The following is a 56,265-nucleotide window of genomic DNA, read 5'->3' on the forward strand; positions in this document are numbered from 1 at the left end:
ATAGGAGAAAAGAAAATGGAATTTATAATTGATACAGTAAACTTAGAAGATATAAAAGAAGCAGTAGAATATATGCCAATTGTAGGAGTAACAAGTAATCCTTCAATCGTAAAGAAAACAAGTCCAAAAGACTTCTTTCAACATATGAAAGAAGTAAGAAAAATCATTGGAAAAGAAAGAAGTCTTCATATTCAAGTGATTTCTAAGGAATGTGATGAAATCGTTAAAGAAGCCCATCGTATTATTGAAGAAATTGATGATCAAGTTTATATCAAAGTGCCTGTTTCTTATGAAGGAGTCAAAGCTATTAAACAATTAAAGGCAGAAGGAATAAATGTAACAGCGACAGCTGTTTATGATTTGATGCAAGCCTATATGGCCTTGGCAGCAGGAGCAGACTATATTGCACCTTATGTCAATAGAATAGGGAACCTAGGAAATGATCCAATGGAACTGATCAATGAATTATCTAATAGAATCGTACAAGATGGTTATGATTGTAAGATATTAGCAGCAAGCTTTAAAGGGGTACAACAAGTAAGAGATGCCTTCAATTATGGAAGTCAAGCAATCACAGCGCCAGTAGAAGTCTTAAAACAAATCTTTGCGAATCCAAGTATTGAAAAAGCAAGTTTTAAACTAATGTGATAAGAAATTATATTACAGATGAATGTGAATATAACAGTTGCAAGTGTTACCATAGATAAATGGTTTTCTATAAGTGAATCAATAATTGTTTCTAAATCAAAACCAATGAATTTTGTTAGAAAATAAATTAGAGCTACAAATAAGAAGATACCACCAAAAACAATGATCATTGCAAGTTGACTTCTTTGTGCTTCAAAGTAGACTCCTACAGGAGTTATGATTGCAATCACAAAATAAGAAAACATAAGTGTTAGTAGGCAACCTTGTAGAAAATCACTATTTAGAAAATGAAATGATTGTTGAATACGATAGTAACCTATACTTGAAATACAAATCGCAAAGAATAGAAAAAGTAATCCTAATAAAATACCTAAGCTATATTTTTGTTTAAGATAATCTTCTTTTTTTATAGGCAAAGTAAATAAAGATGTAAAGCCATGATTGATACTATCATAACTAATTGTACTCATTAAAATGATACCTGGAAATACACTGAAATAACCTAAAACAAAGGTGGGTTTCTTATAGAAATAAGAAGAGCCAAAACCAAATAAAACAAGAAAGAGAAAGAGTAATTTGCTTTCTTTGATATATGAAAAATCTTTAATAAATAGTCCCTTCATTTTATTCACCCCTTAACATCATAGAAAATAAAGTATCAAAATTATTCTTTTCAATAATAATTTCTGGATAGTTTTCTTGATAGAATTGTTTTTGATTTGTTAAAGCAGTATAACCATAATTTTCTTTTCTCGTCTTTATAAAGTAATTATGATCTACTTGATTAAATTGTTCTTCTGTTAATTTTAACAAACCATATTGATCTAATAAACAATCCGTTGTTTCATGGAATATAAATTTGCCATCATCAATCATATAAATATCATCACATAGACCTTCTAAATCAGAAGAAATATGAGAACTAATTAAAACTGAACGGTTTTCATCTTCTTCCATAAATTCTCGAATTAAGTCAATGATTTCTTCTCGAGCAAGAACATCTAAACCATTTGTTGGTTCGTCGAGAATAAGAAATGAGGCATGATGTGATAAGGCAATTAAAACATTGAGTTTTGCTTTCATACCGGTAGAGAATTCATTGATTTTTTTATCTAAAGGAAATTGATATTGTTTACATTTTTGTAGAAAGTAATCTAAATCAAAATCTTTATAGGTGTTATTTAAAAGATTTATTAAATCTTTCAATTTAAGATATTCACATAAAGAAATATTAGCTAGTGTACAACCAATTTTATTTTTATCAACATCTTTATAATCTTTATCTAAAAGTGTAATATCACCAGAATCGATATGAATGAGATTTAAAATAACTTTAAAAAGTGTAGTTTTTCCTGAACCATTTTTTCCTATTATTCCAGTAATGGAACCGGGTTTTATTTCTAATGAACAATCTAAATGAAAATGTGAATAAGTTTTTTGAATATGATTAACTTTTAACATATTACTCCTCCATTAATAGTTCTAGCATTTCTTTAATTTCTTCATAACTCACACCAGCTTGTTTTCCTTTTTGAATGGCTTTTTCTAAATAATCTTCTATCTCTTTTCGTGCTTCTTCTAGAAGTGTTTCTTCATTAACAGCAAGAATAAAAGTTCCTTTACCATGAATTGTTTTAGTAAGACCTCCGTTTTCTAAAAAATCATAGGCTTTTTTTACAGTAAGAGCACTAATTTGTAATTCTTTAGCAAGACTTCTTACAGAAGGCAAAGCATCATTTTCTTTTAAAGTGTGGTTATTGATTTGTTTCTTTATCTGATCGACAATTTGTTCATAAATTGGAATCATAGATGAGTGATTAATAATTATGCGCATATAAGTCCTCCTCCATCTATAAACAGTATATAACAGTATAAAACAGTTTGTCAACTGTTTGGGCAATCCAGCCAATAAAATAGTGAGAGAACGATGATAAAATAAGGCAGAAGGAAGATGAAGATGATGAGTAATCATGTTATTGGATATGGAATGAATGAGGTTGTAGAAACAGCAGTTACCATGTTTTAAAAATCTGAGATAAGCGTAAATACTTGCAAGAAAATTATTAATGCATGCCTTGGTAGTTCATGTAGATATGATAGGAATAAATATGAAACTATAGAGTATCTTTATGAAGATTATTATGGAAATTGTCTGAAAAAAATTGAAAAAAGGAAGATCAAGTTGTACTTGGGCGTTGGGAAATTCCTAGTGAAATTAGAGAAGCTATTGTAGCACCACAAATTTGTAAAGAATGTTATAACAAGTTGTCTCAAAAATATGATATGGAAAAAGCATTTGTTCCTGACGATGAAAAGCATGTGGTAAATTTTATATTTTTTGTTGAGGTATTTTATTTAAAAGATATAATAGTTGAAAAAGGAGTGTTGAATATGACTGAAAAAGAAAAGATGGAAGCAGGTTTATGGTATGATGCGAATAATGATCAAGAACTCATAGATCAAAGATTAGTTTGTCAGGATTTATGCTTTGAATTAAATCAATTAAAACCAAGTGATGAAAAAAGAAATGAAATAATTGAAAAGATTTTAGGATATTTTCCAGAGAATCTTGTTTTGTTAAGTCCTTTTACAGCAGATTATGGAAAAAATATAAAATTAGGAAAGAATGTTTTTGTGAACATTAATAACTATTTTATGGATGGGGCATCCATTGAAATAGGTGATCATGTTTTTATTGGTCCTTCTTGTGGGTTTTATACAGCGAATCATCCATTGAATTATACAAGAAGAAATCAAGGACTAGAAAAAGCTTTACCAATTAAAGTAGGGAATAATTGTTGGTTTGGGGCCAATGTTTCTGTGATGCCAGGAGTTACCATTGGTGCGGGGTGTGTGATTGCAGCAGGAGCAGTGGTGACTAAAAATATGCCAGACAATAGCCTGATTGCAGGTGTTCCAGCAAAAGTCATTAAAACAATTGAACAATAAAAATGACCTCCATTGGAGGTCATTGCCTTTTATTTTAATAAACCTAATTCAATCATTTTTAATCCGATGTCTACAGAGTTATAAGCAGCACCTTTCATTAATTGGTCACCTGTAATCCATAAACTTAAAGCGTTATCTTTATATAAATCTTTTCTAACGCGTCCAACGTGAGTTAATTCATCACCAATAAAGCTTGTTGGCATTGGATATACTTGGTTAGCTAAATCATCACATAAATCGATACCTGTACTATTTCCTAATAATTCAAAGACTTTATCCATATCGATTGTTTTTTTAGTTTCAATATAGATTGATTCACTATGTCCACGTAAAACAGGAACACGTACACAAGTCGCATTGACTTCAATATCTTTATTGAAGATTTTTTTAGTTTCATTAACCATTTTCATTTCTTCTTTACTATATCCATTTGATAAATCAAATTTATCAACTTGAGGAATACAGTTGAAAGCAATTGGAAAATGTTTTTTATCTCCAGCACAAGGTAATGTTTTAGCAACAGGTTCTTTACCATCTAAAACTTCTTGGCTTTGACGATAAAGCTCTTCCATACCAGCAACACCAGCACCAGATACAGCTTGGTAAGTAGAAACAACGATTCTTTCAATATCAAATTCATCATTTAATCTTGTTAATGCACTACACATCATAATTGTTGTACAGTTTGGACAAGAAATAATTCCATGATGATTTACTAATGCTTCACCATTTACTTCAGGTACAACTAAAGGAACATTAGGATCCATTCTAAAATGTGAAGTATTATCAATATTGACACATCCAGCTTCTACGGCATATTTCATATATTTTTCTGAAATACTTCCACCAGCAGACCAGAAAGCAACTTCAACACCTTCAAAACTGTTTTCAGTTAATTCTTCAACAACAAATTTATGTCCTTCAAATTCGATTTCTTTTCCAGCACTTCTTGCAGAAGCTAATAATTTAATACTTTCAAAAGGAAAGTTAAATTGGAAAACACATCTTAACATTTCACGACCAACGGCACCAGTAGCACCTACAATAGCAATTTTAAATTTTTTCATTTTTATAATCTCCTTATCCTCTTACTTTGAAAATAACAGCATTTTCATCATTTAATTTATTTTTTAAATCAGCTAATTCAATTTCTTCTGTTATATAAATATGATCATCTTTTTCACTATAGTATGTTTCATAAGGAATATCTACAGGTTTAGATGCTCTTACATAATAGCGTGAAGAAGAAATAGGGTAAACATGTTTACAATCTTCATAATCATGTGACCATCTTTCTACTTGGTGTGTTTTCATGATATCACTGACAACAGCTGAAGCAGTGACATAACGTCCAGCACCACGACCATAATAGATGATGTTATTAACATAATCGTTATCGATTTCAACAACGTTGTAAGAATCCATAACATTAGCAACAAGTTCATTTAAATTAACAAGTGTTGCGGAAACATCAATTCCTAAACCATCTTTAACAGGTTTTGCTTGAGCAATCATTTTAAAACGATAACCTAATTTTTTAGCGTAATCCATATCTAATTTAGTGACATTACGGATACCGCTAGCTTGAATTTGATCAAAGTCAACAAATTTTTGATAACCATTTTGCGCTAAGATACAAATTTTATGAGCAGCATCAATTCCATCTAAGTCTAAAGCTGGATTAGCTTCAACATATCCTAAACCATCTGCAATTGATAAGGCTTCATCAAAATCAAGATTTTCATTTTCCATTAAAGTTAAAATAAAGTTTGTTGTTCCATTTAAAATACCAACAATTTCTTTAGTGTTATTTGCAATCAAACTTTCTTTTTGACTTGCTAGAACAGGAATACCTCCCCCTACAGAAGCTTCATAGAAAATATGTACATCATTTGCTTTAGCAGTTTTGAAAATTTCTTTTCCATAATGAGCTAATAAAGCTTTATTAGCTGTAACTACATGTTTTTTGTTATTTAATGCTTCTAAGATAATGTTTTTCGCAATTGTTGTTCCCCCAATAAGTTCAACCACGACATCAATTTCCTCATCATTAATAACATCATGATAATCTTTTGTATAGATGATTTCCTTAGGTAAGTCTACTTCTTCAAGACCACACCCGTATTTAACAACAATTTCTTGTTTCATTTCTTTTTCTAAACGTGTTTTTTCATTTGTAAGAATTTCAATGACCCCATATCCTACAGTACCAAGTCCAATAACACCTATTTTCATGATAGTCCCCCTTATAATAAAAATAGACCAAATGGTCTATTGAAAACTTAACATAAACAAACCATTATTCTTGAGCTTTATTTTTTAAATGCATCAATAATAGTTTTAATGGTTATCATAGTTAAGCCTCGCTTTCTTTACTTTTTTGATATAATAGCATGATTGTATACAGTAGTCAATTTTTTCTCATAGTTTCTTTCCTTATATTATATTAATAATAAAATCTTGGATTGTTGACTTTGTATACAATATTCAATATAATAAATTCAATTATTGGAGGATATAGCGATGAATAAGACATATGTAAGTACGCGTAATCATCAAAATCAAATCAATTTCTATCAAGCAATTGTACAAGGAATTGGTGATGATGGGGGATTGTTAGTTCCTAATTTTGATTTTCAAAAATTAGATTTAAATAAATTAGTTCAATTAAATTATGTAGATTTAGCAACAGAGGTGATTTCAACTTTTGTTCCTGAAGATGGTAAAGAACTTATCCATCAAGCATGTTTAAATGCATATGGAAAAGGTTTATTTCCAAAAATTGTTGTTCCTGTAAAAAAAGCAGGAGATGTTTATGTAGCTGAATTATTCCATGGACAAACAGCTGCTTTTAAAGATATGGCATTATCTTTATTACCACATTTAATGACTTTATCTTTAAAACAATTAAAAGAAGATCGTGAAGTCATGATTTTAGCAGCAACAAGTGGTGATACTGGTAAAGCTGCTTTAGAAGGATTTAAAGATGTTGAAGGAACATGTATTAAAGTATTTTATCCATTAGATGGAGTAAGTGCGATTCAACAACAACAAATGGTTTCTCAAGAAGGAAAAAATGTTAAAGTTGTTGGAATTCATGGTAACTTTGATGATGCTCAAAGTGCTGTAAAAGTAGCGTTTGGAGATAAAATGTTAAAAGAAGTAAGTGATCAACATCATGTTTTCTTATCTTCAGCTAACTCAATTAATGTAGGACGTTTGATTCCACAAATCGTTTATTATTTCCATAGTTATTTTGAACTTGTAAGAAATAAAGAAATTGAAATGGGAGATCAAGTAAACTTCTGTATACCTAGTGGAAACTTTGGGAATTGTTTGGCAGGATGGTTTGCGAAAAATATGGGTCTTCCTGTTAATAAATTTATTACCGCATCTAATAAGAATAATATTTTAACTGATTTCTTTACAACAGGTAAATATGATGCTAATAGGGAATTCTTTAAAACAAATGCACCGGCAATGGATATTTTAGTATCAAGTAACTTAGAAAGACTTGTATGGTATATGTCTGGAAAAGATGGTGATAAGGTTAAAGAATACATGGAAAAATTAAAAGCAGATGGTATTTATGAAGTTGATGATGAAACATTTGCACGTATTCAAGATCAATTTAAAGCAGGATATTTAAATGAAGAAGAAGTTTTAAAAACAATTAAAGATTGTTATGAAGATAATGGTTATGTTTTAGATACACATACAGCGTGTGGTTATGGTGTATTAAAACAATATCAAAAGGAAACTGGAGATCAAACTAAAACAATCTTACTTTCAACAGCTTCACCATATAAATTCCCTGAATCTGTTTATAAAGCATTATTCAATGAAGAATTAGATGTTTATGATGCAATTGAAAAATTAAATAAAAAAACAGGTGTAGCAGTACCTAAACCATTAGTTGGAATTAAGGATAGAGAAGTGCTACATAAAACACATATTGATAAAACAGAAATTATTAATTTTATTAAATCAGAAATGGAAGGACTTTAAAGAATGAAAGTCAAAGTCAAAGTACCAGCAACAAGTGCCAATTTAGGACCAGGATTTGACGTTGCTGGATTAGCGTTAACTTTATATAATACCTTTACTTTTGAATTAAATGAAGGTGGATTAAATATTACAGGTTGTCCAACACAATTTTGTAATGAAGAAAACTTAACATACCAAGCTTTTAGCCAAGCAGCTCAAAGCTGTGGTTTAGATTTTAAAGGTGTCAATATTCATTGTGAAAGTCAAGTTCCTTATACAAGAGGTCTTGGAAGTAGTTCAACATGTATTGTGGCAGGAATCGTTGGAGCTTTTGCTTTTAAAGACAAAACAGATGATCGACAAGAAATTCTTGAACTTGCGACCAAGATTGAAGGACATCCAGACAACGTTGCACCAGCTATTTTTGGTGGTTTAACAGTTTCGGTCATGGAAGAAGAACAAGTACTTACATTAAATGTTCCTGTAAAACATGAATATCGTTTTGTAGCTTTAATTCCACCATTTACTTTATCTACTGAAGAATCACGTAAAGTGTTACCACAAACATTAGATCGTCAAGATGCAATCAAAAATGTTTCCCATTTAGCTCTTGTCGTTGCTTCTTTGATTAATGGTTATGATGATGGTTTAAAATTAGGATTTAAAGATCGTTTACATCAACCTTATCGTGGTAAGTTGATTCATAATTATGATGAAATTATGAATGTTTTAGAAAACGATGAAAATGTTTTAGGATGTTATTTATCAGGGGCAGGACCTACTTTAATGGCAGTTATTCGTGAAGAAGATAAAATGGGTGTTGTTCGCTTAAAAGAAGAACTTGGATCATTATTAAATGATTGGGAAGTTATTAAATTAGAATTAGATCATAAAGGTTATACTTGTGATTATGAATAAGGGATAAGGAGATTTTACTCCTTATCTTTCTTTTTTTCTTCAATAATGCTTAGATAATCAATACTTTTTTCTAAAAGTTTAGAAAGTAATTTCCAAGTATCGAGGGACATTTCTCTTTCGTTATTCTCATAGTGAGAGTATGTACGCGGGGATACATGGATCAATTTAGCTATGTCTTTTTGTTTTAAATCTTTATCCTCCCTGGTATTTTTTAAATTAATATAAATATATTTCTTCTTTTTAGTCATTTTTTACCTTTCTTTATTTCTCTACTAACACGCTATAATCATAGTATCAACGGAGTATGGAGTGTTCTTATTTTCATTATATGGAAAGATTAATTAGAATTGTTGTAATGGAACAATTTGGTCTTTTTTTTGATAAATTCATCATTTAGACATATTATTTGTTATAATGAAAAATACATGGAGGTATTAATATGGAAGGTATTACAGAAATTGATAAAACTGAATATATAGATGAATGTAAAGAAATTGTAAGAAATGAAATACCAGAGGAATTATCTGATGAAATGCTTACAATTGTAACAAATGAAATTATGGATACATGTTTATTTATTGGTGGAGATTTTAAAAAAGAAAATATTATAGATATTACAAAACAATATGTTACAATGGGTGGCATTCGAAGAATCAAGAAAGCACATGAGGATATTTAAAATGCAACATTATTGTGAAATTCCTACACCTAAAGGTACACTTAGAGGTTTTTTTCATAAACCTAATCAAGATAAACATCCGGTTTGTTTGATTTTTCATGGTTTTACGGGACAAAAAACAGGAACAAAGTTTTCTTATGTTCAATTATCCCGTATGTTAGAATCAAAAGGAATAGCATCATTTCGTTTTGACTTTTTAGGAAGTGGAGAAAGTGATGGTAATTTTGTCGATATGACTTTTCAAGATGAACTTTCTTGTGCAAGAGTGATTTTAGAAGAATGTTTAAAAATGGAAAATTGTACTGAAATCTATGTTTTAGGTCATTCAATGGGTGGCGCTATTGCTAGTGAACTTGCTAAGCTTTATCCAGATGTGATTAAAAAGATGGTCTTATGGGCACCTGCTTTCAATTTACCAGATGCGCTTCATTATTTAACAGGACAAGTTGAAAGAGCGAAAACTTATGATCATGGTGGGTATGAAATATCAGATGATTTTGTAGAAGATATTTTAAAAAGAGATTTTTATCAAGAATTAGATACTTATCAAAATGATTTACTTGTGATTCATGGAACAAAAGATACAACAGTTCCTTATGAAATCAGTAACAAATACATGAAACTATTTCATAAAGGAACAAAGTTTGTTTCGATAGAAGATGGCAATCATAATTTTGATAAACTAGCTGATATTAAACAAGTTTTAAAATTAACTTTAAAATTTTTTGAATAATGTGTTTAGCACATTATTTTTTTATCAACAAATTTGTTGTAATATAATACTATACGTTATATAATATTATTGTAAAAAGAATAGGAGGGCAAATATGATATTTAATACAGGGGCTGCTTTGTTAGACGCCATTGTTTTAAGTGTTGTCGCTAAAAAAGAAGAAGGAACCTATGGTTATAAAATTACACAAGATGTGAGAAAAGGAATCGATGTTTCAGAATCGACACTCTATCCTGTCCTTAGAAGATTACAAAAAGATGATTGTTTAGAGACATATGATAAACAAATTGATGGTAGAAATCGAAGATATTATAGAATTACAGATAATGGAAAGAATAAATTAGAGATGTATAGAAATGAATGGATAAGTTATACAGAAAAAATTAATTCATTATTAAAAGGAGGGGATAATAATGAATAAGGAACAATTTTTAGATGAATTGGAAAAATTATTACAAGATATAGATTCAATAGAAAGAGATGAAGCACTTAATTATTATCGTGATTACTTTGAAGATGCAGGAAGTGAACATGAACAAGAAATTATAGATGAATTAGGAACACCTGAAAAAGTTGCACAAACAATTAAAGAGGGACTTGATATAAATGAGCAAGAAAATGAAGAAGTAATTCATTATAATGAAAGAAATACACGTATATTAAGAGGAATCATTGTTGTTTTATTAGTTTTACTTATTTTACCAACAATTGGTGGTGTTGGTGGTTTAGTAGTAGCAGCGTTTGGTTTATTTCTTTCAATTGTATGTATCGGTATATTTGGTACATTTGGATTGTTATGTGCTTTAGTTGCTTTAGTTGTTGTTGCTATTAAAATGTTTATGGATGGTTTAATTGCTGGTGGTCTTATTTGTTTAGGTGTTGGTTTATTATTATTTTCTTTGAGTTATTTAACTTCTTTAATGACAGTCAGTATTTTTAAATATTTACCCCAAGCATTTAGAGCACTCATTGATTTAGGTAAAGATATTTATAATAAGGTGGTGGGTTAATATGAAAATTTATAAATGTATTGCACTTGTAACATTAATTCTTGGTCTTGCTTTATGCGTTGGTGGTGTTTTGATGAATGGCTTAGATCAATTACCTGGTGAAGCACAAAAAGTAACGAATTATGTTAAATTTAAATCTTTTGGTAAAGCAAAAGATGTTAATTTGGAATTAGGTGTTGATGCTCATTGTAACCTTGATTTAGAATTATCAGCATTAAATGGTAAAATCGTTTATTATGATGGAAATACAATTAAAGTAGAAGGAAGTCATGTTAATAAAGATTATGATTTTAAATATAATGGACAAGTTGCAGATATTTCTTTTACGGGTGTTACTCGTAAAAAAGAAACAAGTAACCTTACTTTATATATTCCAAGAAATATTCAATTTAATCACATTGATTTAGATATTGATGCCTCAAAGATTACAATTGAAGATTTACAATGCAATCAATTAGAAATGGAAAGTGATACAAGTAAAGTAACAATCAAACATTTACTTGTTAAAGGAAATACTGATATTTCTAATGATATGGGGGATCTTGAGATTTCAAATTTAGATACGTATAACTTAGATTTAGAAAATGATATGGGAAATGTATCTTTAGTGATGACAGATACAAGAGATCAATATAAAGTGACAAAAGATGGAAGTATGAGTTCTATTCATATAAGTGATGCAAGTCAAGTAATAGGAAATAAAAATATTGATATCGATACAGATATGGGAAATGTAACAATTCATTTTAAGGGGGAATAATAATGAATAAAAAGTTATATCGTTCAACTAAAGATAAGGTATTAGCAGGGGTATGCGGAGGACTTGGAGAATATTTTGATGTAGATCCAACACTTGTAAGACTTGCTTGTGGTTTGCTTTGTTTATATGCAGGAACAGGACTTCTTGCCTATGTTGTTGCAGCATGTATTATACCTGTAGATCCAAGATAGTTTTTATTTGATATTAGAATAAAAAATATTCGATTTTGTCGCATTATTTTGTTGACATTGATATTGTGATTTCATATAATTAAAAAGGTTTCATAGGCAAAAACCTTTTAAAGTCCCCGGTAAGGATAAACAAAGGAGAAAAGAAAAAGATGAGACAAACAACAATGGCAAATGCTGCCACAATCGAAAGAAAATGGTATGTAGTTGACGCAGCTGGACAAACATTAGGTCGTTTAGCTTCAGAAGTTGCTACAGTGTTAAGAGGGAAAAATAAACCTACTTACACACCACATGTTGATACTGGTGATTATGTAATCATTATCAATGCTGACAAAGTAGTTATGACAGGTAAAAAATTAGAAAACACTAAATATTACCGTCATTCAGGATGGTTAGGTGGTCTTAAAGTTAAGACAGCTAAACAATTCTTAGAACAAAATCCAACAGGATTTGTTGAAGCAGCAGTTAAAGGTATGTTACCACATAACACTTTAGGTAGAAAACAAGGAATGAAATTATTTGTTTATGCTGGTGATAAACATCCTCATGCAGCACAAAATCCAGTAGAAATGAAAGTGAAAGGGTAAGGTGAAAGATAATGGCAAACGTACAATATAGAGGAACAGGTAGAAGAAAATCTTCTGTAGCACGTGTTATCTTAACACCAGGTACAGGAAACTTCGTTATTAATGGAAAAGAAGCTAGAGAATATTTAGCATCAGACGTATTAAACATGATCGTTAATCAACCATTAGAATTAACAAACACTAAAGACAAATTTGATGTAACTGTTAATGTTTATGGTGGAGGGTACTCAGGACAAGCTGGTGCAATCCGTCATGGTGTTGCTAGAGCTTTATTACAAGCTGGTGACGATTATAGACCAACATTAAAAGCTGCAGGATTCTTAACTCGTGATTCACGTGTTAAAGAACGTAAAAAATATGGTCTTAAAAAAGCACGTCGTGCTCCACAATTCTCAAAACGTTAATTTATACGTTTATTCAGAGAAATTCAAAGAAACTCAAATCGGCAAAACTCGATTTGGTTTTTTTGTTTTTTGTAAAATAAATAAAAACGGTATGCAACTAGTATGCAACAAATAAAAATGGAATGACCTAATGAGTGTCATTCCATTCGTTCATTTTTTCTTCTAATAAATTAAAATTGCAATAAGCAAATTTAATTATGTTTGTTTTCTTTTGATAATTGATAATACTTATGGTTTTATCAAAAATTGTTTTTTTCTTTCTTTTGCAAAATTCATACTCTTTTGCAAGTAAGTCTCGATCTTTGTGGTTGCGTATATCAATTTCATGATAACAATTATTTGCAACAGGAATTGCTTTTTTTAAATCAATAACAGATAATAGTTTTTTGATTTCGCCATTGCCTATATCTTTAATAATATCTAATTTATGTACTTCTGTTTTGTTTATGTTTTCGTAAATAACCAAGTAATCAGCACCATTATTTTTCAATTTTAAATGTTTTGGTTTTGCGGAGGTTAAAGGAACAAAATAAGGAATTGAGTTATTGTATATAATGATTCCTACATAGGGTTTATTTTCATAATCATGACGTTGCTTATTCAAATAAACTTCAGAATCATAAGAATATAAGTATTTAATATAATCTATATCTATAGTATAAAATTTCACTTTAATCACATTCCCTTTTTGTAAAATAAAAGGAAGGATTTGCATCCTTCCACACTTTAACGCCCTACACTTGTGGCGGTAGGAGCCGTACTGTTCGGTAATTTCTACCTTCAAATAAATTATACACAATTAAGTGTACAAGTCAATTATTAATATTGACTTATACATTATATTCATATTACTTATTTTTTATACTTTCTGGATAGTAAATACTATTAACTGCATCAATCAACAAATTAATATCAATATGTGTATAAACTTTTTCGGTCAAGCTCATTGCTCCTTTATGTCCAACAATCATTTTTTGATATGTAGGAGATACTTTCGCTTCAGCTAATAATGAAATACAGGTATGTCTACAACAATGAGGTGTTTGATCAAATCCAAGTTGTACCATTAATGGGAGAAAATAGCTATCATAGTAATTTCTATATTTGAATTGTTTATTTTCTTCGGTGTGTAATAAATATTCTCAATTATGCAACAAATTGGATTTTGAAAACAACTTGCATATTAAAATACTAAATGCTATAATCTAATTGCAAGTTAGAGATCATTGTATCAATGCAAAAAGGTAAGAATGTGTCAGATTCTTACCTTTTTTGAAATTTTAGAGTGTTCTTAGCACTAGGCTCGTTATCGTTTGAATATCTTGTCCAACCATTTGCATATGTAGTATACTAATACACCTGCCACGACAGATATTATTAAGTTAGAAATCATTGTATCACCTCCTTTCATGGGAGGACGATAACAAAGTAATTATATCAAATATTGTCGATAATGAATATGAAATGCTAAGTTAAATTTAAAATATACATATACAATATATTTATTTTTTTGTATAGATTAATTAGTGATATTGTTCTTCCCTGAAAACATAAAAAATTAATAATATATTTTTAGGTTTGTTAATAAAGTTTTAAAGCGTTTTGACAATGCAACTTATATGCAACAAAATTACGCTATCTCCCTTAATTTATCGTGTTTTGTAATTCTCAAAATGTTAGTAATAACTTTTATGAGATATCTAAAGAAGTATTTTAACTTTGTAAGAAGTTTGAATACTTCTTTTTTTTAAAATAAGGATATACTGACAATAATGAATATAGTAAAGAATGGTTAAATTTGAAACTTTGTATTATCATAAGAAATCAATAATATTATTACAATGGGTAGAAAATAGAATTACCTAGATGTTGGTTGAAATATTGGAATATAGTAGAATGTAAATTTGAAAGAAATTTATATTTGTGTAGGTATAATAAATGATAACGTGTGAAAATGCTTCATTATATCAATATACTCTATGATAATAAAAGTGCTTCTCACGGTACCTTAAATAACAAAATTTATAAAATAGTACCATGAATTTAGGATTTATGCTATGATAGTGGTAAAGATTGGAGGAAAAATCATGTTTAATAATGTGTATCCAAGAGAAAAGTATTTAAAAAAAATCCGTCCGTTTTATGATTCGGATATTATAAAAGTAATTACCGGCATTAGAAGGTGTGGAAAATCATTTATTTTAAAAGCTATTATGAATGAGTTGATTGATAGAGGAATCCCAAAAACACAAATTATTTATATTCCTTTAGATAGAAGAGGGTACAAAAATATAAAAACTTCTGAAGAACTCGAAACAAAAATAGAATCTATGCTAGGTGATGATGAAAATTATTATTTATTTATAGATGAAGTGCAAAATGTTTTTGGGTTTGAAAGTGTAATTCATGCATATGCTGAAGAAGGATATTCAATATTCCTTACTGGTTCAAATTCTTATTTACTAAGTGATGAAATTTCAACAAAACTTACAGGTAGGTATCTAAACTTTGAAACTTTTACACTAGATTTTTCAGAGTATTTAGAAATGAAACGATTCTTTAAAAAGAAAATAGATCAAGATATATATGTTGAGTTTGAAGAATATATTTTAAATGGAGGCTTTCCAAAAACTATAGAGTTTGATGATATTCAAGCAAGGCAAACATACACTAGAGGAATTATATCTGAAATTTTTGAAAAAGATGTTAAAACAAGAAAAAGAATTTCAAATGTTCCAGTATATGAAAGAGTACAATCTTTTCTTTTAAATAATTATTCAGCACCATTTTCGCTAAGTAATCTGCTTGAATGTTTGGAAAAGGAAGGATATAAAACAAAGGCAACAACAGTTAGAGGTTATATCGAAGATTTAAAAAAAGCAAAAATAATATATGAGTGTAATCGCTTTGATCTTAAAAGTAAAAAATCTTTAAGAAGAGAACAAAAATATTATTTATCAGATTTGGCTATATATTTTGCTATGAATACGGATAATAGATTGAGTTATGGACCTTCACTTGAAAATATGGTTTATTTATATTTAGCGAGCCAAGATTATCAAATTAGCATTGGTAAAATAGGTAAATTGGAATGTGATTTTATTACACGGAATACGAGTGGTGATTACGCATATATTCAAGTTACTTATACCATGCAAGGTGAGGATATAAAAGCCACAGAACGGATTAAGGAGAGAGAGTACCGACCATTTAGAAAAATAAGGGATGGTTATCCTCGCTATATTGTTTCATTAGATAGATTTCGTGATCAACAAGAAGGTGTTCATCATATAAATGCTATTGATTTGTTTTTAGGTAAAGAAAAAATATAATGTGTAATAAGTTATTTTGCATTGTTTTGACAATTCGACTATTATGTAACAAAGTTATCAAATATGCAACAAATTGGATTTTGAAATCAACTTGCACATTAAAATATTAGATGCTATAATCTAATTGCAAATTGGAATGCAATTAACATCAAAACGAAAAGGTAAGGAATGGTACGCCTTACCTTTTCTATTTTTAAGAGTTAGCTATTGTAGGAAAATAGTCATTTATAAATATAATATGGTTTACAATACAATTGTTAGAATTTTTTTTATTAGAACTATATTATTATTTTCCGGCTACACAACCGCTATCAACAGGAAGTATAACACCATTTATAAAGGATGATGTATCTTCACATAAGAATAGTGCTGCATTAGCAATATCTTCTGGTTTTCCTAAATGACCAGCTGGGTTTGATTCTTCTGCTTGTTTATAAGCTTCAGGCGCAATTTCTTTAAGTGAATTTACTAATTCAGTTTCAATAGTACCTGGGGCAATAGCATTAATAGTAATATTAGATGTTGCGTAATCAAGTGCAGCTGCTTTTGTGATACCCACAACACCATGTTTTGCTGCACAATAGATTGAATTTCCTTTGACCCCTAATAGTCCAGCACCTGATGCAGTGTTGACAATACGTCCAAAACCATTTTCTTTCATTATTTTTATTTCTTCAATCATACAGTTTGTAACAGCTATTAAGCAAATTCCAATTACTTTATTGACTTCTTCACTAGTACATTCATCAAGTGGTTTTGCTGGAATACCAAATCCTGCATTATTCATAGCGTAATCTAGTTTTCCAAATTGTTCTTTTATCCATATATAGGCACTTTTGATTTCATCAATATCAAATAAATTAACATGTTTATAAACAACTTTTTTTCTTTGATCACATAATTCTTTTGCCAAAACTTCTCCTTTATCGTCTTGAACATCAAAAATAATAACTTGACAACCTCTATCAGCAAACATGCGAACCATAGCTTTTCCTATTCCGCTTGCTCCACCAGTAATTAATACAATACGATTTTTCATTTTTCTACCTCCAAATTTGATTATATATAAATTATAATTTATGGAGTAACTCTATAGTCAAGGAAGGTTTTATTTATCTAATTTAGGTATGATTGCTTCTAAATATACATGAAATTGCAGAAATAAATCTTGTATGATATAATTCTATATCAATAAAACATAGGAGTAACTTAAATGTTAAGGAGTTTAGATTATGAAAATTAGTGATGCAGCTAAATTGTTGGGAATCTCTACAGATACAATACGTTATTATGAAAAAGAAGGAGTTATTACTCCAAAAAGAACAAGTAAAAATAATTATCGTGATCTAGACAATAGAGATATTATTTCATTATTGATTTGTATATATAATCGAAAAATTGGCTATTCTATGAAAGAATCGGTAGAATATGTTGAAGGTATACCAGTTTCTAAAATAACAGATATTTTAAATAAAAAAATTGATGAACTAGAGCTAGAAGTAAAAGAAACTAAAAATCTTATTAATTATTTAACAACTTTAAAAATGGAGTCAGAAATAGACTTTTATAATATTGGAAACTATTGGATTACTGTTGAACCTAAATGCTATTTATTGCCATATGCAAAAATTTCTCAATCAGAAATATGTTTTACTAAAGATAATCCAAGATATTATGCAAAATTATTTGAATATCTTCCGTTTATTAACCAAGCACAAGTAACTAATGTAGAAAATATATGTGATTCTCCACAAAGTGTAACAGAGTGGTTTTTTGTAATACCAGAAATTATTTATAATCAAATTCCTCAAGAATTTTTAGAAGATGCAAAAGTTATGCCAAGGAGACATTGTTTAAATACGGTTGTTATTAATGAAGATTGGGAATACCCAAATACTGAAATTTTTAGAGATATTTTTAGTTATTTGAAAAAACACAATATTAAATCTTGTGGAATTGCAACAGCAACTTATCCAAATTACTATTTTCAAGAAAGTGGTAAAAAAGTACGTTATGCGAAAGTTAAAGTACCTATAGAATTGAAAGGCGTATAAAAAATATAGATTTTATAAAAGTGTGCATATTTATTTTTTTGTTTTATAATATGAATATATTTAGAAAAGGAGAAATTTTATGAAAAAGAAATATGAAGTTCTTTTTTATATCGATAAACTATCTACACAAAAAAATCAAAATAATCCCTCTAAAATGTTATTTTCAACGAAAGAATTAGCAAGTTATTTAAATATTCAACGTTCTAATTTATCTGCTATTTTGAATGAGTTAGTTAGAGAAAACAAATTAGAAAAAATATCTGGGAGACCTGTGCTTTATAAAATACATAATAAATTAGATGAAAATGATCTAATCTTTAATCAACTTATAGGGGTTAATGGAAGCCTCGCTAAGCCCATTCAAGATATTAAATCAACGCTCTTATATCCTGGAAAAAAACCTATTATTTTATTGACAGGGGAAAGTGGTACGGGTAAGAGTTTATTTGCTAAAAAAATATATGAATTTTGCAAAGAAAAAGGACTTGTTAGTCAAAGTGGGCAATTAGTGAAGTTAAATTGTAAGTACTTTATGAATGATGAAACTATGATTAAAAATATATTTGTTGATTATAGAAAATCTACTATAGATAAAGCAAAAAACGGAATGATTTATTTTGATAACGTTCATTTAATACCAGAAAAATATAAATCAATTATATATGATTTAATTGAAATGAGTTCAATAAAAGAAAATAATTTTATGGTTGTTTTGTCATCTGATTACTTTAATGAAAATGCTTTAAAAAGCAATGCTCTTGATAATATATCAATAAAAATTGATTTACCTTCTTTAGATAAAAGAGGATTGGTTGAAAGACTAGAAATAGTGCAAGAATGTTTTAAAAATGAAGCAAGAAAAATCGATAAATCGTTTGTTGTTGAACCTGAAACCTTAGAATGTTTATTGCTTTATCATTGTAAAAATAATATAAAACAACTTATAAATGATATTTCTAGTGCATGTTCACATGCTTTTTTGAAGAATTTAGATAATGATTCAAATGTTTATGTTTATCTTGACGATTTTCCAATCTATGTAAAAAAAGGATTTATTTTTTATAAAGAAAAGGACATAGAACTAAATAAAATTATTTCACATGATTTTTTATATTATTATTCAAAAGACACTATTGAAAAAGTAAAAATAAAAGAAAGTAATTATACTGTTTATGAACATCTTGAAAAACAAGGCACACGAAAAACTGATACCTCTCTTTTATTGAAAAATAGATATGAACAATTGATATCATATTATAGGCAATATATTGATAAAGAAAAAATAGATGAGTTGACCATTGGAAAATATGTTTCACAAGATATTATAGATATAGTAAAAGAATTTTTAGATAACTCATCACAAAAATTAAAAAGAATATTTACTCAAGATGTCTTTCTTATTTTATCGCTTCATTTGACAAAAATAATAAATAATAATCAAAATGAATATATAAATTTTGATTTAAATCAGGTAATAAATAAATATCAAAAAGAATATATATTAAGTTTAAAATTAATAGAAAATCTTGAGAAAAGATATAAAATATCCATTCCATTAGGTGAAGCGATAAATGTAGTTTTAATTTTACTTTTGAATCAACTGAAAGAAACTGAAAATAAACCAGTATTACTGATTGCTATGCATGGAAAGAACGTTGCAAATTCTCTTGCTGGTGTTGTTAAACAAATGTCAAATAGTAATAGTGTTTATTCATACGATCTTTTATTAGAAAAGAAAATGCAAGTGGCTTATGAAGAAATGAAATCATTGATAGAGAAAATTAATAGAGGAAAGGGTGTATTACTTATATATGATATGGGTTCTGTAAAAACTATGGGTAAATTAATATCTAAAGAAACAGGTATAGATATTCGTTTTATTGCTGCCCCCTCCACAATACTTGCCTTGGAAACTGTAAAAAAGATGAGTTGTAACGATAATTTAGATGATATTATGTCTGGATTGGAACAAAGTTATCAACATTATTTTCCTACTATTGTTGAAAACTATTATCGCCAAAAAAAGAAAAATATTATTATCACTTTATGTATGAATGGCGAAGGTGGTGCTATTCAAATAAAAAAATATTTAGAAGATTCATTGGAATTACAAGATATTGATATTTTTCCATTATCAATGAGCAATCAAAAAGAATTACTGTTTAAAATTAATGAATTAAAAAAGTTATATAATATTTTATGCACAATGGGACCATTTGATCCTCAATTATATGGCGTTAAATTTATTTCAATAACTCAATTATTCAATACGCCATTAGATAAATTAACTTTATTAATTTCAAGTTCTGATCAAGATATTGTCATAAAAAAGAAAATAAAATATTCATTAATATTTAATAATATTGAGAAGCAAGCACCTAATATTGATATTGATATCTTGAAAAAAGTATTGCCAAAATTTATTCAGGAATTGGATCATCAGTATAAATTGTCCTATGATAAAAAGATAGGGATTATTATGCATCTTAGTGGAGTTATCTGTAGTTTGGTTGATAATATTCCAATTCCTAAAAAATTTAATTATAAAAATATAATTTTGACACATAAAAAAACTTATGAATATTTATATGATATATTAGAGATAATAGAAGAACCTTTTCATATTCGATTTTCTGATTCTGATATTGCAAGTTTGATTATGATTATCAAAGAAATTTAATACTTATTTTAGTAGCTTATTGTAAAGTAAGCTATTTTTTTATTTATTAGTGTATAAAGTGTATAAAAAATATTTAATAGTAATAAAAAGATAAAAATTTATTGCTTATAGAAATATAAATTAAAGTAAGAAATAAATAGGGATGAAGAAAAAAGTGTATAAATTTAAAAAAAAGTGTATAAATAAAATAAAATAAGCAAAATACGTTATTTGAATAAGAAGCGGTTACATTTTATACTACAGTTGTTAAGTAAAAAGAAATAAAAGATCGATCGAGTGTTCAATTTACTTTGACACTACCAAATTTAAAGAGAGGGAAGATTTATGAAAGTATTATTAATGTGTGCTAATGGTTTGTCGACAGGCATTTTAATGAATAAGATGAATCAATGGGCGAAACAAAATAACGAAGATTTAGAGGTAAAAGCAATTCCAATTGATGATTATTTAAGTGTTTATAAAGATTATGATGTCTTATTAGTGGGACCACAAATGAGATATAAAATTAAAGATGTTCAAAAAGCAGTAACTGATCGACCTTCGGCTGTTATTAATCCTTCAGATTATGCTTTGGGGAATGTTGAAAATATTATAAAAGAAGTAAAAAGAATGATAAAGGAGGAAAAATAAATGGATAAGTTTATGCACTTTGTTGAAGATAAAATGTCTCCAATTGCTGATAAATTAGGGGAACAAAGACATTTATCTGCAATGCAAAAAGGTTTTATGACAGTATTGCCATTGATTTTTGTTGGAGCGGTATTTATGGTTATTGCTAATCCACCGGTAACTGCAGATATGGTAAAATCAGGAGGAATTTGGTCTATTTTTTCTGGGTGGCTTAATTTTGCAACAAAATATAAAATGACAATTTTAGTTCCTTATAATATGTCAATGGGATTACTAGCAATGGCAGTTGCTTTTGTTATTGCTGATAATTTAGCAACGTCATATTCAATGAAAGGTATTACTAGTGGTTTAACAGCTCTTGTTGTTTTCCTATTAGTTGCAGCACCTGCTAATTATTTAGCTTTAGCAGACGGAACAACTTCATTATTAATGAATTGTACATATTTAGGTGCACAAGGACTATTCACTGCTATTATTGTGGCTTTATTAACAGTGGAAATTACAAGATTCTGTGAAATACATAATATTACAATTCGTTTGCCAGAAATTTGTCCACCAGCATTAACAAATTCTTTTAGAACAATTGTACCTATGGTTATCAATGTTTCTATATTTTATATTTTAAGTTTGTTAAGTAGTAATTATTTAGGAGTATCGATTCCAGCGCTTATTGAAAAAGTTTTAGCAACTCCTATTGCTGCCGTTGACTCTGTTCCTGGATCATTATTCTTATGTGCATTTATGCTGTTATTATGGTGTTGTGGTGTACATGGGCAAATGGTTACAATGGCGCTTACTGCTCCTATTACAACAGCAGCTTTTACAGCTAATGCAGCATTAGTTGCAAAAGGACAAGCACCGATTTTTCATCCTATTTTTATGACATTAGGTATTGGATTTTTGGGAGGAACAGGAAACACATTTGGATTATGTGTTTTATCTTGTTGGAAAGCAAAATCACAACAATTGAAAGCTTTTGGAAAAGCTACAATTGTACCTAGTATTTTTAGAATTTCAGAGCCAGCGTTATTTGGTGCTCCAATTATGTTTAATCCTGTATTAATGATTCCATTTATTGCCAATGGATTAATTGTTGCTATTCTTTATTGGTTAGCATGTTCATTTGGTTTAGTGACAGCTCCTTATTTATTGATTAGTGGAACGTATCCTATTTTTTTAAGTATATTTGTTTATTGTCTAGACTGGAGAGTATTAGTTTTTGTAGCATTGATGATTCCATTAACATTAGCTATTTGGTATCCATTCTTTATTGCATATGATCACTCTTTATGCAAGAAAGAAGAAGCTACGAAATTAGCTGAGGAGGAAGCATAAAATGGAGACTTTGCCAAAAAACTTTTTGTGGGGTGGAGCAATAGCTGCTAATCAAGTAGAAGGTGGCTATAATGAAGATGGTAGAGGTCTTGCTAATATGGATGTGGTTCCAAGTGGAAAAAATCGTTTTCAATATATGTTTGGGAATGTAAAAGATCTTTCTTTTAAAGAAAAAGAAAAATACCCTGTTTTAAAAGGAATAGATTTCTATCATCGATATAAAGAAGATATTGCTCTATTTGCAGAAATGGGCTTTAAAGTATTAAGATTATCTATCTCTTGGTCAAGAATATTTCCACGTGGAGATGAAGAACACCCTAATGAGAAAGGTTTGCAATTTTATGATGACATTTTTAAAGAATTAAAAAAATATCATATCGAGCCTTTAGTGACACTATCTCATTATGACTTTCCACTTTATTTGGTGAAAGAATACGGTGGTTTTAAAAATAGAAATATGATTGATTTTTATAAAAAGTATGTAACAGTTTTATTTAAGAGATATAAAGGCGTTGTTCATTATTGGCTTACTTTTAATGAAATCAATTGTACGCTAGTTTTACCTTATCTATCAGCGGGAGTGATTATAGATCAAAATGAAAGTAGAGAACAACAATTATACAATGCAACTCATCATCTTTTAGTAGCGAGTGCATGGGCGGTAAAAATTGGTCACGAAATTGATCCAACAAATAAAATTGGAAATATGTTTGCGGGAGGCACATGGTATCCATATACTTGTCATCCACAAGATATATTTGCAGCAATTACAAAAAATAGGGATGCATTCTTTTTTTGTGATGTACAGGCGAGAGGTTATTATCCTTCGTATAAATTAAGAGAATTAGAAAGAAAAGGTATTACTATTCCTTTTGAAGATGATGATAAAGAAATTCTTAAAAATAATACGGTTGATTTTCTTTCGTTTTCTTATTATGCAACTCATGTTGTTAGTGGAGACGAGAGAATAAATGAGGAGATAAAAAATAATCCTCTTGCTACTTTAAAAAATCCATATTTAGGTGAAATTTTATATAAAAGACAAGATGATCCAATAGGGTTACGCAATACATTGAATATGTATTATGATCGTTATCAAAAACCATTATTTATTGTTGAAAATGGTACAGGAACAAATGAAGTATATGTCAAAGGCAAAGAAATTAATGATGAAAGACATATTGAATATTATCGAGAACATATTAAAGCATTAAAGGATGCTGTTATTATAGATGGTGTTGAATTAATGGGGTATACAACATGGGGCTGCATTGATTTATTAAGTGCTTCATCTTGTCAAATGTCAAAAAGATATGGATTCATTTATGTGGATTTAGACGATAAAGGTCATGGGACAATGAATAGATATCGAAAAAAATCGTTCTATTGGTATAAAAAAGTAATTGAAACAAATGGTGAAAATCTAGATTAGTTTTATAATTTTTCTTCCTTGACAATATATAAAACTGAAATGAATTTTCGTTATGTACCTTGTATAACAAATTGGATTTTGAAATCAACTTGCACATTAAAATATTAGATGCTATAATCTAAATGCAAATCTGAGAACAATTGCATCAAACGAAAAGGTAAGGAGTGCCATTCCTTACCTTTTCTAGTATTTTAGAGTGTACTTAGCACTAGGCTGGTTATCGTTTAAATCTTTTGTCCAACCATTTGCATATGTAATAAACTAAAAACATGCCACGACAGATATTACTAAATCTGAGAACAACTTACACCACCTCCTTTCAGGGGAGGACGATAACAAAGTAATTATATAAAATATTGTCGATAATGAATATGAAATGCTAAGTTAAATTTAAGGTGTTTTAGTTAATGAAAGTATTGTGATGTGTTTGTTTACATCTTGATAATTGCTATTTTATAATGGGGATTACAAACTTGTTATAAAGGCGGAAAAAGGAGCAACTTTTTGTGGATTTTTAGATGTAGGTTCCATTGGAATTTATAAACCTGAACAATAGTTTGATTTAAGAACATGGATAAATGAAGGATGTAGGGAGTTTCAAGAAGAAGATAATAGTGATTTAGGAAATGTTTATATTATAAAGTTACCAAAGGATAAATTAAAAGTTTTGGCTGAAACTAAAAGAATATTTGCTTTAAATATCAGTACAGGTACCCTTTATAAAAAGGTGAATAAATTACCATATGCAATAATGAAAGATGTTTATGAGTCAAAAGCAGATACATATATAGAACAAACGTCTTTTCCGGAATGTTATGAATTTAGAAGTAATTAAACTTGATGTTCAAATATTTCTTTTTTTTTAATAAAAGAGAATACCGTTTATAATGTGAATGAATAAAGATTTATTATGGAGGAGTTATGAAAGTATTGTGTTTTGGATCTGCTAATTTGGATCATGTATATAAAGTAGATCATTTTACGGTACCGGGAGAAACTCAAGGATGTCTTGAATATAATATTAAATGTGGAGGAAAAGGCGTTAATCAAGCGATTGCCATGGCATTTGCTGGTAATGATACTTATTTTGCGGGAATTATTGGTAGTGATGGTGGCTTATTGAAAGATGCTTTAGTAGATAAAGGTGTTCATATTGATTATATGAAGATTTCTAATAAACCAACAGGGCATGCAATTATTGAAGTTGATCAAAGTGGACAAAATCATATTCTTTTATATGGTGGAACAAATAAAGAAATTGATTTTGAATATATCGATGAGGTACTTTCTCATTTTTCAAAGGGTGATATTGTTGTATTACAAAATGAAATAAATAATGTTCCTTATATCATAGAGCGTTGTTATGAAAAAGAAATGAAAAGCTTTTTCAATGCAGCTCCTTATGATATAGCTGTTAAAAACTCTCCTATTGAAAAAGTAACTTGGCTTGTTGTTAATGAAACAGAAGGAGCTGCATTAAGTAATGAAGAAGATTACGAAAAGATTATTCAAACATTAAAACAAAAATATCCTCATACCCACATTCTTTTTACAATGGGAAAAGAAGGAAGCAGAGTTTTAACAGATAAAGAAGATATAAAAGTAGAAGCACTAAAAGTAAATGCTGTTGATTCAATTCCAAATTATGAGGAAGTGTTTGAATAAATTCAAATGCTTTTTATTTTTAAATGAAAGGTAAACTTTTTCATGAAAAAATATGTTCAAACATATTAAGTCTATATACCACAATAGAAATTCTAAATTTTGAAATTAAAGAAAATTTGAATATATGAGAAAAATGGTCTTTTATTTATTTTTTAGTATGTTATAATACATTTAACAACTAAGTTAAATGTTAAATGTAAAGGATGATGAATATGGCAATGCAAGATACGCTTCATGCTTTGACGGATCCAACAAGAAGAGAAATACTTAATTTGCTTAAGCAATCAAGAATGTCTGCAGGTGATATTGTTAAAAACTTTTCTGTATCAGGAGCGGCAATCTCAAGACATCTTTCTGTTTTAAAAGAAGCAGGTTTAATTCGTGATGAGCGAGAGGGAAAATTTATTTATTATGAGCTTAATACAACGGTATTAGAAGAAATTATGTTATGGATGAGTGAGTTAAAAGGAGAATGATTATGATGAAACGAAATAAAAATAAAGTAATATTATCTTCTATTGTTGTTTTACTTCCAATGGTTATTGGTTTGCTTATATGGAATCAATTACCAAAAGATGTTGCTACACATTTTGGTTTTAATGGACAACCTGATGGTTATTCATCAAAAGAATTTGCAGTATTTGTCTTACCATTAATTATATTTGTGATTCATCTTTTTTGTATCTTTGCTGTAAGTACAGATCCAAAATCCAAAAATATTAATGACAAGATGTATTCAATTGTTTTGTGGATTTGCCCTTTGGTTTCAGTATTTATTTGTAATTGTATTTATGGGTATACATTAGGTTTTATTAAAAATATTGGCTTTATTACAGGGTTATTATTAGGAACGTTGTATATTGTTTTAGGTAATTATCTTCCAACTGTAAAGCCTAATTATACAGTTGGAATACGTGTTCCTTGGACTTTAAATGATCAAGATAATTGGTATCATACTCATCGCTTTAGTGGCAAATGTATGGTATTAGGTGGGGTCCTACTTATTATGCTGTTACCTTTTATGGATATGTTTATGCTTTTTACTTTAGCTCTTGTACCAGGAATCTTACCAATTATTTATTCCTATTTATATCATCGAAAGAAAGCTAGATAATATAAAAAATGTATTTGAACTTGAAAGGGTTTGGATACATTTTTTTAATAATTGATAAAACTAATATGATTAGTTAAAATAATAATATAATTAATTAGGAGAAATACTATGAGTAATATTAGTCGAGAACGAATTATTGAAACAGCAGCAAATTTATCAAATAAAGCAGGGTTAGAGAATTTATCATTAAAGATGATTGCTGAAGAGCTAAAGATAAAATCCCCTTCTCTCTATAATCATGTTTCTAGCCTTGATGATATAAAAAAACAATTAATGCTCTATGGCTGGAAACAAATTGAAAAATTAACGATAGAAGCAGCTGTTGGAGTGACAGGATACGAGGCATTAAAAAACATGTGTTATGCATTTTATAATTATGCAATTAATAATAAAGGAATCTTTACAGCGATGCTTTGGTATAACAAATATGAAAGTATTGAAAAAGAAAATGCAACCAGAAAATTATTTGAAATGATTTTTAAAGTGATGAAAACAGTAAATATAAGTGATGAAAATATCAATCATATCATAAGAACACTGCGCAGTTTTTTAGAAGGATTTTCTTTGCTTGTAAATAACAATGCTTTTGGTAATCCAGTATCTATAAAAGAAAGTTTTGATTTATCATTAGAAATTATAATAAATGGAATTAAAACATTAGAAGGGACTGAATAATATGAATCAGTATATAAATTTGACATTAGAAAATATTGAAAAAGAACATATTTGTTGCGCTATAGGAGATAAAAAACATCAAGCAGGTGTCACACAAAAAAAAGAATGGATTAAAAATAAAATAAAAGATGGACATGTATTTAGAAAATTGGATGCTAGAGGTAAAGTGTTTGTTGAATACGAGTCTATAGAAACAGCATGGGTGCCTATTAGTGGAAGTAATTATGAATATATTTATTGTTTATGGGTGGCAGGAAGTTTTAAAGGAAAAGGAATAGCTAATGAATTATTGGAATATGTGATTAACGATTCTAAAGAAAAAGCTAAAAGTGGGGTATGTACACTTGTTTCTAAAAAGAAGAAGCCTTTTCTTGGAGAAAAGAAATTCTTTGAACATTATGGCTTTAAAGTAGTTGATACAATTGGTGAATATGAATTAATGGCACTTCAATTTGATAATCATGAAATACCACGCTTTAATGAACAGGCAAGAACTATGAAAATAGAACAACAAGATTTTACAGTTTATTATAGTTATGAATGTCCTTATGTTGAATATGGAGTTAAAGAATTATCAAATTATGCTAAAGAAAATAATTTGATAATTAATTTTATTAAAATAGATACATTAGAAAAGGCTAAAAATGTTCCTTGTATCTTTAATAATTGGGCTAATTTTTATAAAGGTGAATTTATATCGAATACAATATTAAATGCAAAATCATTTGAAAAACTAATGACAAAGATAAAAGAGGAATAAGAAAATGAATTTATTTGATATGAATGAAAATACAAGACAACTCCCACTAGCAAGCCGTATGAGACCAGAGAAACTCGATGAAATAGTTGGCCAACTTCATATCATAGGGAAAGATAAATTGCTTTATCGTGCAATAAAGGCTGATCGTTTAGGTTCTATTATTTTATATGGACCACCAGGGGTAGGGAAAACAACGATTGCTCGAGTAATTGCGAATACGACAAAATCATACTTTTGTAAATTAAATGCAACAAATGCAGGAATCAAGGATTTAGAAAAAATCATTGAAGAAGCTAAATTTAATCAAAATGCTTATCAAAAAGGAACAATTTTATTTATTGATGAAATTCATCGCTTTAATAAAACACAACAAGATTATCTTCTTCCTTTTGTTGAAGATGGAATTGTTATATTAATAGGAGCTACAACAGAAAATCCTTATTTTGAAGTCAATAATGCTTTACTTTCAAGATGTCGTATCTTTGAATTAAAACCTTTAGAAAAAGATGATTTAATAACCTTAATTGATCGTACATTAAAAGATCAAGAAAAAGGTTTAGGTAAAGAAAAGATTATAATTGATGAAAATGCTAAAAGCTTCCTTGCAGATCAAGCAGGAGGAGATGCCAGAAGTGTTCTAAACGCCTTAGAACTTGCTTATCTTACAACTGAAAGAAACAAAAAAGGGATAATTTCAATTACTTTAGAAGTAGCTGAACAATGTATTCGAAAAAAGGCCATAAGATATGATAAAAATGGTGATAATCACTATGATACTATTTCTGCCTTTATTGAATCGATGAAACATACCGATCCAGATGCAACACTTTATTATCTAGCAAGAATGTTGATTGCTGGAGAGGATGTTAAATATATTGCTAGAAGAATTTGTGTTTGTGCATCTGAAGATATAGGTTTGGCTAATTCACAAGCTCTTGTTGTAGCGACAAATGCTTTTCTAGCGGTAGAAAGAATAGGAATGCCAGAGTCTACAACAATTTTAGCACATGCTGCTTTATATGTTTGTTGTTCGCCTAAATCATCAGCGGTTTCTAATGGCATTTATCAAGCAATGGATGAGACAAACAAAACAACGGATGTTCCTATTCCAGCATTTTTACAAGATGCAAGTTATAAAAATGCTTATAAATTAGGAAGAGGTGTTGGTTTAGATAATGTTCATCAATTTCCTAATCATTATTCAGGTAAAAAATGTATGCCTGATGAATTAGATCATCATCATTATTTTAATTTATCACAAATGGGTAGTGAAAAAAGAATCCAAGCATTTTTAGATTATCTTAAAAATAATACAAAGTAGAAGTTATTATTTGAATAGCTTCTTTTTTAAATCAACATTCTTCTTTATTTGTGTTGTTTGGTTTCATTTTTCTATTTTTTATAATAAACCTGTAAGAAATGGAGGAAATGAAAATGAATACAGATAAAATTTATGCAGAACAACTTGCTAATGAATATGCGCCAAAGGATACATCAAAGGTAGTGGCTCTTCGAAAATTAGATGCAAAGGCAAAATTACCAGCTAATATTTTTACTTATACTTTAGGAATTATTTCAGCTTTATTGATGGGTGTTGGAATGTGTTTATCAATGAATGTCATTGGTAGTGGGACAACGGGTATGTTTGTTTTAGGTGTTATTATTGGTTTAATTGGTTTAATTGGAATGGGAATTAATTATCCGGTTTATAAGAAAATACTTGTTCGTGGAAAACAAAAGTATGCTTTTGAAATTATGGAACTTGCTAAAGAAATTAGTGATGAAGAATAACGGTAATAATATTTAATTAATATTAATTAAGGTTCATTTTTTCGGTTAAACTTATAATATGATAATATAAATAGTTTAAATGGAAGTAAAATTTCATAAATAAAACAAAGGGTAAAGATTATGAATAAAAATGAAAGTAAATATTTTAATACAGCGATAAAAATGGATCAGGCTTTTCTAGAACTTTTAGAAAAGAAAGACTTTGCTTATATTACGGTTAAAGAGATTTGTCATGAAGCAGGTGTGAATCGTTCGACCTTTTATTTACATTATGAAACATTAGATGATTTATTAAAGGAAAGTGTTGAATATATGAATCGTCATTTTCTTGAGCATATGGGACAAGATTCACGAAATTTTGTGAATAAGATCAATGATTGTTCAAAAGATGAACTTTATCTAATTACACCCAAATATTTAAAACCTTATTTAAGTTATATTAAAAGGAACAAACGTCTTTTTTTAACAGCTATAAAAAAAGCAAAAGTGCTACAACTTAATCAAAGTTATTCACAATTATTTCAACATGTTTTAATGCCAATCTTAGATTGTTATCAAGTTCCTCAAGAAGAAAGAAAATACATTATGTCTTTTTATATACAAGGCATTATAGCAATTATTACTCAATGGCTAAAAGATGATTGTAAAGAAGAAATAGAATTTGTGATGCAAGTGATTCAACGATGTATCAAACAACCAAAGGGGAATTTATGAAAGCAGGAATTTATTTAGGAAAAGAAAAAGTAAAAATACAAGAATTACCTCTTCCTGAAGTGGGTAATTATGATGTTTTAATACAAAATATTTATTCAAGTATATGTGGAACAGATGTGGCTGTTTTTATGCATGGTCCAAATACAGGACATAAAGTGAATGTTGGTGGTGAATTTGGTCATGAAACAATTTCAAGAATTGTTAAGGTGGGAAAAGAAGTTAAGGATTTTAAAGTAGGAGACCGTGTTTATCCTTATCCTTTATATGCTAAAGATGATACTTCAAGAGCGGGGACACTAGGTGGATTTTCAGAGTATATATTAGTACCAAATGTTAAGAAAAATCATTCTCTCTATCAGGTAGACAAACGTATTTCAGATAAACTAGCAAGTTTAATTGAACCTTTTACTGTAGGCTGTCGAGGGGCTAGAAGGGGCATGATTCTAAGTGGTCAAGGGTATGTCAAAGGACAAAATGCGGTTGTTTTTGGCAGTGGAACGATTGGTATTGCTGCAGCGGTTGCTTTTAAATATTTTGGGATGGAAAAAGTGATGATTTGTGATTATTCAGCTTATCGTTTAGAAATTGCTAAAAAATTAGGTTTTGAAACATGTAACCTACAAGTAGATGATTTTATAAATCATGCCAAAGATTATTTTGGAATGGCTTATTCTTTAAATGGTCCAACTGCAAATATTGATTGTTGGTTAGATGCAGCAGGTGCTAAAAGTATTCTTGATGATTTTTTAAAACTAGGAAAAATAGAAAGTCGTTTTGTTTCAGTAGCGGTCAATAAAGAACCACGCTCCATTGATTTATTGCATATGACATATGCACAACAAAGTATTATTGGCTCTGGTGGTTATATGAAAGAAGAGGTTGATGATGTTCAAGAAATCATGGCTTGTGGTAAGTGGAATTTAGAAAGTATGATTACTCATGAATTTCCATTAGAACAGCTTGATCAAGCTTTATATAAGGCTAGTGATGTCAATAATTCTTTAAATGTGATTATTAAAATGAAAAAATAAGTGTCGCTATAGGCTGGCACTTATTTTATTGAATAGTTCTTTTATAATTTTCTCCCCAATTCCACATAGAATCAAGAATAGGTTTTAGGCTTTTTACTAAGTCAGTTAAACTATATTCGACACGCGGTGGTACTTCAGCATAAACTTTTCTATGAACAATCCCTTTTGTTTCCATTTCTTTTAAATTAGAAGTTAAAACTTTTTGACTGATTTTCCCAATACTTCTTTGTAATTTCCCAAATCTTTTAGAACCAGGCATTAAATCACGAATAATTAATACTTTCCATTTATTTCCAATAAGGGTAAGTGTTGTTTCTACTGGACAAGCAGGTAATTCATTATTTTCCATTTTATTTCCTTCAAAATGCTTATATTAAACAATAATTTTAAAATGGATAGTATATAGCACTTTAGAGTGCATATATTTGTGTAAAGTTATTATAATAGCGAAGATGAAAAAAATAATTATTTCATAATGATTAATAACGATGGAAGTAAATGTGAATGATTCGTAAAACTTTTAAATGATACGCCAGTACAATATTTAACTATTGTAGAGCTGTATTTGAAGATAATAAAGCTGAAAAAGAAATATGGATAATCCAATTTTTGAAGTGTTTTATTTAGCTGATGCTCAAGTATTATTGCTGATAATGGACAATCACCAAAAGAATATACATTATAATATTTATTTCTAAAAATAAGAGATGTTTTAATAAAGAAATATTGATTAATGGATTATTAAAATATTGGTGGAAGAAATTTACTCACAAGATACAAGAGGTGCTTTAGAAGTTTTTGGTTATATGAAGCAAGTGAAGAATATATTGATTTAGTGTTTTTAGTCATATAGTAAGAGATTCTATTTTTATTGGTAAAACAATAGAAAATAAACATGAGTATTTTGTACAAAATAGCTGTATAGGGTGTAAATTATGTTATAGTGTTTGTCCACATATTACTCAAAAACTTGTTATTAATCAACATCTAAAGAAATTTGTTCTAAACAATATATTGAATTATTATAAAAAGTAAGGATTGTGTGTCCTTACTTTTTAAATACTCTCTTTGAAGTTTCTACCAATGGGTAGAATAGTAGAATTTTTTAAAATGAGTTCTTTAGCTTTTATTTCTTGAATATAGTTTTTATTTACGACAAATGATTTATGAATTTGAATAAAGTCAGAAGAATTGATTTCTTTTATAAATAAAGATAAATTTTTTCTTTCAATAAAATCACCATTATCATGATGAATTACAAGTTTATGATTCATGGATTCTACATACATAATTTGAGCAAGTCTTAATTCAAAAGACATTTGTTTATTTTTATAATGATATGTTTTAAATCTAGTAAATATTTGTTGATGAATAGTTTTTGATTTAGAGTGAAGATTGTTTTCTAAATCATCTTTTTCAAAATATAAATGAATCCCTAATGTTAAACATTCATTAAGTAAATGAAAGTCATTAGGACCAATAATATAAATTAAAGTTTCTGGATATCTATTGATTTGATGAATTTTATCTAAATCATTGAGGGTATTTATTTCAATAAAGTAGATATCATCATAAGATGCAGGATTGAATTTTTCTAAATAGTAATCTTTTGAGGTAAAGTGTTTTTTGATGATTTCAAAATAACACTCTTGTATATTACAAGCTATAGAAATCATTTTTTACCTCCATGTATTTTTTCTAAATAATAAGATAAAGCTTCTTGTTTATCTAATTGATCTAGAATATGATATTTATCTTTAAAGATAACGCCTTTACTTTTTAAAAATTCAATTGCATCGATAATTTCTTTTCTTTTTCTAGTAACGATTGGTTGAAAAGAAAAAGAAGAGCCATCTTTCATCAATACTTTAAAAATAACATTATAACCATTGGTTCCATAAAAAAGCATTGGAACTGCTTCATAAGTGACATGAATAGATATAATCTTATCTAGTTTTATTTTCATTTGATATTCCATATTTCTAGTGAAAATTGTTTTAAAAAATGCTTGTGATTTATCGATTACATTATTATAAAAAGTGTATTTAAGATAATATTCATCCACTTCCCAAATATTATTACAAAATGCCATACTAGGAAGAAAAATAAAGATAATCAAAAAAATAAGCATAAATCCACAAATATTCATTCCTGAAAATGGACTATAAATGATTAAAAAAACAGCCCAAAAAATAATGATGAATGAATAAATAAAACTTAATTTATAATGGGGTTTTCCTACTTTGTACTTCATGCTATCCCTCCTTTAACTGTATTGTATCATAAGTAGATTTATTTAAGATGTTGTTTGTGTCATTTCTAGGTTGTTGGTGCCACTTTTATTGTAAGGTGTGATGGAAAGTTTATGATGGAGTTAGGAGGTGGGAGCAATGAAGGTTTTTTCACTAGCTACGTTAACATTAAAAAGGAATAAAAAACAATATATGATTTATGGACTCACACTTATTTTTGCAATTGTCATTCATTTGATCTTTTCAGAATTTATCAACAATCCCTATTTAATAGAAGAAGATAGGGCTAGAGGAATAGATGGTCCTCTTGGAGCGGATATACCATTATCAATGGGATTACCATTTTTAATTATTTTATTTTGTTGGTTTATGATTATTTATGCCAGTCAATATAATTTCAATAAAAAACATCAAGAATTTGGAATTTTATTTACTTGTGGATTTAACTTGTTAGATTTTATTAAATATACATTGATTCAAATGGGGATTGTTTTTATCTTTGTTTTACCGATTTCATTTATTTTAGGTGTTCTTAGCTTATTTTTCATTCATTCAAAGATATATCCTTATCTACAAATCAATTATTCAATTTATACCATTATGCCAAGTACCTTTTTTACAACGATTTCAGCTTTATGTGTATTAGTTGTTATTGTGATCATCTTTTTAATAGGGCAACTTCATAAAAGTGATATTTATACTTTAATGAATGATGAAAATAAGGTACAAGCTATTCATTTTGTAAGTTTTAAAAAAATGATGATGTATTTACTTATTTATTTGATAGGATTTTGTTCAATTATAACGGTTGAAGGAAATTTAATAAATTATATTCCGCCAACAGCTTTAGGTGTTGTGGGAATGTATGGATTATATAAGTATTTATTACCACAAATCTTTTTAAAAAATAAAAAGAATTTAAAAGGAGAACAAATATATATTTGTTTATCACATGTGGGATTGATGATTAAATCAACAGCTTCGTTAATTGGCTTACTTACATTATTGATTACAGTTTTATTACCTGTTTTAGCGTCACAAAATATTGAAAGTAATGAATTTGTGACAGGAATGATCAGTTATTTGTTTATTGTAGCGATGGTAATTATTTCTATTTTATATAAGATGAATATGGAAAAGAAAAATAAAATGAAGGAATTTAATACTTTAAATAAAGTAGGTTATGTTTATAGTGATTTAAAGAAGATGCTTTTGAAAGAAAATATCCTTTATTTTATTTGTGTTTTAGTAATTCCATTACCTTATTTAATCTTTATGGCGAGAGAGTTTATTTTAATGAATTCTACAATGTTATTTTTCTATAGTGGATTATTTATCTATTATGTAGTGACATTATTGATTTGTCTTTTATTAAATTATTGTGTAGGGAAAGTACAACTAGGAGGACAATAATATGAAAACAGTTTTACGAGCAAAAAATATGACAAAAATTTATGGACTTGGAAGTAAACAACCATTTACAGCTTTAGAAAATATTGATTTAGAAATTAAAACAGGAGAGTTTATTGTTGTTATGGGACCATCAGGTTCCGGTAAATCTACTTTAGTAAATAATATTTCAACAATAGATATTCCTACTAATGGGAGTTTGTATATTTTAAATCAAGAAGTGAAACAAATGTCTGAAAATCAATTAGGAAAATTTAGGTATCAATATTTAGGTTTTGTTTTTCAAAATTATAATTTATTAAATTCTTTAACGGTTTATGAAAATATTATGATTCCTTTAAAACTCATTGGCGAAAATAAAAAAGTTATTGATGAAAAAGTCCATCAAATTACAAAAGAATTAGATATTGAATCACTACTCAATAAATATCCTCATGAATGTTCGGGAGGACAACAACAAAGAGTCGCTATTGCTAGAGCATTAATTGGAAATCCTAAAATCATTATTGCAGATGAACCAACAGGAAACTTAGATAGTCAAAATTCACATGAAATATTATCTATCTTTAAAAAGATGAATGAAAATCATATTACAATTGTTATGGTCAGTCACGATCCTTTAATTGCTTCTTATTCATCAAGACTTCTTTATTTAAAAGATGGTAAAATTGAAAAAGAATTATTTAGAGGAAATAAAACACAACAAGAATATTTTAAAGAAATTGTAAGTATTAATTCAAAGGAAATGCAAAAGATGTTAGATTGATGATATTTTCAAACTTGTTTGTACAACTTGTACAAACAAGTTTTTTAATGAAAAGCTTGATTTTTATCAAAGTACAGGTGTAATCTTTTAGCGTAAATAAAGGATGAAGGAAAATGAATGTTAATGAAATAAGAGAAAAAAGTAGAAGTGTTATTGGACCTTATTGTAAGTCATGTCCAGTATGTAATGGAAAAGCTTGTTCGAATAAAATCCCTGGACCAGGCTCTAAAGGAACAGGAACAGTAGCTATTAAAAATTATGAGGCTTGGCAAAAGATAGAAGTTAAAATGGATACTCTTGCTGAAAATAAAGAAATTGATACAACTTTTGAAATGTTTGGAAAAACATTTAAGTATCCTATTTTTGCTGGACCAGTAGGAGCAGTAAGTCAACATTATAGTGATTTATATAATGATAATATGTTTAATGAAATTTATGTACGTGCTTGTGCAAAAAGTGGGATTGCTGCTTTTACAGGGGATGGTTTAAATGAAGAAATCATGATGCATGCAACACATGCTATTAAAGAAAATAGTGGCATTGGTGTTCCAACGATTAAACCTTGGGATAAAGATACTTGCTTTAAAAAATTAGATCTTGCTAATGAATCAAATGCTTTTGCGATTGCTATGGATATTGATGCTGCAGGACTTCCTTTTTTACAAGGAAGAATTCCTCCGGCTGGTAGAAAGAGTGTAGAAGAGTTAAAAGAGATTATTGATTATGCCCACGTTCCTTTTATTGTTAAAGGGATTATGTCAGTTGAAGGTGCACAAAAAGCGGTAGATGCAGGTGCCAAAGCGATTGTTGTTTCCAATCATGGAGGAAGAGTTTTAGATGGGACTCCTGCAACAGCATGTGTTTTAGAAGAAATTGCTGATCAATTTAAAGGACAAGTTAAAATTATTGTTGATGGTGGTATTCGTAGTGGCTTAGATGTTTTTAAAGCCCTTGCTTTAGGTGCGGATGCAGTCATTATAGCAAGACCATTTGTTAATATGATTTATGGTGGTAAAGATGAAGGTGTTGAAGCTTATGTTCAACAGTTAGGTCAAGAATTAGAAAATACGATGATGATGACAGGTGTTTCTTCTTTAAGAGAAATTTCTAAAAAGAATATTTATAAATAGAAGTCTTTGTGAAAAACTATAGACTTCTTTTTTATTATAATAATAATCATTGTTTATGAATTATTATCGTGATAATATATAGATATGAATTATTATCGTGATAATATATAGATATGAATTATTATCATAATAATAAGGGAAATGAGGAAGAATAGTATGTACAAAAGTTTAGAACCTTATGCAAAATTAGTTAATTTTTTAAGTGCTGCATTAGGTGACAATTGTGAAATAGCTTTACATGATTTGACATCTAAAGATCAAGAAATTGTAGCTATTTCAAATAATCCAATTTCAGGAAGAGAAGTTGGAGCAAAATTATCAAATTTATCTTTACATTATTTAGAAGAAAAACAATATTTAAATCATGACTTTGTCATGAATTATAAAACTGTAGGTAATGATGGTAAATTAATGAGAGCAGCGACTTATTTTATTAAAGAAGAAGGTCGTGAAATGCCCGTAGGAATGTTATGTATTAATGTGAATATTTCAGATTTAGAATATTTAACTTCTACAATTAAAAAGATTTTAGGGATTAAGGAAGAAAAAGATATTGAATTTAAAATGGATAATCCAGTTGAAATCTTATCATCTCCATTAGATGAAATGATTGATATGTATATTAAAGAATGCTTAGAAAAGATGGGATTCCCAAGTTATTTCTTAGCTGAAAGATTAAATGTAGATGAAAAGATAAAAGTTGTAAAATATTTACAAGAAAAAGGGACTTTTAAGGTTAAAGGTGCTATTGTATTAGTGGCTGAAAAATTAGCGGTATCTGAACCAACAGTTTATCGTTATTTGAAGAAAAATGTATAAAGGAGAATATGAATGAGTGATTTAGTTTATGTAAGTGGACATAGAAATCCAGATACAGATAGTATTTGTTCGGCAATTGCTTATAGTTATTTATTAAATGCAACAAATAAATATAATGCAATTCCTGTACGTTTAGGAGAAATTAATAGGGAAACTGAATATGTTTTAAAACGTTTTGGAGTAGAACACCCTGTTTTACTTAAAACAGTTAAACAAAAAGTTGAAGATTTAAATTATGATAAAGTAACTGTTTTTTCTAAAGATTTAACTTTAAAAACAGCTTGGTTTTTATTAAAACAACAAAATTTAAAATCTGCACCTATTTTAGATGAACATGGTCAATTATTAGGTTTATTATCTACATCTAATATTATTGAAGGATATATGGATCAATGGGATAGTGAAGTTTTAAAGAAAGCTAAAACTCCTGTTGAAAATGTTATTGATACTTTAGAAGCAAATGTGATTTATTTAAATAATGCGTTAAAAGTGATTGAAGGAGATATTCACATTGCAGCAATGTCAGGTAGTGAAGCTAAAAAACGTATTCATGAAAATGATGTTGTGATTGTAGGTGGAGATAGAAGTGATGATTTAGAAGAACTTATTTCAGTTAAACCATCTTTAATTGTATTAACTGGTTCTTTAACTGCTGATGAAAATGTTGTAAAAAAATGTGAAGAACAAGGAATTTCAATTATTTCTACACCATTTAATACTTATCAAACATCTCAACAAATTGTTCAAGCAATTCCTGTTGAATATGTCATGATCAAAGGAGATATTAAAACTTTCTCTACAGATGATACTTTAGATTATATGAAAGAAGTTATGTCTGAAACAAGATATCGAGGATATCCAGTTATTGATTTAAATAATCGTTGTGTAGGAAGTATTTCTCGTTTTGCTTTATTAAAAGGATTAAGAAAAAAAGTTATTTTAGTAGACCACAATGAAAGAGGTCAATCTATTCCTGGTATTGAAGAAGCTGATATTTTAGAAATCGTCGATCACCATAGAGTGGCTGATATTCAAACAGTAGGACCATTATTATTTAGAGGAGAACCATTAGGTTCAACAGCTACAATTGTAACTAAAATGTTTGATGAATTAGATGTTGAAATGCCAAGTCATATTGCTGGTTTATTATTAGGTGCGGTTGTTTCTGATACATTATTATTCAAATCACCAACTTGTACACCAGTTGATACTAAGATTGCTAAGAAACTAGCTAAAATTGCAGGTGTTGATATTCAAGAATTTGCAATGGAAATGTTTAAAGCAGGAACTTCTTTAGTTGGTAAAACTGTAGATGAAATCTTTAACCAAGACTTCAAAAAATTCAGTTTTGATAACTTACAAGTAGGGGTTGCTCAAGTAAACTCAATGGATATTGAAGGATTCTTACCATACAAAAAAGATATGTTAGATTATATGAATAAATTTGCGGAAGATAATAATTTGGAATTCACATTATTATTACTTACAGATATTATCAACGCTAACAGTGAAATCTTTGTTGGTGGACCACGTCCTGAATTAGTAGAAAAAGCATTTAATGTTCAATTAACAGAATGTCAAGGAACATTAGTTGGTGTTATTTCTCGTAAAAAACAAGTAGTTCCAGCAATTACTGCTGTTATGAGTGAATAAGATGAGATTAGATAAATTTTTAAAAGTATCAAGAATTATTAAAAGACGAACTTTATCTAAAGAGATTTCTCAAAGCGAACGTGTTAAAGTCAATGGTAAAGTGGCTAAACCTTCAACAAAGTTAAATGTTGGAGATTTGATTGAAATTGAATTTGGAAGAACGATATTAACGGTTAAAGTTAAACTTCTTAAGGAACATGTTTTAAAAGATGAAAGTACAATGCTTTATGATATTGTTGATGAAAAAAGAAAAGAAGTAAATGAATAAGAGAATGTCATGAACATTCTCTTTTTTCATATGATATAGAGGAGGGATATTATGGATAATCAAATACATTTTGAACAAACACCTTATCATCATGTGTATTTAAAAGATCGTAAGACATTGGAACTTACAGGCATTAAAAAAATTGAAAGTTTTGATTCTTTAGAATTTTTAATTGAAACATCTTTAGGATATTTAAATATTAAAGGTAGCGATTTAGCACTTGTGCGTTTTGATCAAGAGAAAAAAGAGGTCAGTATTAAAGGAAATATTGATGCGATTTCTTACTTATCGAATAAAAGAACAACAAAGAGTAAAGATAGTGTTTTAAATAAATTATTAAAATAATGGATTTAATTACACAAATACAAGGAATAGGGTATTCTTTTGTATACGGGATTATCTTTACCTTTGTATATCATTTTATTTATAGTCATCTCATCAAAATTAAAATCAAATTTATTTATTTTATTATGCAAGGTTGTTTTGGTATTATTTTTGCTGCAATCTATTTTATAGGCTTATTAAAAATCAATGAAGGTATTTTAAGAGCGTATTTTTTAGTGAGTGTTTTAGCGGGATATGTTGTTTATCAAAATTTGATGCATGAAAAAATGTATATTGTGATTGTTAAAATAAACCAAAAATTAACACGACTATTTAAACCTGTGCGCTTTGTTTTTTTGAAGTTTGATGGTATAATAGGGTCTATAAAAAAGAGGGTGAAAAGATGACAAAAAAAAGACTAAAAAAAGTGTATAAACCAATGGCTTATATTTCTATTGGATGCTTTTTAATATACATCTTATTATCTCAAGCCATGTCTGTTTTTTCAAGAACAGCAGAAATTGATAAACTCGAAAAAGAAGTCGCAATAGTAAAAAAAGAAAAGAATGATTTACAAAATGAAGTAAGTCTTTTAAATGATGATGATTATGTGACGCGTTATGCAAGAGAAAACTATGTTTTCACAAAAGATGGGGAACAAGTTGTCATCTTACCAGATATAGATCAAGAAAAATAAGCAAAGATTGCTTATTTTTGTTTTAGGAGATTTTTTATGATTATTCAAGAAGAAATGTATATACGTTCATTAAAAAGAACAAGAAAAATAGATATTTATGTTCCAGATGATTATCAAACATCAAAAAAAAGATATCCTGTTTTAATTATTAATGATGGACAAAATGCTTTTTTTGATGAGCAATCTTATATAGGAAAAAGTTGGGGGTTTTTACAAGCGGTAAAGCAATTAAATATTGATGTGATTTTAGTAGCTATCTATTGTAATTTTGAACTTTTAAAAAGAGAAGATGAATATGGGCCATGGATGATGAATCAAGATTTATCAAGAGAATATGGTACACATAGACTCGTAGGAGGAGAAGGAAATGCTTATGTGACATTTCTAACAACGCAATTAAAACCTTATTTAGATCAAAACTTTCCTACTAAAATAGATGATTATGGGATAGTGGGAAGTTCAATGGGAGCTCTTATTTCATTTTACGCTTTTTTAAAGTATCCTACGATCTTTAAAAAATGTGCTATTTTATCAACAGCATTTTGGATTTATGAAGAAGAATTTGTAAATTTATTGAAAGTCAGTTCAATAAGTCATAATATGTTGTATATGGATGTTGGTGGTCAAGAAGATGATAAAAGGTATATTCCAAGTAATGAACATTTAAAAGAATGTATCGAGGGAAAATTACAAAATTATCAATATCATTTTTTTCCAAATGGAAAGCATAGTGAATATGATTGGTCACAAAGAGTACCACTTTTTTTAGAAATGTTTTATGGAGGATAATTGTATGTATCGATTAATGTTTTCAGATTTAGATGAAACTTTATTAGTAAATCATCATGTACCAAAGGTAAATCAAGAAGCTATTTTAAAAGCTAGAAAAGAAGGTTTAAAGTTTGTTCCTTGTACAGGAAGAGCTTTTAATATGATTCCAGATATTTTAAAAGAAATAGGCACATATGATCAAGCAGGAGAGTATTCTTTATGTTTTAATGGAGGATTGATTGTTGAAAATAAAAATAATAAGGTTCTTCATTTCAAAGGATTAGAGTTTGAAAAAGCAAAAGAAATATTTGACAATGCAAGAGATTTAGATGTTTGTGTTTTAGTATTTACTTTAGATTGTTGTTATATTTTTCATGCTGATGAAGATGAAATTCAAAGAAAGATTGCTCAAAAAGCTAAATTTGAAGTGATTGATGATTTTGATATTTCTTTTTTAAAGAATGAAAAAATAGCTAAGATTTTATATGAAAAAAGAGATATGGATTATTTAAAAGTACTAGCTTTAAAATTACCTCAAAGTATTCAAGATACATGTAGTATAGCTTTTTCTAGTGGACGTTATTTAGAGATGAATACTAAGGGTGTTGATAAAGGATATGGAATGCGTTGGTTAGTCGATTATTTAGGCTATGATATGGATGAAACGATTGGTATTGGGGATAATTATAATGATGTAGAAATGATTAAAACTGCGAAATTAGGATGTGCTGTTGCTTGTGCGAGAGATGATATTAAAGAATTGGCACAGTATGTAACAAAGAAGGATTATGATGAAGGGGCAGTAAGTGAAGTTATTGAAAAGTTTGTATTAGGAGAAGATCATGAATAGATTTAAAACAATAGTAGAAATTGAATCTCAAAAAGAATATTATCAAAAGTTACATCAAATCATTGAAAAAGAATATGAAACTAAAACAATTTATCCACCAAAACAACAAATCTTTAGAGCACTTAATTTATGTGATTTTGATGATATTAAAGTTGTTATTTTAGGACAAGATCCTTATCATGAACCTCATCAAGCAAATGGACTTGCTTTTTCAGTAACTAAAGATGTCCGTATTCCTCCTAGTCTTGTTAATATTTATAAAGAAATACATGATGATTTAGGATTACCTATCCCTCATCATGGAGATTTAACTTATTGGGCTAAACAAGGTGTTCTATTACTTAATAATGTTTTAACTGTTGAAAGAGGTAAAGCTAATTCACATAAAGGATTAGGATGGGAAACTTTTACTTTAAATGTTGTCCGTTATTTAAATGAAAGAGAAAAGCCGCTGGTTTTTATTCTTTGGGGAAAGAATGCTATTGAAAAGAAAAAATATATTGATTCTAGACATTTAGTTCTTACAAGTGTACATCCTTCACCACTTTCAGCTTATAGAGGATTTTTTGGATCAAAACCATTTTCTAAAACAAATGCTTTTTTAATAAAAAATGGTATGACACCAATTGATTGGAGTAATCCAGATGTTTAAAACAGTAGATGAAGCCATTCATTTTATAGAATCTCAAAGAGCTAAACGCTCTTTTGAAGATTTTCAAAAGATAATAGAAAGATATCAAATACCTATTGATTTAAAAAATGTAATTCATGTAGCAGGAACAAATGGTAAAGGTTCAACTGTTACATTTATAAAAGATTTATTAATGAAACAAGGATATCATGTAGGTACTTTTACTTCACCTTATATTATTAAACATCATGAAAGAATTTCAGTTGATGGAAAACCTATATCAGATGATGATTTATTAAGATTCATTAATCAATTACTGCCTTTAATACAACAAGAACATCTTTCAATGTTTGAAATAGATACGTTGATTATGTTGTATTATTTTAATGAATTAGATTTAGATTATCATATTATTGAATGTGGTATAGGAGGACTTCATGATAAAACAAATGTGATTAAAAGTAATGTTGCAGTGATAACAAATATTGGTTATGATCATCAATTTATGTTAGGTGATACTTTGTTAGAAATAGCCAGTCATAAAGTAGGTATTGTTAAAGAAAATGTTCCTTTATTTACAACTGAACAAAATAAAGAAATATTAAGTTATTTTAAAGATTATTGTACAAAACATCAAAGTACTTTTTATCCTTTACAAGTAGAAAAACAATATCAGTATCCTTATCATCTACATTTTCATCAAAAAGAATATGTATTACATTTACCAACATATCAAGTAAGTAATTTAACGCTTGCTTTAAATGTTGTTGATTATCTTTGTGATTTAAATGGTGAAGATATTCAAGCGGTGATCGATGATTTTAAATGGCCTTGTCGTTTTGAACAATTTGGACATCTTTATTTAGATGGTGCTCATAATATCAGTGGAATAGAGGCATTAATTCAAACAATCAAAGAAAGAAAATTGGAAGATGTTGGAATTGTTTTTAGTGCTTTGATGGATAAAGATTGTCAAAAGATGTTAGATATGTTGAAAGAATTTGATGTTGTGATTGCTGATTTTGATGATGAAAGAAGTCAAGGGGGACATATTCCCTATCAAAAAGCTATTGAAATAATGAAGGCTAAACATCAAAATATTGTTGTAACAGGATCATTACATTTTGTATCAACAGTACGAAAATATGTAATAAGTGCGTAAGCACTTATTTTACTTTATATTGATAATCTAAAGGCTCATCAAATTCTGCCCATAATAAATAAACAAGTAATAACATTACTGTTTTACCAGTATCAGTTACGATAATAAAATGATCTCTACCAGCTTGTTGCAATGTTCCTGTATAAATCTTATCATTCCATGTTTTAGAACCGGTATAACTAAAATAGAATGTTCCTTTTTTACCAACGTTAACACGTAAGATATTTTCAACATATGTTTGTTCTACAGGTTGAGTAGGGGGAACAGTTTGTTGCCTGGTAAGATTTTCATTATCATCTTCTTTTACTAAGTAAGGGTTTAAATCATCAAAATAATCCATAGAGACCTCCTATAAGTCACAATTATCTTTTAACCCTGGGTTATAAAAACAATGTTTTTTATATTTTCCAGATAGTCTTCCATAAAACGTTTCTGGACAATCAACATTTGTGCCAGGATTTTTAAACCATAAGGCGTTCGTGGCGGGTTCATTTCGATAGCCATTAATACATCTTAAGGCAATGTCTTTTTCATTTTGACTCACAGGTTCATTAAATAGCGGTTGTCCTACTCCAGCAAATTGATTTGTCTGATAGACAACTTCACTAATAGTTCTGACATTTCTAAAAATGTCACAATTTGCGACAACACGATTGACAACGACATTTCCTACAAGGAGCATGCCTTCTTCGCCCTCTCCTAAAGCTTCAGATTTTATCAATCTCGCCAATAATTCGACTTCTTTTTCGGTATATGAAATTCGAGCCATGTTTTCACCTCAAAATAATTTATGATTATCCTTTAAATTTATGTCAAAAAAGGAGTACAATAATATTACCCTAAGTATTTGATCTATTATTGCTTAAAAACTTAAATAATTCCGTGAATTATAAAGTGAAATATGATAAGATAAAGATGTAGATTAAAGCGCTTACATTTTGTATAGGAGGAGTTAAAAATGGGAAAAGAAATTGTCGCTATGATTTTAGCTGGAGGGCGTGGAACACGTTTAAAAGAACTTACAGCAAAAGTCGCAAAACCGGCAGTTCACTTTGGGGGGAAATATCGTATCATCGACTTTCCACTAAGTAACTGCGCAAATTCAGGTATTGATATCGTAGGTGTACTTACACAATATGAATCAGTTTTACTTGGAACTTATGTTGGAGCTGGAACTAAATGGGGATTAGATGGAGCTAATTCTTTGGCTGCTATTTTACCAGCACGTGAAAGAGACGAAGTAGGAGCCACTTGGTATGCAGGTACTGCAGATGCCATTTATCAAAACTTAGATTTCTTAGATCGTTATGATCCAGAATATGTTTTGATTTTATCAGGAGATCATATTTATAAAATGGAATACGATCAAATGTTAGCAGCTCATAAACAACGTGGTGCAGATGCTACAATTGCAGTATTAAATGTATCACTTAAAGAAGCGAGTCGTTTTGGTATTATGAATGCTCATGAAGATGGAACTATTTATGAATTCGAAGAAAAACCAGAACATCCAAAATCAACTCTTGCATCTATGGGTATTTATATCTTTACTTATAAACAATTACGTAAATATCTAGTAGCTGATGCAAAAGATAAAGATAGTAAACATGACTTTGGTATGAATATCATTCCAGCAATGTTAAATGATAATAAAAAGCTTTATGCTTGGGAATTTGATGGATATTGGAAAGATGTTGGTACTGTAGATAGTTTATGGGAAGCTAACATGGATTTACTTAAAGATAAAGATTTAGATTTATATAATATCAAAAAAGATTGGAAAATCTATACTGAAGACACTTTAGGAAAACCTCAAATTATCGGTGAAAAAGCAGAAGTTAAAAACTCTCTTGTTACTCAAGGATGTATGGTTAACGGAACTGTTGAAGGATCTGTTTTATTCAATAATGTCAATGTTGGAGAAGGCGCAAAAGTTGTTGACTCTGTATTGATGCCTGGTGTTCTTGTAGAAGAAGGGGCAGAAATCTATAAAGCCATTATTGATGAAAATGTAGTTGTTAAAGCTGGAACTGTCATTAATTCAGAAGCTAAAGAAGTTGAATTAGTGAGCGATAATAGTAGATAAGAGGGGGAAGTAAAGATGGCAAAAGTTATTGGTTTAGTAAACTTACATTCAGATATAGAATTTACGGGATTAACAGAAAGAAGACCAGTGGCCTCTGTAAGCTTCCTTGGTCGTTATGGAATTATTGACTTTGTTTTATCAAATATGTCAAATTCTAAAATAGATGCAATTGGGGTTATGATTCAAAAGAAACCACGTTCTTTATTTAAACATTTAGGAAATGGTAATTCTTGGAACTTTAACCAAAAAGCTGGTGGTGTTTCATTACTTTATAATGAAAAATATGCTAACGATCCTAAATACAATCATGATATTAACAACTTAGTTGAAAATATTCATTTCTTAGAAACAAGTAATGCAGATTATGTTGTGATTGCACCTGCTCATATCGTTACCACAATGGATTATAATGATGTGATTACAGCTCATGAAAAATCAGGAGCAACAATCACAATGACTTATCGTAAAGCAAAAGATGCAGATGTTGCTTGGGTTGGTTGTGATGTTTTAGAAATAGATAAAGATGGTTTATTAACTGGTAAAACAATTAATAAAGGTACAAGAAAAAGACAAAATATTTCATTAGAAACTTATGTAATCAATAGAAAAGAATTATTAGAAATCATGAAAAAAGCACATAAGATTTCTGCTTTCTATGATTTAAAAGATATTCTAGGATATTTATGTGATGAAAAACAAATTCATACTTATGAATATAAAGGATATGCTAGATGCTTAGATTCTACAGAAGCATACTTCAAATATTCATTGGAAATGTTAGATATTGATATTTCATCACGTGTATTTAAATCAAATTGGCCAATTTATACAAATACAAACGACACACCTCCAACAAAATATTTAGCAAACGCTAATGTAAAAAAATCATTCGTAGCTAATGGCGCAGTAATTGATGGAACTGTTGAAAATAGTATTCTTGGACGTGAAGTTACAATTGGGAAAGGTGCAGTTATTAAAAACTGTGTTATCTTCTCTGGATCTAAGATTGCTTCTGGAGCAGTATTAGAAAACGTAATTATTGATAAACGTGCAAAAGTTGAAAAGAAATTAGAATTAAAAGGAACAGAAACAAGTCCACTTTATATTAAAGAAGGAGACCGTGTTTAATGAGAGTTATGTATGTTGCCAGTGAAGCGACTCCTTTTATCAAATCGGGTGGTTTAGCTGACGTTATTGGTTCATTACCAAAAGAAACAGCAAAAAAAGATGTTGAAAGTATTGTTGTTATTCCTAAATATCAAGATATGAAATTTGTAGATCAAATTGAATATGTAACAAATTTTGATATCTATATGGGATGGAGAAAACGCTATTGTGGTATATTTAAAGCTGAAGTAGATGGTGTAACTTTCTATTTCATTGATAATGAACAATATTTTGGTAGACCAGGATTATATGGTTATGATGATGATTATGAAAGATTTGCATTCTTTGATTTTGCGGTTCTAGAATTAATTAGTCATTTAAATATTAAACCTGATGTTTTACAATTAAATGATTGGCAAACAGCAATGATTGCAATGCTTTATAAAGAAAGATATTGTTATTATGATTATTATCAAAATATTAAAATTGTATTCACAATTCATAATATTTTGTTCCAAGGAAAAGCTGATCCAAAATTATTGGAAGAATATTTTGCGTTAGATAGTTATTTATATTATAACGGGAACTGTCGTAATGATGGATGTTTAAATATGATGAAGGCGGCAATTTTCTACAGTGATGTTATTACGACAGTGTCTCCGACTTACGCTAAAGAAATTTTAACTGATCAATATGGTGAAGGATTACAATCTATTCTTGAAATGAGAAAACATGATTTATATGGTATTTTAAATGGTGTTGATTATGATGTTATCAATCCAAGTAAAGATCAAACAATCGTTAAAAAATATTCAGCTCGTTCAGTTAAAAATGGTAAGTTGGAAAATAAATTAGCATTACAAAGACAAGTTGGATTACCAGAAGATCCAGAAGTTGCTTTAATCGGTATCGTAACAAGATTAACTGAACAAAAAGGATTAGATTTGATTATTAATCAATTTGAAGCAATGTGTCAAAGAAAAGTTCAAATCGTTATCTTGGGTTCAGGAGATCGTATGTATGAAGATGCTTTAAAAGGTGCAGCATGGGCGCATCAAGATAAAGTATCATTCCAATGTAAATATGATTTTGTATTATCAAATCGTATCTATGCAGGATGTGATATGTTCTTAATGCCATCATTATTTGAACCTTGTGGTTTGTCACAAATGATGTCATTAAAATATGGAACAATTCCTATTGTTAGAGAAACAGGTGGTTTAGCTGACAGTGTTCAACCATATAATGAATTTGAACAAACTGGTACAGGATTCAGTTTTTCTAACTATAATGCACATGAGATGATGGATACAATTGATTATGCATTGCATACTTTCTATGATTATCCAGATGCATGGGATGCAATAGTGCAACGTGCAATGGCTGAAAAATTAGATTGGGATGCAAGTGCAGAACAATACATTCGTTTATTTGCGTCATTACTTTAAAAATAGAGGAGTATCACTTGGTGGTACTTCTTTTATTATCTTGAAAAGTATTGATAATAAGGGTATTATATGAAATATAAGGGAGTTGTTGACGTGAATAAAAAAGGAAACAAAAAGGGGTTTACATTAGTAGAAATTATTGTTGTACTTGTTATACTTGCTATACTTGCAGCTATTGCAGTTCCATCAGTATTAGGATATGTTGAACAAGCAAAAGAATCTGAACAATTATATAAAGTAAGAGATGCATTGATTGCATCACAAACAACTTTGATTAGAACTTATGGGACTGATGGTGAATTTGGTGATGATAATGGCTCTAAAAATGGAAATAAAAAATTAACTAAAGAACAGGCTGCTGATTTAAAATCAAAAGCAGGATTGGAAAAAAATCCATATATATTGATTTTTGGAGCGGGGCATACTTCTTATAAAGGAAGTGCAGATGAAGAAAAAATGTATCATGTTTACTGTGTTATCTATCAAGAAACAAAAGATAGTAAGCCATGGTTTTATGATGGTAAAATATGGTCTCATAAATATTTATGGTCTAAAAGCGGAGAAGCAAATGCTAAAGAAGAAGTGGGGCGTGCAATGTATACAAAGGCTGAAAATGGCATTAACTATAATCGTATGAAAGGTGTAAAGGATTCTACCAAACAAGATGTTAAAGTACAATTGTATTGTGCTTATATTAAAGGTGAATCTAATGCTTCTGATAATGTTCCTGGTTTTTGGAATGATATAAGAAATAAAAGCAATTAATGTCAGTTTAAACTGGCATTTTTTTTTAGAACAAAATGAAGAACAAAATGGTCTTTTCCATAGAGTTGTCAAAATCAATAAAGTCGTGTAGAATAATAAGAAGACGAGGTGATGATATGAAAAGCATAATAAAATTAATGGTGGTTTTTGTTTGTGTTGTTTCATTAGTTGCTTGTGGAAGAAAAGATACAACTGTTTCAGCAAATAAAGATGGTGTTTTATATGAGGCAGGTGTAGGGGTTTCTTTTTATTATCCTTCTGATTTTAAATTAAGTGAGGGTAATCCAAATGATGGAGTTACACGTTTTACTAAAGAAAATCAAATATTATTTTATAAAGTAGAAGAAAATGAATATGATAATGATACTGATCAATTATCTGAACTTTATAAAGGTGAATTAGAGGCTTCAGGAGTTTCATCATTAAAAGTTAAAATGCCAGCTTTAGAAAGTGGACTTAAATGTTATGAATATAAGGGAAGTTATGTAAAAACTGGATTGAAGTTTATTCATTTAGTATATTTTGATGATAAGAATACGTATGTTTATGGTTATGAAGCAAATCGAAAAGATTTTAGAAAGAATTTAAAGAAAATGATTGTTTATTTAGAGTCTTTTACGAAGTCTTCTGGATTGTAAAATAAATATTTTGTGATAGAATAAGGTCAATAAAAAAATTATAGGTAAGAGAAGTATATTGATGATATTTTATAGAGAGGGCATGCTGGTGGAAATTGTCTAAATGATTGAATAGAAATGCACTTACTTGAGTCTTTTGAAAAGAAAGAACGTTGATTGCGTTAAGGTCATGATAAGCATCGTCTATCTGGTGGAAGAACACGGCAGTGTCTAGATAGTGTATGCTTTTTTTATTAGAGGAGAGAGGAACATTATGAAATTATTTAATACACTTACAAATAAAAAAGAAGAATTTAAACCTTTAAAAGAAGGTGAAGTAAGTATTTATGTATGTGGACCTACAGTTTATAACTATGTTCATATTGGAAATACAAGACCAATGATTGTTTTTGATGTTTTAAGAAGAACATTTGAATATTTAGGGAATAAAGTGACTTTTGTTTCAAACTTTACTGATGTAGATGATAAAATTATTAAAGCAGCTAAACAAGAAGGTATTACTGAAAAAGAATTAACTGATAAATATATTAAGGCTTATGAAGATGTTAGAAGAGGATTAAACTTAGAATTTCCTACTTATGCACCTAGAGTTACAGAAACAATGGATCAAATTATTTCTTTTATTCAAAAATTAGTAGATAAAGGTTATGCATATGTAGTTGATGGAGATGTTTATTTTAGAGTTTCTAAAGTAAAGGAATATGGCGAATTATCGGGTATTAAAATTGAAGACCTTGTAGCAGGTGCAAGTGAACGTGTTGAAGATAAAGGTGTTAAAGAAGAAACAACGGATTTCGCTTTATGGAAGAAAACAGATGAAGGTATTCAATTTGATAGTCCATGGTCAAAAGGGAGACCAGGATGGCATACAGAATGTGTTGTTATGATCAATGATATTTTTGAAAATGGGCGTATTGATATCCATGGTGGAGGTCAAGATTTAAAATTTCCACATCATGAAAATGAAATTGCTCAATCAAGAGCTTTAAATGGACATCCTATTGCAGATACATGGATGCATAATCAAATGATCAATATTAATAATGAAAAGATGTCTAAATCTTTAGGTAATGTTGTTTGGGCTAAAGATTTAATTGTAGAACTTGGATGCAATGTTTATAAATGGTTTATGTTATCAAGCCATTATAGAAATCCTTTAAATATGACAAATGAGATTATTGAAGGTGTAAAAAAAGAAGTAGCTAAAGTAGAAAACGTTTTAAAACAAACATCTCTTTATGTACAAGTAAATCATCTTGATGGTGATGACTTTAATAAAGACACTGTTGATCATATGGTAGATGCTTTAGCGGATGATTTAAATACTTCTTTATCTTTAACTGAAATTTTAAATCAAGTTAAAGTATTAAATCAAGCAATGCGTGTTAAAGAAAAAGACAATACTTTAATTTTAAAAGAATATAATACTTTACTTAAGATGACAGATGTCATTGGATTTGTTTTTAAACCAAAACAATTAGATGAAGATGAATTAGAATTATATTCAAAATGGTTAGACGCTAAAGCTGTTAAAGATTTTGAAAAAGCTGATCAATATCGTGCAGAATTAATTCAAAAGGGGATTATTTAATGAATCCAGATTTTATCAATCCATTAGTTCTTGCTTATTTAGGAGATAGTGTTTTAGAACTTTTAGTTAGAGATTATTTAGTAAAAGAAAGTGAACTAAAAAAAGTAAATGAGTTGTGCCAAGAAGCAACTCATTTTGTTAGTAGTTTGTCCCATGAAAAATTTATTTTACATTTATTAGAAATTGATTTTTTAACTGAAAAAGAAGTTGGTATTTTTAAAAGAGGGAGAAATACAAAAACTTCTAAAAGAGATACTAAAGAACATCGTTATTCAACAGGATTTGAATGTTTAATAGGACATTTATATTTAAATGAATGTAAAGATAGAATTTATGAGATATTTGATGAATTCAAAAGATATGTAAATGAGACAAATTTGAGACAAATTTGAGACGAAAAATGGAGAAAAATATGAAACAATATATATATGGAAAGAACCCTATCATGGAGGCGTTAAAGGGTGCAAGTGTTTATAAGATTTATATGTTAAATGGGCATAAGGATCCTAAAATTTTTGATATTTGTAAAAGAAATCAAATTCCATTAGAATTTGTTGATAAGAAAGAATTTGATAAGAAGGTAGGAAAGGTTGTTCATCAAGGAGTGATGGCCTATATTGAAAATTATCGCTATTATACAATTGATGAAATTTTAAAAGATATTCCTGAAAATAAACAACCTCTATTACTTATGTTAGATGGTTTGGAAGATCCTCATAATCTAGGTGCTATTTTGAGAACATGTGATGCTGTTGGTGTTGATGGTGTTATTATTGGAAAAAATAGAAGTGTTGGATTGAATGGAACGGTTGCGAAAGTTTCAACAGGAGCTATTCATCATGTAAAAGTAGCACAGGTAACAAATTTGACAAGAACATTAGAAGATTTAAAAAAGAAGGCATTTTGGGTCGTTGGTTGTGAATTAGAAAATAGTCAAGATTATAGAAGTGTTGATTACAATATGCCTACAGTATTAGTTATTGGTTCAGAGGGATTTGGAATGTCAAGATTGGTAAAGAAAAGTTGTGATATTAATGTTGTTTTACCAATGGTAGGACATGTGAATTCATTAAATGCATCAGTAGCTGCATCTGTTCTTTTATATCAAGTCTATAACTCACGTCATCCTTTATAGTAAGAAAGGAGAGACAAACTATGATAGCGTATAATGAACAAGAATTATTGTATTTATATCATTTAGGTTCTTCAATAGCGTATAAATTGTTGTTAGATGAGTATAAAAATAAAATTGAAATTTTTGTGAAACGTTATTGTAGAGAAACAGCATTAACTTCTGCAGAAGATTATAGTCAAGAGGCGTTACTTGTTTTGATTGGAATTTTTGATCGCTATCGCTATGATAAGAATGCTTCTATAAATACATATTTTTCATATGCGATTAATGATGTATTAAAATTACAAAAAAGGATACTTAATAGAGGTAATAAAATTTCTACGATTTCTTTAGATCAAGAAATCTATGGAAGTAATATGCGTATTGAAAATATTATTGCAGATCAAAAGAGTTATAATAGACCGGAATATCAATTACGGTTAAATGAAAACAAAAGTTATTATTTAAATAAAATAGAAAAAGCAAGCTCTTCACTTGAAAGAAAAATATTTGATTGTTTTATGAAAGGATATAAGAGTAAAGAAATTGCTGAATTGTTGAATATTGATATTCGTTGTGTCTATAATGCGAAATATCGCTTACAAAAAAAGATGGACAAATCTAAATAAGATTGACTATAGCTAGCTTTTATGCTAAATTATAGTGGCATAGAAATGAGTTGATAAGATGAAAGAAAAAATCATTTTAGTGTGTAGTGAATGTTTATCGAGAAACTACACAATGACTAAAAATAAACGATTAAATGTAAAAAGATTAGAATTAAATAAATATTGTAAACGTTGTGGAAAGCATACGTTACATAAAGAAACAAAATAAGGAGGCTATGTCGTGTTTGGTAAAAAGGCGGAAACAGAAGTCGTTGAAGAAGTAGAACGTGAATTAAAATTTAAAGAGTGGTTCAATTTAAAAGGAATCAGAGCTGAAATTAAAAATGTTCATTGGTTAACAAAAAAAGAATTATTTAATAATTCTTTAACTGTATTAGTGTTTACTTTTGTAATGGGGTTATTCTTCTTTGGTGGAGATGCCGTTATTGCATTTATATTGAAAGCATTGGGGATGGATTAATTATGGCAGGAATGAATGATGAAGGAAGACAATGGTATGTTGTTTGTACATACAATGGTCATGAAAATAAAGTAAAAGAAAACTTAGAAAAACGTATTGAATCAATGGGATTACAAGATTGCTTATATAATATTATTATTCCAGAACATGTAGAAACAGTTATTAAAGATGGTAAAAAAATCAACAAAGTAACAAATATGTTTCCTGGATATGTTCTTGTAGAAATGGTTATGACAGATGAAGCTTGGTATGTTGTACGTAATACTTCAGGGGTTTCAGGATTCATTGGTTCTTCTGGTGGAGGAGCAAAACCTTTCCCGCTTCAAAAACATGAATTAGATCCAATCTTAAAGAATATGGGTATTAGTACTTCAGCAATCGAAATTGACTATGCTGTTGGAGATGAAGTAAATGTTATTTCAGGTCCATTTACTGGTAAAAGTGGAACTGTTGAATCGATTGATTTTGAAAAAGAAACGGCTAAAGTACTTATTGATTTTTTAGGTAATCAAACACCTATGGAAATTGATTTAGTAGCATTAGAAAAAACATTCTAGACAAATGTATTCACATTTGTCTTTTATATTATGGAGGTAAAGATGTCTAAATTATTTTTCTTTGATATAGATGGTACATTGATAGATTGTAATAAAGGGCTTTATGGTATATCAACAGTAAATAGAAATTCCTTTGATCAGTTAAAACAAAAAGGTCATGATGTATTTCTAGCTACAGGTAGATGCAAATGTTTTATTACAGAAGGTGTTATGGATTATCCTTTTAGTGGATATGTCACTTGTAATGGGGGCTATGTAGAATATAAAGGAGATGCTATTTATAAAGCTGTTGTTCCAGCAAAAGCAATAGAAGAAACAATTAAATTATCTAAAGAACATCATTTTAGTTTCTATTTTGAAAGTAGCGATTATATTTATGTCTTAGACAAAAATGACCCACAACATAAAGAATTTGCTAGAGTATGGGGAATGAAAGATGAAACAATTATTGATGATTTTGATCCACAAGAAATTGAAACATATATTGGAATGATCGTTGTCAATTCAAAAGAAGATATTCCTCTTTTAGTTGAAACATTATCTCCATATTTTGATATTCAAAGACATCAAACAGGATGTTCGTTTGATTTAACATTAAAAGGTGTTTCTAAAGCTGTAGGAATCCAAAAATTAGTAGAAGCACTTCATAAAGATATCAAAGATACGATTGCTTTTGGAGATGGACGCAATGATTTAGAAATGTTAGAAACTGTTGGAACAGGTGTTGCAATGGATAATGCGGTTCCTGAAGCAAAATTTGTGGCTGATGAAATATGTCCAGATGTCAATGATGATGGAATTACAACATGGTTGAAGGAACGTGACTTTATTTAAAGTGAACTTTTTTGTTATAATGACAAAGGTGATTATATGAAAGAAAAAAATTAACGATGAAAGATATAGATCATAAGCTAAGTCGTGAAATCGTAAATACAGCAAAAACTCATGACGTATCAGTAATCAAATTAGAGCGACTTCAAAACATACGCTCTACGACAAGAACAAGTCGAAAAAACAATCATAGCCTGCATACATGGTCGTTCTATAGACTAGCTACA

69 protein-coding genes and 1 pseudogene (1 of these 70 only partly in view) are annotated in these 56,265 nt (G+C 28.7%); 56 read left to right on the top strand and 14 right to left on the bottom strand.

Annotation, left to right across the window (positions count from 1 at the left end; genetic code table 11):
* Nucleotides 1-15: 15 nt before the first annotated feature.
* Nucleotides 16-648: a fructose-6-phosphate aldolase gene (locus C7U54_RS08840; protein WP_107030101.1), complete on the top strand. Its 633-nt coding sequence runs from the start codon at nt 16-18 to the stop codon at nt 646-648.
* Here the strand turns inward: C7U54_RS08840 and C7U54_RS08845 are convergent.
* From C7U54_RS08845 to C7U54_RS08855, 3 genes are read right to left on the bottom strand one after another with little or no spacing between them, the layout of a single operon-like run.
* Nucleotides 564-1,271 carry an ABC-2 transporter permease gene (locus tag C7U54_RS08845; protein WP_107030048.1) on the bottom strand — a complete coding sequence of 236 codons (708 nt, stop codon included), beginning with the start codon at nt 1,269-1,271 and terminating at the stop codon, nt 564-566. The genes C7U54_RS08840 and C7U54_RS08845 overlap by 85 nt on opposite strands.
* Nucleotide 1,272: 1 nt before the next feature.
* Entirely contained in the window at nt 1,273-2,109 is an 837-nt protein-coding gene (locus C7U54_RS08850) for an ABC transporter ATP-binding protein (protein ID WP_107030049.1), read from the bottom strand.
* Nucleotide 2,110: 1 nt separating this feature from the next.
* The gene (locus C7U54_RS08855) at nt 2,111-2,482 is read right to left on the bottom strand and encodes a GntR family transcriptional regulator (protein ID WP_022002689.1); all 372 of its coding nucleotides are present in this window, start codon (nt 2,480-2,482) and stop codon (nt 2,111-2,113) included.
* A gap of 557 nt (nt 2,483-3,039) precedes the next feature.
* On the opposite strand from C7U54_RS08855, the gene C7U54_RS08860 reads away from it, so the two are divergent.
* Nucleotides 3,040-3,597 (top strand): sugar O-acetyltransferase, encoded by a 558-nt coding sequence (locus C7U54_RS08860; RefSeq protein WP_107030050.1) that lies wholly within the window; start codon nt 3,040-3,042, stop codon nt 3,595-3,597.
* Between the two features lie 29 nt (nt 3,598-3,626).
* On the opposite strand, the gene C7U54_RS08865 is transcribed toward C7U54_RS08860, so the two are convergent.
* Both C7U54_RS08865 and C7U54_RS08870 read right to left on the bottom strand, forming a co-directional pair.
* Nucleotides 3,627-4,664 (bottom strand): aspartate-semialdehyde dehydrogenase, encoded by a 1,038-nt coding sequence (locus C7U54_RS08865; RefSeq protein ID WP_107030051.1) that lies wholly within the window; start codon nt 4,662-4,664, stop codon nt 3,627-3,629.
* A gap of 13 nt (nt 4,665-4,677) precedes the next feature.
* On the bottom strand, nt 4,678-5,832 hold the full coding sequence (locus C7U54_RS08870) for a homoserine dehydrogenase (protein ID WP_107030052.1): 1,155 nt from the start codon (nt 5,830-5,832) through the stop codon (nt 4,678-4,680).
* 288 nt (nt 5,833-6,120) lie between these two features.
* Between C7U54_RS08870 and thrC the strand changes: the two genes are divergently transcribed.
* Nucleotides 6,121-7,605 carry a threonine synthase gene (gene thrC / locus C7U54_RS08875; RefSeq protein WP_107030053.1) on the top strand — a complete coding sequence of 495 codons (1,485 nt, stop codon included), beginning with the start codon at nt 6,121-6,123 and terminating at the stop codon, nt 7,603-7,605.
* 3 nt (nt 7,606-7,608) lie between these two features.
* Complete coding sequence (gene thrB / locus C7U54_RS08880; RefSeq protein ID WP_107030054.1) at nt 7,609-8,502, top strand: homoserine kinase; 894 nt, start codon at nt 7,609-7,611, stop codon at nt 8,500-8,502.
* 14 nt (nt 8,503-8,516) lie between these two features.
* Here thrB and C7U54_RS08885 read toward each other — a convergent pair whose 3' ends face one another.
* Nucleotides 8,517-8,750: a helix-turn-helix domain-containing protein gene (locus C7U54_RS08885; protein WP_022002683.1), complete on the bottom strand. Its 234-nt coding sequence runs from the start codon at nt 8,748-8,750 to the stop codon at nt 8,517-8,519.
* Between the two features lie 191 nt (nt 8,751-8,941).
* Between C7U54_RS08885 and C7U54_RS08890 the strand changes: the two genes are divergently transcribed.
* The 8 genes from C7U54_RS08890 (at nt 8,942) to rpsI (ending at nt 12,866) form a co-directional block, all read left to right on the top strand.
* Nucleotides 8,942-9,181: a hypothetical protein gene (locus C7U54_RS08890; RefSeq protein WP_022002682.1), complete on the top strand. Its 240-nt coding sequence runs from the start codon at nt 8,942-8,944 to the stop codon at nt 9,179-9,181.
* A 1-nt stretch (nt 9,182) separates the two neighbouring features.
* On the top strand, nt 9,183-9,914 hold the full coding sequence (locus tag C7U54_RS08895) for an alpha/beta hydrolase family protein (RefSeq protein WP_107030055.1): 732 nt from the start codon (nt 9,183-9,185) through the stop codon (nt 9,912-9,914).
* Nucleotides 9,915-10,008: 94 nt separating this feature from the next.
* On the top strand, nt 10,009-10,335 hold the full coding sequence (locus C7U54_RS08900; RefSeq protein ID WP_022002680.1) for a PadR family transcriptional regulator: 327 nt from the start codon (nt 10,009-10,011) through the stop codon (nt 10,333-10,335).
* Nucleotides 10,328-10,924 (top strand): DUF1700 domain-containing protein, encoded by a 597-nt coding sequence (locus C7U54_RS08905; RefSeq protein ID WP_107030056.1) that lies wholly within the window; start codon nt 10,328-10,330, stop codon nt 10,922-10,924. The genes C7U54_RS08900 and C7U54_RS08905 overlap by 8 nt, the downstream gene beginning before the upstream one ends.
* A 1-nt stretch (nt 10,925) precedes the next feature.
* The gene (locus C7U54_RS08910) at nt 10,926-11,684 is read left to right on the top strand and encodes a DUF4097 family beta strand repeat-containing protein (protein ID WP_022002678.1); all 759 of its coding nucleotides are present in this window, start codon (nt 10,926-10,928) and stop codon (nt 11,682-11,684) included.
* A 2-nt stretch (nt 11,685-11,686) separates the two neighbouring features.
* On the top strand, nt 11,687-11,875 hold the full coding sequence (locus C7U54_RS08915; protein ID WP_022002677.1) for a PspC domain-containing protein: 189 nt from the start codon (nt 11,687-11,689) through the stop codon (nt 11,873-11,875).
* A 149-nt stretch (nt 11,876-12,024) separates the two neighbouring features.
* Entirely contained in the window at nt 12,025-12,462 is a 438-nt protein-coding gene (gene rplM / locus C7U54_RS08920; protein ID WP_022002676.1) for a 50S ribosomal protein L13, read from the top strand.
* An 11-nt stretch (nt 12,463-12,473) separates the two neighbouring features.
* Nucleotides 12,474-12,866, top strand: a complete 393-nt coding sequence (rpsI, locus tag C7U54_RS08925; protein WP_022002675.1) for a 30S ribosomal protein S9 — start codon at nt 12,474-12,476, stop codon at nt 12,864-12,866.
* A 127-nt stretch (nt 12,867-12,993) separates the two neighbouring features.
* Here the strand turns inward: rpsI and C7U54_RS08930 are convergent, their stop codons facing one another.
* Together C7U54_RS08930 and C7U54_RS08935 are read right to left on the bottom strand one after the other, a co-directional pair.
* Nucleotides 12,994-13,536, bottom strand: a complete 543-nt coding sequence (locus C7U54_RS08930) for a type III toxin-antitoxin system ToxN/AbiQ family toxin (RefSeq protein ID WP_158561725.1) — start codon at nt 13,534-13,536, stop codon at nt 12,994-12,996.
* Between the two features lie 178 nt (nt 13,537-13,714).
* Complete coding sequence (locus C7U54_RS08935; protein WP_117871759.1) at nt 13,715-13,933, bottom strand: site-specific integrase; 219 nt, start codon at nt 13,931-13,933, stop codon at nt 13,715-13,717.
* 1,020 nt (nt 13,934-14,953) lie between these two features.
* Between C7U54_RS08935 and C7U54_RS08940 the strand changes: the two genes are divergently transcribed.
* Complete coding sequence (locus C7U54_RS08940) at nt 14,954-16,198, top strand: ATP-binding protein (protein ID WP_107030058.1); 1,245 nt, start codon at nt 14,954-14,956, stop codon at nt 16,196-16,198.
* A 286-nt stretch (nt 16,199-16,484) separates the two neighbouring features.
* On the opposite strand, the gene C7U54_RS08945 is transcribed toward C7U54_RS08940, so the two are convergent.
* Nucleotides 16,485-17,237: an SDR family NAD(P)-dependent oxidoreductase gene (locus tag C7U54_RS08945; RefSeq protein ID WP_107030059.1), complete on the bottom strand. Its 753-nt coding sequence runs from the start codon at nt 17,235-17,237 to the stop codon at nt 16,485-16,487.
* A 193-nt stretch (nt 17,238-17,430) separates the two neighbouring features.
* Here C7U54_RS08945 and C7U54_RS08950 point away from each other — a divergent pair, with 193 nt between their 5' ends.
* The 15 genes from C7U54_RS08950 (at nt 17,431) to C7U54_RS09015 (ending at nt 32,079) form a co-directional block, all read left to right on the top strand.
* A complete protein-coding gene (locus tag C7U54_RS08950) occupies nt 17,431-18,252 on the top strand; it encodes a MerR family transcriptional regulator (RefSeq protein ID WP_107030060.1) in 822 nt (273 codons plus the stop codon).
* Between the two features lie 79 nt (nt 18,253-18,331).
* A complete protein-coding gene (locus tag C7U54_RS08955; protein WP_107030061.1) occupies nt 18,332-20,932 on the top strand; it encodes a PRD domain-containing protein in 2,601 nt (866 codons plus the stop codon).
* Between the two features lie 324 nt (nt 20,933-21,256).
* A complete protein-coding gene (locus C7U54_RS08960; protein ID WP_107030062.1) occupies nt 21,257-21,562 on the top strand; it encodes a PTS sugar transporter subunit IIB in 306 nt (101 codons plus the stop codon).
* Nucleotides 21,563-22,897, top strand: coding sequence for a PTS sugar transporter subunit IIC (locus C7U54_RS08965; RefSeq protein ID WP_107030063.1), 1,335 nt, complete (start codon nt 21,563-21,565; stop codon nt 22,895-22,897). It begins immediately after the preceding gene.
* A 1-nt stretch (nt 22,898) separates the two neighbouring features.
* Nucleotides 22,899-24,329: a 6-phospho-beta-glucosidase gene (locus C7U54_RS08970; protein WP_107030064.1), complete on the top strand. Its 1,431-nt coding sequence runs from the start codon at nt 22,899-22,901 to the stop codon at nt 24,327-24,329.
* A gap of 667 nt (nt 24,330-24,996) precedes the next feature.
* A complete protein-coding gene (locus tag C7U54_RS14595) occupies nt 24,997-25,164 on the top strand; it encodes a hypothetical protein (protein ID WP_155522451.1) in 168 nt (55 codons plus the stop codon).
* Between the two features lie 86 nt (nt 25,165-25,250).
* Entirely contained in the window at nt 25,251-25,994 is a 744-nt protein-coding gene (locus C7U54_RS08975) for a PfkB family carbohydrate kinase (RefSeq protein WP_107030065.1), read from the top strand.
* A gap of 212 nt (nt 25,995-26,206) precedes the next feature.
* Nucleotides 26,207-26,470, top strand: a complete 264-nt coding sequence (locus C7U54_RS08980) for an autorepressor SdpR family transcription factor (protein ID WP_107030066.1) — start codon at nt 26,207-26,209, stop codon at nt 26,468-26,470.
* Nucleotides 26,471-26,472: 2 nt separating this feature from the next.
* The gene (locus C7U54_RS08985; protein ID WP_107030067.1) at nt 26,473-27,108 is read left to right on the top strand and encodes an SdpI family protein; all 636 of its coding nucleotides are present in this window, start codon (nt 26,473-26,475) and stop codon (nt 27,106-27,108) included.
* 108 nt (nt 27,109-27,216) lie between these two features.
* Nucleotides 27,217-27,783 carry a TetR/AcrR family transcriptional regulator gene (locus C7U54_RS08990; protein ID WP_022002662.1) on the top strand — a complete coding sequence of 189 codons (567 nt, stop codon included), beginning with the start codon at nt 27,217-27,219 and terminating at the stop codon, nt 27,781-27,783.
* 1 nt (nt 27,784) lies between these two features.
* A complete protein-coding gene (locus C7U54_RS08995) occupies nt 27,785-28,543 on the top strand; it encodes a GNAT family N-acetyltransferase (protein ID WP_022002661.1) in 759 nt (252 codons plus the stop codon).
* A 4-nt stretch (nt 28,544-28,547) separates the two neighbouring features.
* Nucleotides 28,548-29,864, top strand: a complete 1,317-nt coding sequence (locus tag C7U54_RS09000; protein ID WP_107030068.1) for a replication-associated recombination protein A — start codon at nt 28,548-28,550, stop codon at nt 29,862-29,864.
* A 113-nt stretch (nt 29,865-29,977) separates the two neighbouring features.
* A complete protein-coding gene (locus tag C7U54_RS09005) occupies nt 29,978-30,334 on the top strand; it encodes a hypothetical protein (RefSeq protein ID WP_022002659.1) in 357 nt (118 codons plus the stop codon).
* Between the two features lie 120 nt (nt 30,335-30,454).
* Nucleotides 30,455-31,048, top strand: a complete 594-nt coding sequence (locus C7U54_RS09010) for a TetR/AcrR family transcriptional regulator (RefSeq protein WP_107030069.1) — start codon at nt 30,455-30,457, stop codon at nt 31,046-31,048.
* Entirely contained in the window at nt 31,045-32,079 is a 1,035-nt protein-coding gene (locus tag C7U54_RS09015; RefSeq protein WP_107030070.1) for a zinc-dependent alcohol dehydrogenase, read from the top strand. The genes C7U54_RS09010 and C7U54_RS09015 overlap by 4 nt, the downstream gene beginning before the upstream one ends.
* 25 nt (nt 32,080-32,104) lie before the next feature.
* Here C7U54_RS09015 and C7U54_RS09020 read toward each other — a convergent pair whose 3' ends face one another.
* Nucleotides 32,105-32,428 (bottom strand): winged helix-turn-helix transcriptional regulator, encoded by a 324-nt coding sequence (locus C7U54_RS09020; protein WP_107030071.1) that lies wholly within the window; start codon nt 32,426-32,428, stop codon nt 32,105-32,107.
* Nucleotides 32,429-32,961: 533 nt separating this feature from the next.
* Here C7U54_RS09020 and C7U54_RS15550 point away from each other — a divergent pair.
* Nucleotides 32,962-33,114, top strand: coding sequence for a 4Fe-4S binding protein (locus tag C7U54_RS15550; protein WP_396129924.1), 153 nt, complete (start codon nt 32,962-32,964; stop codon nt 33,112-33,114).
* Between the two features lie 20 nt (nt 33,115-33,134).
* Here C7U54_RS15550 and C7U54_RS09030 read toward each other — a convergent pair whose 3' ends face one another.
* Entirely contained in the window at nt 33,135-33,755 is a 621-nt protein-coding gene (locus C7U54_RS09030) for a LytR/AlgR family response regulator transcription factor (protein ID WP_107030072.1), read from the bottom strand.
* Nucleotides 33,752-34,333 (bottom strand): hypothetical protein, encoded by a 582-nt coding sequence (locus C7U54_RS09035; RefSeq protein WP_107030073.1) that lies wholly within the window; start codon nt 34,331-34,333, stop codon nt 33,752-33,754. Before C7U54_RS09035 ends, C7U54_RS09030 begins: the two co-directional genes overlap by 4 nt.
* A 136-nt stretch (nt 34,334-34,469) precedes the next feature.
* On the opposite strand from C7U54_RS09035, the gene C7U54_RS09040 reads away from it, so the two are divergent.
* From C7U54_RS09040 to C7U54_RS09100, 13 genes are all read left to right on the top strand, one after another.
* Nucleotides 34,470-35,744 (top strand): FtsX-like permease family protein, encoded by a 1,275-nt coding sequence (locus C7U54_RS09040; protein WP_107030074.1) that lies wholly within the window; start codon nt 34,470-34,472, stop codon nt 35,742-35,744.
* A gap of 1 nt (nt 35,745) precedes the next feature.
* On the top strand, nt 35,746-36,507 hold the full coding sequence (locus tag C7U54_RS09045) for an ABC transporter ATP-binding protein (protein ID WP_107030075.1): 762 nt from the start codon (nt 35,746-35,748) through the stop codon (nt 36,505-36,507).
* A gap of 113 nt (nt 36,508-36,620) precedes the next feature.
* The gene (locus C7U54_RS09050) at nt 36,621-37,637 is read left to right on the top strand and encodes an alpha-hydroxy-acid oxidizing protein (protein WP_107030076.1); all 1,017 of its coding nucleotides are present in this window, start codon (nt 36,621-36,623) and stop codon (nt 37,635-37,637) included.
* 156 nt (nt 37,638-37,793) lie between these two features.
* On the top strand, nt 37,794-38,456 hold the full coding sequence (locus C7U54_RS09055; RefSeq protein ID WP_022002649.1) for a helix-turn-helix transcriptional regulator: 663 nt from the start codon (nt 37,794-37,796) through the stop codon (nt 38,454-38,456).
* Between the two features lie 12 nt (nt 38,457-38,468).
* A complete protein-coding gene (locus C7U54_RS09060; protein ID WP_107030077.1) occupies nt 38,469-40,109 on the top strand; it encodes a putative manganese-dependent inorganic diphosphatase in 1,641 nt (546 codons plus the stop codon).
* Nucleotide 40,110: 1 nt separating this feature from the next.
* Nucleotides 40,111-40,377, top strand: a complete 267-nt coding sequence (locus C7U54_RS09065; RefSeq protein WP_022002647.1) for an RNA-binding S4 domain-containing protein — start codon at nt 40,111-40,113, stop codon at nt 40,375-40,377.
* Between the two features lie 51 nt (nt 40,378-40,428).
* Complete coding sequence (gene yabP / locus C7U54_RS09070) at nt 40,429-40,722, top strand: sporulation protein YabP (RefSeq protein ID WP_022002646.1); 294 nt, start codon at nt 40,429-40,431, stop codon at nt 40,720-40,722.
* On the top strand, nt 40,722-41,108 hold the full coding sequence (gene yabQ / locus C7U54_RS09075) for a spore cortex biosynthesis protein YabQ (protein ID WP_022002645.1): 387 nt from the start codon (nt 40,722-40,724) through the stop codon (nt 41,106-41,108). Before yabP ends, yabQ begins: the two co-directional genes overlap by 1 nt.
* Nucleotides 41,105-41,398, top strand: coding sequence for an FtsB family cell division protein (locus tag C7U54_RS09080; protein WP_022002644.1), 294 nt, complete (start codon nt 41,105-41,107; stop codon nt 41,396-41,398). Before yabQ ends, C7U54_RS09080 begins: the two co-directional genes overlap by 4 nt.
* Before the next feature lie 36 nt (nt 41,399-41,434).
* Nucleotides 41,435-42,187, top strand: coding sequence for an alpha/beta hydrolase (locus C7U54_RS09085; RefSeq protein WP_107030078.1), 753 nt, complete (start codon nt 41,435-41,437; stop codon nt 42,185-42,187).
* A gap of 4 nt (nt 42,188-42,191) precedes the next feature.
* Entirely contained in the window at nt 42,192-43,019 is an 828-nt protein-coding gene (locus tag C7U54_RS09090; RefSeq protein WP_107030079.1) for a Cof-type HAD-IIB family hydrolase, read from the top strand.
* Nucleotides 43,012-43,671: a uracil-DNA glycosylase gene (locus tag C7U54_RS09095; RefSeq protein ID WP_107030080.1), complete on the top strand. Its 660-nt coding sequence runs from the start codon at nt 43,012-43,014 to the stop codon at nt 43,669-43,671. The genes C7U54_RS09090 and C7U54_RS09095 overlap by 8 nt, the downstream gene beginning before the upstream one ends.
* Complete coding sequence (locus C7U54_RS09100) at nt 43,664-44,812, top strand: bifunctional folylpolyglutamate synthase/dihydrofolate synthase (RefSeq protein ID WP_107030081.1); 1,149 nt, start codon at nt 43,664-43,666, stop codon at nt 44,810-44,812. Before C7U54_RS09095 ends, C7U54_RS09100 begins: the two co-directional genes overlap by 8 nt.
* Nucleotides 44,813-44,816: 4 nt before the next feature.
* On the opposite strand, the gene C7U54_RS09105 is transcribed toward C7U54_RS09100, so the two are convergent.
* Both C7U54_RS09105 and C7U54_RS09110 read right to left on the bottom strand, forming a co-directional pair.
* Entirely contained in the window at nt 44,817-45,152 is a 336-nt protein-coding gene (locus C7U54_RS09105) for a spore coat protein GerQ (RefSeq protein ID WP_022002639.1), read from the bottom strand.
* Between the two features lie 9 nt (nt 45,153-45,161).
* A complete protein-coding gene (locus C7U54_RS09110) occupies nt 45,162-45,581 on the bottom strand; it encodes a cell wall hydrolase (protein ID WP_107030082.1) in 420 nt (139 codons plus the stop codon).
* Nucleotides 45,582-45,770: 189 nt separating this feature from the next.
* Here C7U54_RS09110 and C7U54_RS09115 point away from each other — a divergent pair, with 189 nt between their 5' ends.
* The 14 genes and pseudogenes from C7U54_RS09115 to C7U54_RS09180 all read left to right on the top strand — a co-directional run.
* Nucleotides 45,771-46,898: a glucose-1-phosphate adenylyltransferase gene (locus C7U54_RS09115; protein WP_022002637.1), complete on the top strand. Its 1,128-nt coding sequence runs from the start codon at nt 45,771-45,773 to the stop codon at nt 46,896-46,898.
* A gap of 15 nt (nt 46,899-46,913) precedes the next feature.
* Nucleotides 46,914-48,026: a glucose-1-phosphate adenylyltransferase subunit GlgD gene (gene glgD, locus C7U54_RS09120; RefSeq protein ID WP_022002636.1), complete on the top strand. Its 1,113-nt coding sequence runs from the start codon at nt 46,914-46,916 to the stop codon at nt 48,024-48,026.
* Entirely contained in the window at nt 48,026-49,453 is a 1,428-nt protein-coding gene (gene glgA, locus C7U54_RS09125; protein WP_022002635.1) for a glycogen synthase GlgA, read from the top strand. Before glgD ends, glgA begins: the two co-directional genes overlap by 1 nt.
* Nucleotides 49,454-49,522: 69 nt before the next feature.
* Nucleotides 49,523-50,218 carry a type IV pilin protein gene (locus C7U54_RS15225; RefSeq protein WP_227408333.1) on the top strand — a complete coding sequence of 232 codons (696 nt, stop codon included), beginning with the start codon at nt 49,523-49,525 and terminating at the stop codon, nt 50,216-50,218.
* Between the two features lie 116 nt (nt 50,219-50,334).
* On the top strand, nt 50,335-50,856 hold the full coding sequence (locus C7U54_RS09135; RefSeq protein ID WP_107030083.1) for a hypothetical protein: 522 nt from the start codon (nt 50,335-50,337) through the stop codon (nt 50,854-50,856).
* Nucleotides 50,857-51,109: 253 nt separating this feature from the next.
* Complete coding sequence (cysS, locus tag C7U54_RS09140; RefSeq protein WP_107030084.1) at nt 51,110-52,447, top strand: cysteine--tRNA ligase; 1,338 nt, start codon at nt 51,110-51,112, stop codon at nt 52,445-52,447.
* The gene (locus C7U54_RS09145) at nt 52,447-52,839 is read left to right on the top strand and encodes a Mini-ribonuclease 3 (protein ID WP_022002631.1); all 393 of its coding nucleotides are present in this window, start codon (nt 52,447-52,449) and stop codon (nt 52,837-52,839) included. Before cysS ends, C7U54_RS09145 begins: the two co-directional genes overlap by 1 nt.
* A gap of 20 nt (nt 52,840-52,859) precedes the next feature.
* The gene (rlmB, locus tag C7U54_RS09150) at nt 52,860-53,582 is read left to right on the top strand and encodes a 23S rRNA (guanosine(2251)-2'-O)-methyltransferase RlmB (protein ID WP_022002630.1); all 723 of its coding nucleotides are present in this window, start codon (nt 52,860-52,862) and stop codon (nt 53,580-53,582) included.
* 20 nt (nt 53,583-53,602) lie between these two features.
* Nucleotides 53,603-54,190, top strand: a complete 588-nt coding sequence (locus tag C7U54_RS09155; RefSeq protein ID WP_022002629.1) for a LuxR C-terminal-related transcriptional regulator — start codon at nt 53,603-53,605, stop codon at nt 54,188-54,190.
* A 58-nt stretch (nt 54,191-54,248) separates the two neighbouring features.
* Nucleotides 54,249-54,398 carry a 50S ribosomal protein L33 gene (rpmG, locus tag C7U54_RS09160; protein ID WP_022002628.1) on the top strand — a complete coding sequence of 50 codons (150 nt, stop codon included), beginning with the start codon at nt 54,249-54,251 and terminating at the stop codon, nt 54,396-54,398.
* A 12-nt stretch (nt 54,399-54,410) separates the two neighbouring features.
* The gene (gene secE, locus C7U54_RS09165) at nt 54,411-54,650 is read left to right on the top strand and encodes a preprotein translocase subunit SecE (protein WP_107030085.1); all 240 of its coding nucleotides are present in this window, start codon (nt 54,411-54,413) and stop codon (nt 54,648-54,650) included.
* Between the two features lie 2 nt (nt 54,651-54,652).
* Nucleotides 54,653-55,207 carry a transcription termination/antitermination protein NusG gene (nusG, locus tag C7U54_RS09170; RefSeq protein ID WP_107030086.1) on the top strand — a complete coding sequence of 185 codons (555 nt, stop codon included), beginning with the start codon at nt 54,653-54,655 and terminating at the stop codon, nt 55,205-55,207.
* 42 nt (nt 55,208-55,249) lie between these two features.
* The gene (locus tag C7U54_RS09175; RefSeq protein ID WP_107030087.1) at nt 55,250-56,041 is read left to right on the top strand and encodes an HAD family hydrolase; all 792 of its coding nucleotides are present in this window, start codon (nt 55,250-55,252) and stop codon (nt 56,039-56,041) included.
* A 44-nt stretch (nt 56,042-56,085) separates the two neighbouring features.
* A pseudogene (locus tag C7U54_RS09180) lies at nt 56,086-56,265 on the top strand (RNA-guided endonuclease TnpB family protein); its annotated part runs 213 nt beyond the window's last position; the annotation flags it as partial.

Origin of the sequence: Faecalibacillus intestinalis, assembly GCF_003024685.1 — a bacterium.
Lineage (GTDB): Bacteria > Bacillota_I > Bacilli_A > Erysipelotrichales > Coprobacillaceae > Faecalibacillus > Faecalibacillus intestinalis.

What these genes read in the sequence shown, in the direction of transcription:
- C7U54_RS09105 (WP_022002639.1), bottom strand. Translation starts at nt 45,152, where the DNA reads ATGGATTATTTTGATGATTTAAACCCTTACTTAGTAAAAGAAGATGAT.
- C7U54_RS08915 (WP_022002677.1), top strand. Translation starts at nt 11,687, where the DNA reads ATGAATAAAAAGTTATATCGTTCAACTAAAGATAAGGTATTAGCAGGG.
- C7U54_RS08890 (WP_022002682.1), top strand. Translation starts at nt 8,942, where the DNA reads ATGGAAGGTATTACAGAAATTGATAAAACTGAATATATAGATGAATGT.
- C7U54_RS09115 (WP_022002637.1), top strand. Translation starts at nt 45,771, where the DNA reads ATGGGAAAAGAAATTGTCGCTATGATTTTAGCTGGAGGGCGTGGAACA.
- C7U54_RS09030 (WP_107030072.1), bottom strand. Translation starts at nt 33,755, where the DNA reads ATGATTTCTATAGCTTGTAATATACAAGAGTGTTATTTTGAAATCATC.
- C7U54_RS08970 (WP_107030064.1), top strand. Translation starts at nt 22,899, where the DNA reads ATGGAGACTTTGCCAAAAAACTTTTTGTGGGGTGGAGCAATAGCTGCT.
- C7U54_RS08860 (WP_107030050.1), top strand. Translation starts at nt 3,040, where the DNA reads ATGACTGAAAAAGAAAAGATGGAAGCAGGTTTATGGTATGATGCGAAT.
- C7U54_RS09040 (WP_107030074.1), top strand. Translation starts at nt 34,470, where the DNA reads ATGAAGGTTTTTTCACTAGCTACGTTAACATTAAAAAGGAATAAAAAA.
- C7U54_RS08870 (WP_107030052.1), bottom strand. Translation starts at nt 5,832, where the DNA reads ATGAAAATAGGTGTTATTGGACTTGGTACTGTAGGATATGGGGTCATT.
- C7U54_RS09000 (WP_107030068.1), top strand. Translation starts at nt 28,548, where the DNA reads ATGAATTTATTTGATATGAATGAAAATACAAGACAACTCCCACTAGCA.
- C7U54_RS09065 (WP_022002647.1), top strand. Translation starts at nt 40,111, where the DNA reads ATGAGATTAGATAAATTTTTAAAAGTATCAAGAATTATTAAAAGACGA.
- C7U54_RS09145 (WP_022002631.1), top strand. Translation starts at nt 52,447, where the DNA reads ATGAATCCAGATTTTATCAATCCATTAGTTCTTGCTTATTTAGGAGAT.
- rplM (WP_022002676.1), top strand. Translation starts at nt 12,025, where the DNA reads ATGAGACAAACAACAATGGCAAATGCTGCCACAATCGAAAGAAAATGG.
- C7U54_RS09045 (WP_107030075.1), top strand. Translation starts at nt 35,746, where the DNA reads ATGAAAACAGTTTTACGAGCAAAAAATATGACAAAAATTTATGGACTT.
- C7U54_RS08855 (WP_022002689.1), bottom strand. Translation starts at nt 2,482, where the DNA reads ATGCGCATAATTATTAATCACTCATCTATGATTCCAATTTATGAACAA.
- C7U54_RS09110 (WP_107030082.1), bottom strand. Translation starts at nt 45,581, where the DNA reads ATGGCTCGAATTTCATATACCGAAAAAGAAGTCGAATTATTGGCGAGA.
- rlmB (WP_022002630.1), top strand. Translation starts at nt 52,860, where the DNA reads ATGAAACAATATATATATGGAAAGAACCCTATCATGGAGGCGTTAAAG.
- C7U54_RS08965 (WP_107030063.1), top strand. Translation starts at nt 21,563, where the DNA reads ATGGATAAGTTTATGCACTTTGTTGAAGATAAAATGTCTCCAATTGCT.
- C7U54_RS15225 (WP_227408333.1), top strand. Translation starts at nt 49,523, where the DNA reads ATGAAATATAAGGGAGTTGTTGACGTGAATAAAAAAGGAAACAAAAAG.
- C7U54_RS08945 (WP_107030059.1), bottom strand. Translation starts at nt 17,237, where the DNA reads ATGAAAAATCGTATTGTATTAATTACTGGTGGAGCAAGCGGAATAGGA.
- C7U54_RS09100 (WP_107030081.1), top strand. Translation starts at nt 43,664, where the DNA reads ATGTTTAAAACAGTAGATGAAGCCATTCATTTTATAGAATCTCAAAGA.
- C7U54_RS09175 (WP_107030087.1), top strand. Translation starts at nt 55,250, where the DNA reads ATGTCTAAATTATTTTTCTTTGATATAGATGGTACATTGATAGATTGT.
- cysS (WP_107030084.1), top strand. Translation starts at nt 51,110, where the DNA reads ATGAAATTATTTAATACACTTACAAATAAAAAAGAAGAATTTAAACCT.
- C7U54_RS08980 (WP_107030066.1), top strand. Translation starts at nt 26,207, where the DNA reads ATGGCAATGCAAGATACGCTTCATGCTTTGACGGATCCAACAAGAAGA.
- C7U54_RS08910 (WP_022002678.1), top strand. Translation starts at nt 10,926, where the DNA reads ATGAAAATTTATAAATGTATTGCACTTGTAACATTAATTCTTGGTCTT.
- C7U54_RS08905 (WP_107030056.1), top strand. Translation starts at nt 10,328, where the DNA reads ATGAATAAGGAACAATTTTTAGATGAATTGGAAAAATTATTACAAGAT.
- C7U54_RS08865 (WP_107030051.1), bottom strand. Translation starts at nt 4,664, where the DNA reads ATGAAAAAATTTAAAATTGCTATTGTAGGTGCTACTGGTGCCGTTGGT.
- C7U54_RS08995 (WP_022002661.1), top strand. Translation starts at nt 27,785, where the DNA reads ATGAATCAGTATATAAATTTGACATTAGAAAATATTGAAAAAGAACAT.
- C7U54_RS08955 (WP_107030061.1), top strand. Translation starts at nt 18,332, where the DNA reads ATGAAAAAGAAATATGAAGTTCTTTTTTATATCGATAAACTATCTACA.
- C7U54_RS08990 (WP_022002662.1), top strand. Translation starts at nt 27,217, where the DNA reads ATGAGTAATATTAGTCGAGAACGAATTATTGAAACAGCAGCAAATTTA.
- C7U54_RS09090 (WP_107030079.1), top strand. Translation starts at nt 42,192, where the DNA reads ATGTATCGATTAATGTTTTCAGATTTAGATGAAACTTTATTAGTAAAT.
- C7U54_RS08885 (WP_022002683.1), bottom strand. Translation starts at nt 8,750, where the DNA reads ATGACTAAAAAGAAGAAATATATTTATATTAATTTAAAAAATACCAGG.
- glgA (WP_022002635.1), top strand. Translation starts at nt 48,026, where the DNA reads ATGAGAGTTATGTATGTTGCCAGTGAAGCGACTCCTTTTATCAAATCG.
- C7U54_RS09050 (WP_107030076.1), top strand. Translation starts at nt 36,621, where the DNA reads ATGAATGTTAATGAAATAAGAGAAAAAAGTAGAAGTGTTATTGGACCT.
- C7U54_RS09015 (WP_107030070.1), top strand. Translation starts at nt 31,045, where the DNA reads ATGAAAGCAGGAATTTATTTAGGAAAAGAAAAAGTAAAAATACAAGAA.
- C7U54_RS09155 (WP_022002629.1), top strand. Translation starts at nt 53,603, where the DNA reads ATGATAGCGTATAATGAACAAGAATTATTGTATTTATATCATTTAGGT.
- C7U54_RS08850 (WP_107030049.1), bottom strand. Translation starts at nt 2,109, where the DNA reads ATGTTAAAAGTTAATCATATTCAAAAAACTTATTCACATTTTCATTTA.
- C7U54_RS08935 (WP_117871759.1), bottom strand. Translation starts at nt 13,933, where the DNA reads ATGGTACAACTTGGATTTGATCAAACACCTCATTGTTGTAGACATACC.
- C7U54_RS09035 (WP_107030073.1), bottom strand. Translation starts at nt 34,333, where the DNA reads ATGAAGTACAAAGTAGGAAAACCCCATTATAAATTAAGTTTTATTTAT.
- C7U54_RS09095 (WP_107030080.1), top strand. Translation starts at nt 43,012, where the DNA reads ATGAATAGATTTAAAACAATAGTAGAAATTGAATCTCAAAAAGAATAT.
- C7U54_RS08960 (WP_107030062.1), top strand. Translation starts at nt 21,257, where the DNA reads ATGAAAGTATTATTAATGTGTGCTAATGGTTTGTCGACAGGCATTTTA.
- C7U54_RS08900 (WP_022002680.1), top strand. Translation starts at nt 10,009, where the DNA reads ATGATATTTAATACAGGGGCTGCTTTGTTAGACGCCATTGTTTTAAGT.
- thrC (WP_107030053.1), top strand. Translation starts at nt 6,121, where the DNA reads ATGAATAAGACATATGTAAGTACGCGTAATCATCAAAATCAAATCAAT.
- glgD (WP_022002636.1), top strand. Translation starts at nt 46,914, where the DNA reads ATGGCAAAAGTTATTGGTTTAGTAAACTTACATTCAGATATAGAATTT.
- C7U54_RS09055 (WP_022002649.1), top strand. Translation starts at nt 37,794, where the DNA reads ATGTACAAAAGTTTAGAACCTTATGCAAAATTAGTTAATTTTTTAAGT.
- C7U54_RS09010 (WP_107030069.1), top strand. Translation starts at nt 30,455, where the DNA reads ATGAATAAAAATGAAAGTAAATATTTTAATACAGCGATAAAAATGGAT.
- C7U54_RS08985 (WP_107030067.1), top strand. Translation starts at nt 26,473, where the DNA reads ATGATGAAACGAAATAAAAATAAAGTAATATTATCTTCTATTGTTGTT.
- C7U54_RS09005 (WP_022002659.1), top strand. Translation starts at nt 29,978, where the DNA reads ATGAATACAGATAAAATTTATGCAGAACAACTTGCTAATGAATATGCG.
- yabQ (WP_022002645.1), top strand. Translation starts at nt 40,722, where the DNA reads ATGGATTTAATTACACAAATACAAGGAATAGGGTATTCTTTTGTATAC.
- thrB (WP_107030054.1), top strand. Translation starts at nt 7,609, where the DNA reads ATGAAAGTCAAAGTCAAAGTACCAGCAACAAGTGCCAATTTAGGACCA.
- yabP (WP_022002646.1), top strand. Translation starts at nt 40,429, where the DNA reads ATGGATAATCAAATACATTTTGAACAAACACCTTATCATCATGTGTAT.
- C7U54_RS09085 (WP_107030078.1), top strand. Translation starts at nt 41,435, where the DNA reads ATGATTATTCAAGAAGAAATGTATATACGTTCATTAAAAAGAACAAGA.
- C7U54_RS08895 (WP_107030055.1), top strand. Translation starts at nt 9,183, where the DNA reads ATGCAACATTATTGTGAAATTCCTACACCTAAAGGTACACTTAGAGGT.
- rpsI (WP_022002675.1), top strand. Translation starts at nt 12,474, where the DNA reads ATGGCAAACGTACAATATAGAGGAACAGGTAGAAGAAAATCTTCTGTA.
- C7U54_RS09020 (WP_107030071.1), bottom strand. Translation starts at nt 32,428, where the DNA reads ATGGAAAATAATGAATTACCTGCTTGTCCAGTAGAAACAACACTTACC.
- C7U54_RS09060 (WP_107030077.1), top strand. Translation starts at nt 38,469, where the DNA reads ATGAGTGATTTAGTTTATGTAAGTGGACATAGAAATCCAGATACAGAT.
- C7U54_RS08950 (WP_107030060.1), top strand. Translation starts at nt 17,431, where the DNA reads ATGAAAATTAGTGATGCAGCTAAATTGTTGGGAATCTCTACAGATACA.
- nusG (WP_107030086.1), top strand. Translation starts at nt 54,653, where the DNA reads ATGGCAGGAATGAATGATGAAGGAAGACAATGGTATGTTGTTTGTACA.
- C7U54_RS09080 (WP_022002644.1), top strand. Translation starts at nt 41,105, where the DNA reads ATGACAAAAAAAAGACTAAAAAAAGTGTATAAACCAATGGCTTATATT.
- C7U54_RS08840 (WP_107030101.1), top strand. Translation starts at nt 16, where the DNA reads ATGGAATTTATAATTGATACAGTAAACTTAGAAGATATAAAAGAAGCA.
- rpmG (WP_022002628.1), top strand. Translation starts at nt 54,249, where the DNA reads ATGAAAGAAAAAATCATTTTAGTGTGTAGTGAATGTTTATCGAGAAAC.
- C7U54_RS08975 (WP_107030065.1), top strand. Translation starts at nt 25,251, where the DNA reads ATGAAAGTATTGTGTTTTGGATCTGCTAATTTGGATCATGTATATAAA.
- C7U54_RS09135 (WP_107030083.1), top strand. Translation starts at nt 50,335, where the DNA reads ATGAAAAGCATAATAAAATTAATGGTGGTTTTTGTTTGTGTTGTTTCA.
- C7U54_RS08845 (WP_107030048.1), bottom strand. Translation starts at nt 1,271, where the DNA reads ATGAAGGGACTATTTATTAAAGATTTTTCATATATCAAAGAAAGCAAA.
- C7U54_RS08940 (WP_107030058.1), top strand. Translation starts at nt 14,954, where the DNA reads ATGTTTAATAATGTGTATCCAAGAGAAAAGTATTTAAAAAAAATCCGT.